This window comes from Pelagibacterium montanilacus (assembly GCF_003992665.1).
GTDB lineage: Bacteria > Pseudomonadota > Alphaproteobacteria > Rhizobiales > Devosiaceae > Pelagibacterium > Pelagibacterium montanilacus.
This window is the reverse complement of the sequence record NZ_RZMX01000055.1, coordinates 52,406-110,076: the sequence shown is the minus strand read 5'-3', so window position 1 is coordinate 110,076 and position 57,671 is coordinate 52,406. Positions and strand designations below refer to the sequence as shown.

Annotated in this window: 51 protein-coding genes (2 of these 51 running past the window's edge); 28 read left to right on the top strand and 23 right to left on the bottom strand. The window is 64.5% G+C overall.

The window, feature by feature from the left end; all coding sequences use genetic code 11:
* The 8 genes from EO136_RS15795 to EO136_RS15760 form a co-directional block, all read right to left on the bottom strand.
* On the bottom strand, positions 1-131 hold the 5' portion of the coding sequence (locus tag EO136_RS15795; RefSeq protein ID WP_127145355.1) for a transglutaminase family protein. It extends 748 nt beyond the left edge of the window; 131 of the gene's 879 nt are visible here — the first part of the coding sequence; it begins with the start codon at positions 129-131; its stop codon lies off the left edge, out of view.
* Positions 132-135: 4 nt separating this feature from the next.
* Entirely contained in the window at positions 136-2,505 is a 2,370-nt protein-coding gene (locus tag EO136_RS15790; RefSeq protein ID WP_246018410.1) for a circularly permuted type 2 ATP-grasp protein, read from the bottom strand.
* Positions 2,506-2,547: 42 nt separating this feature from the next.
* Positions 2,548-5,913 carry a transglutaminase family protein gene (locus EO136_RS15785; RefSeq protein ID WP_127145353.1) on the bottom strand — a complete coding sequence of 1,122 codons (3,366 nt, stop codon included), beginning with the start codon at positions 5,911-5,913 and terminating at the stop codon, positions 2,548-2,550.
* Between the two features lie 88 nt (positions 5,914-6,001).
* Positions 6,002-7,141, bottom strand: a complete 1,140-nt coding sequence (locus EO136_RS15780; protein WP_127145352.1) for a succinylglutamate desuccinylase/aspartoacylase family protein — start codon at positions 7,139-7,141, stop codon at positions 6,002-6,004.
* A gap of 7 nt (positions 7,142-7,148) precedes the next feature.
* Positions 7,149-7,904, bottom strand: a complete 756-nt coding sequence (locus tag EO136_RS15775; RefSeq protein ID WP_127145351.1) for an ABC transporter permease — start codon at positions 7,902-7,904, stop codon at positions 7,149-7,151.
* 1 nt (position 7,905) lies between these two features.
* Complete coding sequence (locus EO136_RS15770; RefSeq protein ID WP_246018409.1) at positions 7,906-8,727, bottom strand: ABC transporter permease subunit; 822 nt, start codon at positions 8,725-8,727, stop codon at positions 7,906-7,908.
* Positions 8,728-8,798: 71 nt separating this feature from the next.
* Complete coding sequence (locus EO136_RS15765) at positions 8,799-9,542, bottom strand: transporter substrate-binding domain-containing protein (protein ID WP_127145350.1); 744 nt, start codon at positions 9,540-9,542, stop codon at positions 8,799-8,801.
* Between the two features lie 69 nt (positions 9,543-9,611).
* Positions 9,612-10,379: an ABC transporter ATP-binding protein gene (locus tag EO136_RS15760; protein ID WP_281280386.1), complete on the bottom strand. Its 768-nt coding sequence runs from the start codon at positions 10,377-10,379 to the stop codon at positions 9,612-9,614.
* A gap of 331 nt (positions 10,380-10,710) precedes the next feature.
* Here EO136_RS15760 and EO136_RS15755 point away from each other — a divergent pair, with 331 nt between their 5' ends.
* Positions 10,711-11,865 (top strand): GGDEF domain-containing protein, encoded by a 1,155-nt coding sequence (locus EO136_RS15755; RefSeq protein ID WP_127145348.1) that lies wholly within the window; start codon positions 10,711-10,713, stop codon positions 11,863-11,865.
* Here the strand turns inward: EO136_RS15755 and sseA are convergent.
* Together sseA and EO136_RS15745 are read right to left on the bottom strand one after the other, a co-directional pair.
* A complete protein-coding gene (sseA, locus tag EO136_RS15750; protein WP_127145347.1) occupies positions 11,848-12,690 on the bottom strand; it encodes a 3-mercaptopyruvate sulfurtransferase in 843 nt (280 codons plus the stop codon). The genes EO136_RS15755 and sseA overlap by 18 nt on opposite strands.
* Positions 12,691-12,704: 14 nt before the next feature.
* The gene (locus tag EO136_RS15745; RefSeq protein ID WP_127145346.1) at positions 12,705-13,652 is read right to left on the bottom strand and encodes a nucleoside hydrolase; all 948 of its coding nucleotides are present in this window, start codon (positions 13,650-13,652) and stop codon (positions 12,705-12,707) included.
* Positions 13,653-13,838: 186 nt separating this feature from the next.
* Between EO136_RS15745 and rirA the strand changes: the two genes are divergently transcribed.
* From rirA to EO136_RS15725, 4 genes are all read left to right on the top strand, one after another.
* Positions 13,839-14,294, top strand: coding sequence for an iron-responsive transcriptional regulator RirA (gene rirA / locus EO136_RS15740; protein ID WP_127145345.1), 456 nt, complete (start codon positions 13,839-13,841; stop codon positions 14,292-14,294).
* 255 nt (positions 14,295-14,549) lie between these two features.
* The gene (locus EO136_RS15735) at positions 14,550-15,911 is read left to right on the top strand and encodes an NAD(P)-dependent oxidoreductase (RefSeq protein ID WP_127145344.1); all 1,362 of its coding nucleotides are present in this window, start codon (positions 14,550-14,552) and stop codon (positions 15,909-15,911) included.
* Entirely contained in the window at positions 15,904-17,223 is a 1,320-nt protein-coding gene (gene preA / locus EO136_RS15730; protein WP_127145343.1) for an NAD-dependent dihydropyrimidine dehydrogenase subunit PreA, read from the top strand. The genes EO136_RS15735 and preA overlap by 8 nt, the downstream gene beginning before the upstream one ends.
* 46 nt (positions 17,224-17,269) lie before the next feature.
* Positions 17,270-18,187, top strand: coding sequence for a DMT family transporter (locus EO136_RS15725; protein ID WP_246018408.1), 918 nt, complete (start codon positions 17,270-17,272; stop codon positions 18,185-18,187).
* Positions 18,188-18,194: 7 nt separating this feature from the next.
* On the opposite strand, the gene EO136_RS15720 is transcribed toward EO136_RS15725, so the two are convergent.
* Positions 18,195-18,833 (bottom strand): TetR family transcriptional regulator C-terminal domain-containing protein, encoded by a 639-nt coding sequence (locus EO136_RS15720; protein WP_127145342.1) that lies wholly within the window; start codon positions 18,831-18,833, stop codon positions 18,195-18,197.
* Positions 18,834-19,038: 205 nt separating this feature from the next.
* Between EO136_RS15720 and aptA the strand changes: the two genes are divergently transcribed.
* The 11 genes from aptA (at position 19,039) to EO136_RS15665 (ending at position 31,052) form a co-directional block, all read left to right on the top strand.
* Positions 19,039-20,367 carry an omega-aminotransferase AptA gene (gene aptA, locus EO136_RS15715; protein WP_127145341.1) on the top strand — a complete coding sequence of 443 codons (1,329 nt, stop codon included), beginning with the start codon at positions 19,039-19,041 and terminating at the stop codon, positions 20,365-20,367.
* A gap of 3 nt (positions 20,368-20,370) precedes the next feature.
* Positions 20,371-21,864, top strand: a complete 1,494-nt coding sequence (locus tag EO136_RS15710; RefSeq protein WP_127145340.1) for a CoA-acylating methylmalonate-semialdehyde dehydrogenase — start codon at positions 20,371-20,373, stop codon at positions 21,862-21,864.
* A 26-nt stretch (positions 21,865-21,890) separates the two neighbouring features.
* Entirely contained in the window at positions 21,891-23,141 is a 1,251-nt protein-coding gene (locus tag EO136_RS15705; protein ID WP_127145339.1) for a Zn-dependent hydrolase, read from the top strand.
* A gap of 51 nt (positions 23,142-23,192) precedes the next feature.
* Entirely contained in the window at positions 23,193-24,644 is a 1,452-nt protein-coding gene (gene hydA / locus EO136_RS15700; protein WP_127145338.1) for a dihydropyrimidinase, read from the top strand.
* Positions 24,645-24,691: 47 nt separating this feature from the next.
* Complete coding sequence (locus EO136_RS15695; RefSeq protein WP_127145337.1) at positions 24,692-25,480, top strand: ABC transporter ATP-binding protein; 789 nt, start codon at positions 24,692-24,694, stop codon at positions 25,478-25,480.
* Positions 25,470-26,030 (top strand): hypothetical protein, encoded by a 561-nt coding sequence (locus EO136_RS15690; RefSeq protein WP_127145336.1) that lies wholly within the window; start codon positions 25,470-25,472, stop codon positions 26,028-26,030. Before EO136_RS15695 ends, EO136_RS15690 begins: the two co-directional genes overlap by 11 nt.
* Positions 26,027-26,908, top strand: a complete 882-nt coding sequence (locus tag EO136_RS15685) for an ABC transporter permease (RefSeq protein ID WP_127145335.1) — start codon at positions 26,027-26,029, stop codon at positions 26,906-26,908. The genes EO136_RS15690 and EO136_RS15685 overlap by 4 nt, the downstream gene beginning before the upstream one ends.
* On the top strand, positions 26,905-27,780 hold the full coding sequence (locus EO136_RS15680) for an ABC transporter permease (protein WP_127145334.1): 876 nt from the start codon (positions 26,905-26,907) through the stop codon (positions 27,778-27,780). The genes EO136_RS15685 and EO136_RS15680 overlap by 4 nt, the downstream gene beginning before the upstream one ends.
* A gap of 63 nt (positions 27,781-27,843) precedes the next feature.
* The gene (locus EO136_RS15675; protein ID WP_127145333.1) at positions 27,844-28,839 is read left to right on the top strand and encodes an ABC transporter substrate-binding protein; all 996 of its coding nucleotides are present in this window, start codon (positions 27,844-27,846) and stop codon (positions 28,837-28,839) included.
* Between the two features lie 220 nt (positions 28,840-29,059).
* Positions 29,060-29,845 carry a ThuA domain-containing protein gene (locus EO136_RS15670; RefSeq protein ID WP_127145332.1) on the top strand — a complete coding sequence of 262 codons (786 nt, stop codon included), beginning with the start codon at positions 29,060-29,062 and terminating at the stop codon, positions 29,843-29,845.
* 160 nt (positions 29,846-30,005) lie between these two features.
* On the top strand, positions 30,006-31,052 hold the full coding sequence (locus EO136_RS15665) for a Gfo/Idh/MocA family protein (RefSeq protein WP_127145331.1): 1,047 nt from the start codon (positions 30,006-30,008) through the stop codon (positions 31,050-31,052).
* Positions 31,053-31,240: 188 nt separating this feature from the next.
* Here the strand turns inward: EO136_RS15665 and EO136_RS15660 are convergent, their stop codons facing one another.
* Positions 31,241-32,863: a bifunctional metallophosphatase/5'-nucleotidase gene (locus tag EO136_RS15660; protein ID WP_127145330.1), complete on the bottom strand. Its 1,623-nt coding sequence runs from the start codon at positions 32,861-32,863 to the stop codon at positions 31,241-31,243.
* Positions 32,864-33,223: 360 nt separating this feature from the next.
* On the opposite strand from EO136_RS15660, the gene EO136_RS15655 reads away from it, so the two are divergent.
* Positions 33,224-34,006, top strand: coding sequence for a cytochrome b/b6 domain-containing protein (locus EO136_RS15655; protein WP_246018422.1), 783 nt, complete (start codon positions 33,224-33,226; stop codon positions 34,004-34,006).
* Complete coding sequence (locus EO136_RS15650; protein WP_127145328.1) at positions 34,003-34,794, top strand: molybdopterin-binding protein; 792 nt, start codon at positions 34,003-34,005, stop codon at positions 34,792-34,794. Before EO136_RS15655 ends, EO136_RS15650 begins: the two co-directional genes overlap by 4 nt.
* A 13-nt stretch (positions 34,795-34,807) precedes the next feature.
* Here the strand turns inward: EO136_RS15650 and EO136_RS15645 are convergent, their stop codons facing one another.
* From EO136_RS15645 to EO136_RS15635, 3 genes are read right to left on the bottom strand one after another with little or no spacing between them, the layout of a single operon-like run.
* Entirely contained in the window at positions 34,808-35,305 is a 498-nt protein-coding gene (locus EO136_RS15645) for an ureidoglycolate lyase (RefSeq protein ID WP_127145327.1), read from the bottom strand.
* Positions 35,302-36,129, bottom strand: coding sequence for a bifunctional allantoicase/(S)-ureidoglycine aminohydrolase (locus tag EO136_RS15640; protein WP_127145326.1), 828 nt, complete (start codon positions 36,127-36,129; stop codon positions 35,302-35,304). The genes EO136_RS15645 and EO136_RS15640 overlap by 4 nt, the downstream gene beginning before the upstream one ends.
* 56 nt (positions 36,130-36,185) lie before the next feature.
* The gene (locus EO136_RS15635; protein WP_127145325.1) at positions 36,186-36,509 is read right to left on the bottom strand and encodes an ArsR/SmtB family transcription factor; all 324 of its coding nucleotides are present in this window, start codon (positions 36,507-36,509) and stop codon (positions 36,186-36,188) included.
* Positions 36,510-36,559: 50 nt separating this feature from the next.
* Here EO136_RS15635 and EO136_RS15630 point away from each other — a divergent pair, with 50 nt between their 5' ends.
* Positions 36,560-37,021, top strand: coding sequence for an SRPBCC family protein (locus EO136_RS15630; protein ID WP_127145324.1), 462 nt, complete (start codon positions 36,560-36,562; stop codon positions 37,019-37,021).
* 9 nt (positions 37,022-37,030) lie between these two features.
* Entirely contained in the window at positions 37,031-37,483 is a 453-nt protein-coding gene (locus EO136_RS15625) for an SRPBCC family protein (protein ID WP_127145323.1), read from the top strand.
* On the opposite strand, the gene puuE is transcribed toward EO136_RS15625, so the two are convergent.
* The gene (puuE, locus tag EO136_RS15620; RefSeq protein WP_127145322.1) at positions 37,480-38,904 is read right to left on the bottom strand and encodes an allantoinase PuuE; all 1,425 of its coding nucleotides are present in this window, start codon (positions 38,902-38,904) and stop codon (positions 37,480-37,482) included. The genes EO136_RS15625 and puuE overlap by 4 nt on opposite strands.
* A gap of 143 nt (positions 38,905-39,047) precedes the next feature.
* On the opposite strand from puuE, the gene uraH reads away from it, so the two are divergent.
* The 7 genes from uraH to EO136_RS15585 all read left to right on the top strand — a co-directional run bounded on the left by uraH (position 39,048) and on the right by EO136_RS15585 (position 49,122).
* Complete coding sequence (gene uraH / locus EO136_RS15615; RefSeq protein WP_127145321.1) at positions 39,048-39,404, top strand: hydroxyisourate hydrolase; 357 nt, start codon at positions 39,048-39,050, stop codon at positions 39,402-39,404.
* A 3-nt stretch (positions 39,405-39,407) separates the two neighbouring features.
* Positions 39,408-40,868, top strand: coding sequence for a xanthine dehydrogenase small subunit (gene xdhA / locus EO136_RS15610; protein WP_127145320.1), 1,461 nt, complete (start codon positions 39,408-39,410; stop codon positions 40,866-40,868).
* Positions 40,869-41,025: 157 nt separating this feature from the next.
* Positions 41,026-43,365: a xanthine dehydrogenase molybdopterin binding subunit gene (gene xdhB / locus EO136_RS15605; RefSeq protein WP_127145319.1), complete on the top strand. Its 2,340-nt coding sequence runs from the start codon at positions 41,026-41,028 to the stop codon at positions 43,363-43,365.
* A gap of 115 nt (positions 43,366-43,480) precedes the next feature.
* A complete protein-coding gene (gene xdhC / locus EO136_RS15600) occupies positions 43,481-44,293 on the top strand; it encodes a xanthine dehydrogenase accessory protein XdhC (RefSeq protein ID WP_127145318.1) in 813 nt (270 codons plus the stop codon).
* A gap of 3 nt (positions 44,294-44,296) precedes the next feature.
* Positions 44,297-45,526, top strand: coding sequence for a urate hydroxylase PuuD (locus EO136_RS15595; RefSeq protein ID WP_127145317.1), 1,230 nt, complete (start codon positions 44,297-44,299; stop codon positions 45,524-45,526).
* A complete protein-coding gene (gene guaD, locus EO136_RS15590) occupies positions 45,517-46,830 on the top strand; it encodes a guanine deaminase (RefSeq protein WP_127145316.1) in 1,314 nt (437 codons plus the stop codon). Before EO136_RS15595 ends, guaD begins: the two co-directional genes overlap by 10 nt.
* A 126-nt stretch (positions 46,831-46,956) precedes the next feature.
* Positions 46,957-49,122 carry a malate synthase G gene (locus tag EO136_RS15585; RefSeq protein ID WP_127145315.1) on the top strand — a complete coding sequence of 722 codons (2,166 nt, stop codon included), beginning with the start codon at positions 46,957-46,959 and terminating at the stop codon, positions 49,120-49,122.
* Positions 49,123-49,397: 275 nt separating this feature from the next.
* Here EO136_RS15585 and EO136_RS15580 read toward each other — a convergent pair whose 3' ends face one another.
* From EO136_RS15580 to EO136_RS15555, 6 genes are all read right to left on the bottom strand, one after another.
* Positions 49,398-49,706, bottom strand: a complete 309-nt coding sequence (locus tag EO136_RS15580; protein WP_127145314.1) for a hypothetical protein — start codon at positions 49,704-49,706, stop codon at positions 49,398-49,400.
* A gap of 40 nt (positions 49,707-49,746) precedes the next feature.
* On the bottom strand, positions 49,747-51,456 hold the full coding sequence (ade, locus tag EO136_RS15575) for an adenine deaminase (protein ID WP_127145313.1): 1,710 nt from the start codon (positions 51,454-51,456) through the stop codon (positions 49,747-49,749).
* A 119-nt stretch (positions 51,457-51,575) separates the two neighbouring features.
* Complete coding sequence (locus EO136_RS15570) at positions 51,576-52,652, bottom strand: BMP family ABC transporter substrate-binding protein (RefSeq protein WP_127145312.1); 1,077 nt, start codon at positions 52,650-52,652, stop codon at positions 51,576-51,578.
* A 50-nt stretch (positions 52,653-52,702) separates the two neighbouring features.
* Positions 52,703-53,623 carry an ABC transporter permease gene (locus tag EO136_RS15565; protein WP_127145311.1) on the bottom strand — a complete coding sequence of 307 codons (921 nt, stop codon included), beginning with the start codon at positions 53,621-53,623 and terminating at the stop codon, positions 52,703-52,705.
* A 3-nt stretch (positions 53,624-53,626) separates the two neighbouring features.
* Positions 53,627-54,742, bottom strand: coding sequence for an ABC transporter permease (locus EO136_RS15560; protein WP_127145394.1), 1,116 nt, complete (start codon positions 54,740-54,742; stop codon positions 53,627-53,629).
* Entirely contained in the window at positions 54,742-56,262 is a 1,521-nt protein-coding gene (locus tag EO136_RS15555; RefSeq protein WP_246018407.1) for an ABC transporter ATP-binding protein, read from the bottom strand. Before EO136_RS15555 ends, EO136_RS15560 begins: the two co-directional genes overlap by 1 nt.
* A gap of 255 nt (positions 56,263-56,517) precedes the next feature.
* Between EO136_RS15555 and EO136_RS15550 the strand changes: the two genes are divergently transcribed.
* Complete coding sequence (locus tag EO136_RS15550; RefSeq protein ID WP_127145309.1) at positions 56,518-56,778, top strand: hypothetical protein; 261 nt, start codon at positions 56,518-56,520, stop codon at positions 56,776-56,778.
* 67 nt (positions 56,779-56,845) lie between these two features.
* Here EO136_RS15550 and EO136_RS15545 read toward each other — a convergent pair whose 3' ends face one another.
* Positions 56,846-57,671, bottom strand: partial view of a LacI family DNA-binding transcriptional regulator gene (locus EO136_RS15545; RefSeq protein WP_127145308.1) — the 3' portion only. Its footprint extends 188 nt past the window's final position; the window shows 826 of its 1,014 coding nt (coding positions 189-1,014); its start codon lies beyond the right edge, outside the window; the stop codon is at positions 56,846-56,848.

Genomic DNA, 57,671 nt, shown 5'->3' with positions numbered 1-57,671 from the left:
AGCGTGAGGCCCGCGGCGACGACCTTCTGGATGCCGGGGCTGTGCAGGGGGAACACGCGGGCCAGATGCCGGCCGCCCGAGACGGGCACGTCATAGGTGTAGTCGAGCTTGAGCTTGAGATCGTACAGCATCGCCCTAGCCGAAATAGGTCATGGAAATCGATTCCGATACACCTGCGACACCGGCCGACAGATCGGCGAGCATGGCGACATCCACGTCGGGCGTTTCGACCACCGCGAGCTGGGTCTGGAGCTGGAGCGCCAGCCGGGCGGGGGCGGACAGTTGCCCGTCGACAAGGCCCCGGGGCAACGCCTTGAGCTGCTCGAGCAATTCGGTGAGCTGGAACATGACCGAGCGGGGGTTGAGCGGGTCGGTGACCAGGAGTTCGACCGCGCCGAGATTGCCAAGGCTGTAGCCGTAGCGGCGGCGATGGGTCATGACGCTGTCGCCGATCTCGAGCAGCATTTCGGTCGCGCCGTCGGGCATCTCCGGCGCCGAGAGCCATGCGGCGGCGTCGGCGATCTGGATGCCGCGCTCGACGCGGCGGCCGATCTCGAGGAACCTCCAGCCGGCGAAGCGGTACATGTTTTCGTTCACCAGCCCCGAAAACCCGGCCAGCTTGCGCAGAAGAATGGTCAGCGCGCGGGTGGCGTCGTCGCCGGGCTTGATGGTGCGCGCGAACCGGTTGGCGGTCTTTTGCAAATCGGTGAGGGCCAGCCAGCCATCGGGGGAGAACCTGTCCCTGATCTGGCTTGCCGAGCGCACCGCGCCATCCACGATCGCCAGAAGCCCCTGAGGGATTGGCTCGACGGTGTCGAGGCCCAGCGGTTCGAGATAGTCGGTGGTCGAGACCAGAAGCGGGTGGGTGTCGGTGCCGGTCTCGGCCATGCGCATGTGATAGGCGCGCAGGATGCGCACCATGGCCTCGCAGCGCTCGGCGTAGCGCCCCAGCCAGATCAGGTTGTCGCCGGCACGCGAGGGCAGATTGCCCGACGGGTTGCGCTCGATCGTGGCGTTGGCTTCGGCCAGCAGCGAGATCTGCTCGACGGGGGTATCGCTGACCACCCAGACGTCTGCCGCCTGGCCGCCGCGCTGCATGGCGATGGCGGCGTTGTCGAGCGTGTAGCCGACCCGGGCAAAGCCGCCGGGCATGATCGACCAGCCATTGGGCGTGCGCGCGGCATAGACCCGCAGGGTGATCGGGCGCGGCTCGAGCACCCCGTCGACATAGACGGGCGCGGTGGAGAGCTTGACCGCTTCCTGGGCCGCGTAGGCGCCGGGGTCGCCGGTGATCCGGGCCAGCAAATCCTCGCGGTCCTGAGGTGTGGCGGTCGTCCCGTCCCGGGTCTCGCCATTGTCGTCGATCGAGAGCAGGGTCGAGAAGGCCGGACCGATCAAAAGACTGCCGATATTGTCCCGGACATAATCGAGCGCATCCTCGCCTCCGCACCACCAGGTGGCGATGTTGGGGAGCAGCAGGTCGGTGTCCATGCGGGCACGGGCAATGGCCGGCAGGAATGCGGCGAGCGCGCGCGTCTCCAGGATGCCCGCACCGAGCGCGTTCACGAAGTTGACCGACCCCCGGCGGACCGCTTCGGCAAGCCCGGGGGTGCCGATCTCGCTGTCCTGGCGCAATTCGAGCGGATCGGTGAAGTCGCCGTCCAGCCGGCGCCAGAGCACCGATACGGGTTTGAGGCCGGAAATGGTGCGCACCATGACCTGGCCTTCAACGACCACCATATCCTCGCCCTCGACAAGCAGGAAGCCGAGGTAGCGGGCGATATAGGCGTGCTCGAAATAGGTCTCGTTGTGCGGGCCCGGGGTGAGGATGGCGACGCGGCCCGATCCGTTGCCGCCCATGCCCGTCAGCGCGTTGCGGAAATCGCGGAAGAAGCCGGCCAGGCGCCGGACATGGAGTCGGCCGAAAATATCGGGCAGGGCGCGGGTGGTCGCCACGCGGTTTTCCAGTGCAAAGCCGGCGCCCGAAGGGGCCTGCGTCCGGTCCCCCAGAACCCACCAGCGGCCATCGGGTCCCCGGCCGAGCTCGAAGGCGCAGAAATGCAAATGGTAACCGTTCTGGGGCTCGACGCCCACCACGGGCCGCAGGAATTCGGGATTGGCCGCGATCAGCTCGGGCGGCAGCAGCCCTTCCCTGACGAGCTCATTTTCCCCGTAGATGTCGGCGACCACGGTCTCGAGCAGGTCGGCGCGCTGGGCGAGCCCTGCCTCGATCTGCTGCCATTCGCTATCGGCGATGATCAGGGGAATGTGGGCGAGGGGCCACTCGCGTTCGCCCTGCTCGGAACCTTCGTACATGCGGTAAAAGACGCCGGCGTCGCGCAGGTACTGGTCGGCACGCTGGAAGCGGGCATTGAGTTCTTCTGCCCCCAACTGGTCGAGCGCGCCCATCACGTCACGCCAGCCCGGCTTGACCGTGCCGTCGGCCCCGACCATCTCGTCGGTCACCCCGGCAATGGGCCGATATGCGCTGATGAGCTCAGGCATGAAGGATGCCCGGCTCCTGACCCGTTTTGGAGTTCGCTTCATCTACAGCCACTGGTGAGGTCGCCTTAGATCCAGCGTCAGAGGAAACTCGGGCGCGGGCGCTTCGGTCGGCAATTCATAAGGTCCGGCACTATGTCCGGCGGCGATGAAGCGTGCAAGTCGTCTGGCTTCGGCCTCGTTGGCGTTCACAGGAAAAGTCTCGTAATTGCGGCCAGCGGGGTGAGCGACGTGATAGGTGCATCCGCCGACGGCCCGGCCCGTCCAGCGATCGTAGATGTCGAAGGTCAGCGGGGCATCCACCGGGATTTTCGGATGCAGCCCCGAGTTGGGCTGCCAGGCCTTGTAACGCACGCCGGCAACGGAGGTTCCTGCGGTCCGGGTCATGGTGAGGGGCACGGGGCGGCCGTTGCATGCGACGGTGTAGCGGTCGGGGGACGGGCCCGTGAGGCTGACCTGGAGCCGCTCGACCGACGAATCCACATAGCGCACCGTGCCGCCGATGGCGCCGGTCTCGCCCATCACGTGCCAGGGCTCGAGCGCCTGGCGCAATTCGAGCGTGTGGCCCTCGACCTCCACCTCCCCGCAGAAGGGGAAACGGAACTCGAGCTGGGCTTCGAACCATTCGGGCCGGAAATCAAAGCCATGTGCGCGCAGATCCTCGAGCACGTCGAGGAAATCGGCCCATACATATCGGGGCAGCATGAAGCGGTCGTGCAGGCGCGTGCCCCAGCGGATGAACCCGCCGGTGAGCGGGGCATTCCAGAACCGGGCGATCAGCGCGCGAATCAGAAGCTGCTGGGCGAGGCTCATCTTTGCGTTGGGCGGCATCTCGAAGCCGCGGAACTCCACGAGCCCAAGCCGCCCCGTTGGGCCATCGGGGGAATAGAGCTTGTCGATGCAGATCTCGGCGCGGTGGGTGTTGCCGGTGACGTCGACCAGAAGGTTGCGGAACAGCCTGTCGACCAGCCAGGGCGAGGGGGCCTCGCCCTCACCGGGCCGGGGGACCTGGGCCAGCGCGATCTCGAGCTCGTAAAGGCTGTCGTGCCGCGCCTCGTCGATCCGGGGCGACTGGCTGGTGGGGCCGATGAAAAGGCCCGAGAAGAGGTAAGAGAGCGCAGGGTGGCGCTGCCAGTGAAGGACCAGAGATTTCAGCAGGTCCGGGCGGCGCATGAACGGGCTGTCGGTAGGGGTCTGCCCGCCCACGACCACATGGTTCCCGCCCCCGGTTCCGGTATGGCGCCCATCGATCATGAACTTGTCGGCGCCCAGGCGCGTCTGGCGCGCCTCCTCATAGACCGCCTCGGTGATCGCCTTGCAGTCCTCCCAGCTCGAGGCGGGGTGGATGTTGACCTCGATGACCCCGGGGTCGGGGGCCACCCGGATGACGTTGAGACGATGATCGGCTGGCGGGCCGTAGCCCTCGAGATGAATGGCAACGCCGATGGCGGTCGCGGCCTTTTCGGCGGCGGCGACAATCTCGAGATAGTCCTCGATCGTCTCGGTGGGCGGCATGAACACGGTCATGCGGCCTTCGCGCGGTTCGACCGACACGGCGGTGCGGACCACGCCCTCGATGTCGGAGATTTTCTGCTCGATCCGGGTCTGGGAGACCGTGTCGTCGGCGGCAAAGCTCGCGGTGGGCAGGCCGGGGTTCTGTTCGAGAGTGTGGTCGGGCACTGCCGGGCGTCCGGCGGCCAGCGCGTTGCGCGGCGGCAGGGGGCCGCGCGGCGCGGTGGGGTCGAGGGGCACCACGTTGGGATAGGCCGAGGGCGGGACGTGGGGCAGGGCGCCAAGCGGCAGCCGATAGCCCACGGGAGAGTCACCGGGGGCGAGATAGAGCTTGCCGCGGCGGGTCTTCCAGACCTCGGTCATCCAGCGGGGGCGATCGGCCGGCGCGTTCCAGCGCTGGATGGGCAGGACATAGCCGGAGGGCTCGGTCAGCCCCCGCTCGAAGACGCGCACCATGCGCAGGCGCTCCTCGGGGTCCTTGAGCCGGGGGTTTTCCGGTGTGACGTTTTCGGGCAACTGGCCTTCCTTGAGCAACCAGTCGGCGGGATCCTCATAGGCGGGTGCGATGGTGGTCCCGTCCAGCCCCAGCGCGCGCGCCATCTCGGTGAGGAAGGCCGACGCGGTCTCGGGCGAGGGGGACTCCCCGGCCACTTCCGGAGCAATGAGGTTCGGATCGGTCCAGACCGGCTCGCCATCGGCGCGCCAGTACAGTGAGAAGGTCCAGCGCGGCAGGGTTTCGCCAGGGTACCATTTGCCCTGGCCGTAATGGAGCAGCCCGCCGGGGGCGAATCGGTCACGCAGGCGCCGGATGAGCGCGTCGGCCTTCTCGCGCTTGGTGGGGCCAACTGCATCGGTGTTCCACTCGGCGCTCTCGAAATCGTCGATGGAGACGAAGGTGGGCTCGCCGCCCATGGTGAGCCGCACGTCGCCCTCGGCCAGTGCGGTGTCGACCTGCGCGCCCAGCGCGTCGAGCGCCGACCAGCTCTCATCGGAGAATGGTTTGGTGATCCGGGGGTGTTCGGCGACGCGGGTGACGCTCATGTCGAAGCCGAAATCGACATTGGCAAAGCTCGCCATGCCCGAGATCGGCGCGGCGTTGGCGTAGTGGGGGGTGGCAGCGAGCGGGATGTGGCTTTCGCCCGTCAGAAGGCCCGAGGTGGGATCGAGCCCGATCCAGCCCGCGCCGGGCAGGAAGACCTCGCACCAGGCATGCAGATCGGTGAAATCGACCTCGGTGCCCGAGGGGCCGTCCAGCGCCTTGAGGTCGGGCTTGAGCTGGATGAGGTAGCCCGAAACAAAGCGCGCGGCAAAGCCGAGATGGCGCAGGAGTTCCACCAGCAGCCAGCCGGTGTCCCGGCACGAGCCCTTGGCGCGCTCGAGGGTTTCCTCGGGCGTCTGCACGCCCGGTTCCATGCGCACGATATAGCCGATCTCGCTCTGGAGGCGCGCGTTGAGCTCGACGATGAAGGTGACGGTGTGCTGGGGCGAGCGGTCGATTGACGCGATCAGCGCCTGGAAGCGCGGGCCAACGACCGGGTCGGGACGGCGATAGATCTCGAGGTCCGGGGCCACGGCTTCGGGATAGGTGAAGGGCCAGGTTTCCGCTTCGGGTTCGACGAAGAAGTCGAAAGGATTGTAGACCGTCATGTCGGCAACCAGATCGACTTCGATGCGGAACTCGTTCACCGGCTCCGGGAAGACGTAGCGGGCCTGGAAATTGCCGTAAGGGTCCTGCTGGAGATTGACGAAATGGTCCGGCGGGGAAACCTTGAGCGAATGGCTGAGCACCTTGGTGCGCGAATGGGGGGCCGGCTGCAGACGGATGATCTGAGGCCCGAGCGTGACGGGCCGATCATAGCGATAATGGGTGAGGTGGTGGATCGCGGCCTTGATCGCCATCGGTGGTATGCTCCGGTTGCCTCTCCCGACGCGACGATAGCGGTGTTGCCCTCGGTTGTCAGGCGTTTAGAAACGCCGCCCGGAGTTTTCAGTCCTCGAGCAGATACCCGGTGCGGCCGGCAACCGGCTCGGTGCCCACGATCTTTGCGATCGAGGCGCCGGCGGGCGCGAATTTGCGCATTCGGCGCGAGATGACCCGGCCCGAGGTGCCCGCGAGCACCGGGGTGCGGTCCCGGAAGGCGCCGGTCCCGTCGAGCGCGATGAGGTCAGCGATAGGTTGGCCCTTTGCAACGTTTTCACCGAGCCCGACGCGGTAGGCCACGAGCCCGGGGCCTTGGGTGCGCACGACTTCGGTTGCCGAGAGAGGGGTAGGGGCCGCAGCCGGGTCCGGGGTTCTGGCGGGGTCGGACGCGACGAGGCCCGTGGTCTGGAAAAAACCGAAGAGGTTCTCCGCGTCGGCGCGGCCCAGAGCGTCGTCCACGTCGTGGCGGCCTCGGTATTCGAGCGTTGCGGCGCGGGCGGAGAAGGGGATGGGCCGATCCGGATGGGCTTTCCGCAGGCGCGTCCAGAGGGAGGGCCAGACCTCGTCGAACGATCCGCCGCCCGAATCCTCGGCAATCAGTTGGGCAGCGGACCCCATCCAGTCGGCGAGATCACCGAGTTCAGCCATCGAATCGGGGGTCAGGAACAGGTGGGGCAGTGCCTCGTCGTCGCAATGGAGATCGAGCACGTAATCCGCATCATGGGCCTCGCCCATCACGACATGGCGCAGGCGTTGCAGCGCCGTCATGGGGTGCTGGGCGTCGATCCAGTCCCTGACGGCCGCGCGGATGATGGCGACGTTCCCGCCCGGATCATCGGTGAGGCGGTCCCCGATGGTGTCGCCGATGGCCTCGAAAAGGTCCGGCCAGCCGCGGTTGAAATTGGTGCCGCTGCGTGTGTGATAGCGGCCCGCATGGCCTTCGAGGACGAATTGGTTCATGCCGATGGGATTGACCATGGGCATGATGACGAAGCGCGCGGCGAGTTCTCCACGGGTGTCGGCGGCCTCGAGCATGGGCAGGAGATGGTGGATCGCCAGGATGCCGGGCTGCTCGTCGGCATGGAGCGCGGCCTGGATGAAGACCTTGATGGCCGCATCTGCCGGACCGATGCGGAAAAGGGTCAGCTCGTGGCTCGTGCCGGGGGCATCGGCGGGAATCGCGTGGGTTGTGCGCTCGAGGGGCATGGAAATCCTAGCGGATGTATTTGGGGGCAAAGCGCAGGCGCGGCCGGTCCTGGTTGACCGACAGGTGCCGCATCATCCGCTCGTAGATGCGCCCGAAAACGAAAAAGACAAGCATGGAAATGACCAGGAAATATAGGCCCGCAACTGAGAAGTGGAGGATGGCATTGTAGTCGCGCTCGAACAGGAAGCGCGCGGTGTTCATGATGTCGCGCTGGTTTCCCACCACGGGGAGCGTGAGATAGACCAGCGCGGTCGCGTGGAACATGAACACCACTTCATTGGTGTAGGCGGGCCAGGCGATGCGGATCATGTTCGGCCAGGTGACGGTGCGGAAGATCTGGAGCGGGCTCATGCCGTGTGCGCGTGCGGCCTCGAGCTCCCCGCGCGGGACCGTGCGCAGGGCGCCGTAGAGGATTTCGGCAGTGTAGGCCACGGTGTTCATCACGAGGGTGAGCGGGCCGATGAACAGCGGGTGCATGACCACGCCCGAGATGCCCAGCGGGCGCCACCAGACCGCGTTGAGCGCCAGCATGATCGAATAGAACATGAAGAACTGGATAAAGAGCGGCGAGCCGCGAAAGGCATAGATGTAGCCGGCGGCGAGGTGCGAGACGATCGGGTTTTTCCCGTTACGCGCGAAAGCGACGGCCACGGCAAGCACGAAGCCGATGGCGAGGGAGACTGCGGCGAAATAGATGTTGAACAGCGCGGGCCGAAAGAAGATCAAAATCTCTGCCCAGAGCGTTTCGGCAAATCCGGTCATCTCACGACTCCACCGGCATGCCGCGGCGCGCCCGTTTGGTGACGGCGCGGAAGAAGCGTTCCGAGAGCAGTGTCACGAGGATGTAAAAGACAAAGAGCGCGGTGTAATAGCCCCAGCGCCAGTCGCCATGGACCATGCCGACCTGGGGCAGGAAGTTGGGCGCGCCCAGTTGGCCGGCCCACCAGACGATGTCGTTGATCTGGAGGAGCGAGAGGAGCGCGGTGGCCTTGATCAGCAGCATCCAGACATTCGAAAGGCCGGGGAGCGCATAGACCCACATCTGCCGGATATGGATGCGCATGAGGACCTGGCCCTCGCTCATGCCATAAGCCCGGGCCGCTTCGAGTTGGCCGGAGGGCACGGCGCGCATGGCGCCATGGATGACGTTGGCAACGAAGGCGCCATAGACGATGCCAAGGGCGAAGCAGGCCAGAACAAGGTATTGTTCGGTCGAGAAGTAGAGGCTCGCCTCGCGGCAGGGGGGCCAATTGCTCTGATAGGCTTCAATGGATTCGGGCGTGCACACGAATTGTGCGGCGACCAGTTCCAGGCCCTGGATGAAGACGAGAGGGAAAAACAGGAAGAACAGGACGTCCGGCACGCCCCGGACAACCCCTGTATAGACGCCCCCGATCAGCCGGGCTGGCAGGAAGCGCGAGCGCTTGAGAAGCGCGCCCAGGACGCCGAAGACGAGCGCGAGCACGCCGCCCAGAAGAGCGGCGATGATGGTGAACCGGAAGCTGGTATACCAGGCCATATGGCGGCCATTGGTGAAATAGCCGAACCAGAAGGCGATGTCCTCGCCCACAAGGCGAGCCAGCAATGAGGGGTCTGTGTCCACGGTGCGCGCGAGCGTTCAGAACCGGCGGCCCTATGGGCCGCCGGCTGAACCGATCAATATGCGGGTGCGTCGTCGCCGTACCACTCGGCCAGCAACTGGTTTACCGTGCCGTCGGCCTTGAGGGCGTCGAGAGATTCATTGAGCGTGGCGAGAAGCTCGGTGTCTTCCTTGCGGACGCCGCCGCCCACACCGCCGCCGATCATCACTTCGGGCCCCACAAAGACGATCGCGCCGCCCGAATTGTCCACGACCGGCTGCAGGAAGCTGCCGTCGGCGAGGATCAGGTCCACATTGCCGGCAGCGAGGTCGGCAATGGTCTGGTCAGGGGTGGCAAACGAGAGGATCTCGTTGGCGTCCGCGAAGTTCTCTTCCGCATAGGCTGCCTGGATGGTGTTGCCCTGAACCGCGATGCGTGCGCCTTCGAGATTGTCGAAGTCGAACTCGGCACCGGCCGTGGCCACAAAGAGCGAGGGATCGGGGGGATAGTAGTCCTGGGTGAAGTTGATGGTCTCGAGCCGCTCGTCGGTGATCGACATGCCCGCCATGATCACATCGTAATTGCCCGAAAGCAGGTTCGGGATGATCGATTCCCAGTCGTTCTGGACGACTTCGCACTCGATCCCGGCGTGTTCGCAGATCGCGTTGGCCAGGTCGATTTCATAGCCGTCGAGTTCACCGGCCTCGTTGATGAAGTTCCAGGGGGCGTAGGCCCCTTCGGTGCCGACGCGGATCGACTGGGCGTTCGCCGCGCTCGAGAGCAGGGCGAGTGCCGTGGCGGCGAGGAGTAGCTTTTTCATTTTTTGCTCCATTTTTGGTGCGTTGTCGTTGGGACCGGGAGGCCTTGCATGATGATTGTCGTTTCCCGGTCAGGTATGATCGGCCGCGCGAAGGAACTGGCGCAGCCGATCCGATTGCGTCGAGGAGAACACGGCATCGACCGTGCCTTCCTCCTCGATCCGCCCCTGGTGCAGGAAGACCACCTTGTCGGCGACTTCCCGGGCGAATTTCATGTCATGGGTAACGAGGATCATGGTGCGCCCCTCGTTCGCCAGCATCTTGATGACCCTGAGGACCTCGATCTCGAGTTCCGGATCGAGCGCGGAGGTCGGCTCGTCAAAGAGCATGATCTTGGGCCGGATGCAGAGCGCGCGCGCGATGGCCGCGCGCTGCTGCTGGCCGCCCGAAAGCTGGGCGGGAAAGGCGTTAGCCTTGTCGGCTATGCCGACCTTGTCGAGCAGTTCCTCGGCATCGGCGCGCACGTCTCGTTCCGGGCGCTTCTGAACCCTCAGGGGCGCTTCCATGACGTTCTCGAGCACCGTCATGTGCGCCCACAGATTGAAGGACTGGAACACCATGCCGATTTCCGAGCGGATGCGCCGGATCTGGTTGGCGTCGGAGGGCCGACGGTCCGGGCCCCGCCCCGTGAGCGCGATTTCTTCGCCGTCGATGGCGACGGTTCCGCTGTTGGGCACTTCGAGCATGTTTATGCAGCGCAGGAGCGTGGATTTTCCCGATCCCGACGAGCCGATGAGGGTGACCACGTCACCGCGCATCGCCGACAGGGTCACGCCCTTGAGGACCTCAAGGTCACCGAAGGATTTATGCACCTCGTTGATCGTCAATATGGACTGCAACCGCAGAGGCTCGCTTCCTATCGGCCCAACGGTTTCAGAACACGTCGCAACCGAGCCAGTGTGTACGCGCCATCGGGTTTGCCCGGGGTGCCTGTTTGGTGATCGGAAACCCGATGTGCCTCGATCGGAGGCAAGCAAAGCAGAATTTTCCAGAAAGACAAAGAAAAATCGCAGCCCATGCTTCCCGCCGCCGCCCACGCGCATCGTTTTTCCGGGAGGCGGTAACATTTTGGATACCACACAGGCTGACTTTTTGGATACCACTTCTGCGCCATGATGGACCGGGCGCGGGTCGGCGGTGCTATCCTCGCGCACTCGTTCAGGGGATTTCATGGCTTTCGATTATGGCTCTGTTCTGCTCGCGGTGGGGGCCGCAGGGACAGCGCTTTGCTTCACCCTCACGATGAACTGGCTGCGCCAGCGTGCGGCGGGCTTCCTGCTCACATGGGCGCTCGCCATCGGCATCATCGTGGCTTCGGTGGTCATGTTCTCGGTCTTTGCGGCGACCTCTTCTTGGTTGCACGGGCTCGTGGCATGCCTGCTTCTCGTTCTCGGCTTCGCGGTCAACCATGCGGGCATGGTTCACTTCCGCGACGGACAGGTGACCATGCGGCCCCTGTTGCTCGTCGCCGCCCTGATGTGGGTGCCGCTGAGTGTGGCCAACCTCGTGGGCATGGATGGGATCGCGTTCTGGATGGTCAATTTCATGTGCGCGGGGCTGATCACGGCGACAGGGCTCGGCTATTGGCTGGCGCGCAGCGAATCCGAGACGGTGATCTCGATGATCGCCATGCTGCACTGGCTGATGGCGTTCTCGTTTTTTCTCTGCGGACTGGTCGCGATCGTCGAGCAACCGTTCCATCTTTCCCACGGGATGCCGGAAAACTGGGCTGAAGTGTTCAACCTAGTCTGTGCGGTGGTCACCATCACCGGCGTCGGGGGGCTGATGATCACGGTCTATCAGGAGCGCATTTCGCGGCGTCATCAGGATGATGCGCTGACCGATCCGCTGACCGGGCTGCGCAACCGCAGGGCGCTGTTCCGGCAGTTCGGGGAGCGGGCGCTGGCCCGGGGAACCGGGCTCGTGGTTTTCGATCTCGATGATTTCAAAGGGCTCAACGACCGATACGGTCACGGGTTCGGCGACGAGGTGCTGCAGCGCTTCGCCGCGCTGCTCGAGACGACGTCGGGGGCGAACTGCACCGCCGTGCGGCTGGGCGGCGAGGAGTTCGCGCTGACGCTCACCGGCGTCAGTCTTGCCCATGCGGCCGAGGTGGCAGAACGGGTCCGAGTGGCGCTCGAAGGGCTGGTGTGCCGCACCGCAGACGAACTGGTGTCGTGCACGGTCAGCGCCGGCGTGGCGGTGACCGATGATCACGACACGACGTTCGACCGATTGCTGTCGAGCGCGGACACCGCGCTCTATCTCTCCAAGCGCAACGGTCGCAACAGGGTCACGGCACCGGCGTCACTGCGCGCTGCCTGACCCCGCGTCTGGATCGACCCTCGCCCCCCATTCGGCCCAGGACCCGTCATAGAGCGCCACGGCGCGGGCGCCGGTGACGGCGAGGGCAAGCGTGAGCACCGCTGCGGTGACGCCCGAACCGCAGGTCGTGATGACCGGGCGGTCGCGATCGATCCCAAGAGCGCTGAACGCCTTGGACAACTCGCCGGCGGGCTTGAGTTTGCCGTCGGCGATGAGCTGGGTGAAGGGCAGGTTGCTGCTGGCCGGGATATGGCCCGACCGCAGGCCCGGGCGCGGCTCGGGGGCCTCTCCGGCAAAGCGGGGGGCGGGACGGGCGTCGAGGATCTGGGCCGAGCCATCGCCCGATGCTGCGCGGACCGCATCGAAGGCGGCAATCGCGGTGGCATCGAAGCTGGCGTCGAACCGGGCGGGTTCGGCGCGCGAGGGGCCCTGCTCGAGGGGGTGGCCCTCCAGGCGCCATTTCGGTCCGCCGCCCGAGAGAATCCGGACATCGCCGGCGCCCATGGTGCGCAGGCTCCACCACACGCGGGGAGCCGAGAACAGCCCATGCTCGTCATAGACCACGATGGTCCTGTCCGACGCGATGCCCAACGCGCCGGCCATGCGCGCGAAGATTTCGGGCTCGGGCAGCATGTGGGGGAGGCCGCCCGAGGTGTCGGCAATCGCGTCGATATCGAAGAACACCGCCCCGGGAATGTGGCCTGCCTCGAACTCGGCGCGTGCGTTGCGTCCGGCATCGGGCAGGTACCAGGTGCCATCCACGACGATGATTTCGGGGTCATCGATGTGCTCGGCCAGCCATTGGGTGGAAACGAACGGGTCCATATCTGCTTTTCCTTTCACGGCAGCGTCGCGATGCGTTCGGCCAGCAGGGCGTAGAACGCGTCGGCATCTCCCGACCTGATGAACATGGCATTGGCCGGTCGGTCGGTCACATGCCAGTAATCGGTAACGGTCATGCCGCGGGTGAGTTCGCTCGTGGTTTCGATCGCGACATTGCAGTGCCGGCCCGAAAAGATTTCCGGGGCCAGCAGCCAGGCGATGACGCAGGGATCGTGGAGCGGAGCGCCGGGCCAGCCATATTTGGCCAGGTCGAAGCGCTCGGAATAGCCCAGCATGTCGGCAATCGCCGCGCCACTGCGGTTTCCCATGTTCCGGAAGGCGGCGATACGCTCGGGCGTGGCCAGCATCTGGTGGGTGACGTCGAGCGGCAGGACGGTGAGCGGCACGCCGCTGCGAAAGACGATATCGGCGGCTTCGGGGTCGACATAGATGTTGAACTCGGCCGCCGGGGTGATGTTGCCCACCTCGAAATAGGCGCCGCCCATCAGCACGATCCGCCCGATACGCGGCGCGATGTCGGGGGCCTTGACCAGCGCCATGGCGAGATTGGTGAGCGGGCCGAGCGCGCAGAGGGTGACGCTGCCCTCGGGTTCGGCCCGGACCCTATCGATGATGAAATCAACGCCGTGACCGGGCGTCGCTTCACTCTGCGGAGCAGGGAGATCGGGCCCGTCGAGGCCCGTCTGGCCGTGGACGTGCTCGGCGGTGACCAAGGGGCGGAGGAGGGGGCGGGCACAGCCGGCATGGACCGGCACGCCGGTCCGGCCCGAGAGCTCGAGCACCTTGAGGGCGTTGAGCGTGTTCCGGGCGAGCCCTACATTGCCGGCAATGGTCACGATGCCGAGCAGGTCGATCTCGGCGGGCGAGGCGAGCGCCAGAAGGATGGCGACCGCGTCGTCCTGGCCAGGGTCCGTGTCGATAATGATCTTTTGAAGAGAGGACATGTGCCGCCTGTTTGGAGAATCGCCAGAAAGAAGCTTAATCGGTGGACGGGCGGGCGCCAACGCGCGTTGCAATCCGGAGACGCCGCATCAGCTTTTCTTGACACAGTTTAGAATAGTTATAATCTATCGCCGTCCGCGTCTGGCTTCAGGCGCGCACGCGTCGGCACCGGGAAAGGCCATCGATCCATGAGACTCACGCGCCAGTCGAGCTATGCGCTGCGGACCTTGATGTATTGTTCGATCAATTCTCCTGACCTGTCGCGGGTCAGCGATGTGGCCAAGGCCTATGGAATTTCCGAGCTGTTCCTGTTCAAGCTGATCAAGCCGCTGGTCGAGAACCGGCTGCTTGAAACGGTGCGCGGTCGGCATGGCGGCATTCGGCTGGCCAAGCCGGCGTCCGAGATCACGCTGCTCGACGTGGTCAAGCTCACCGAAGAGAATTTTGCGCTGGCCGAGTGCTTCGAAGGCGGGGATACGTCCTGTCCGCTGGTTGCGGGTTGCGATCTCAACTCCGCGCTGCACGAGGCGCTCGAGGCGTTCTTTGCGGTGCTGCGCTCCTATACCATCGCCGACCTCACCGACAAGCGCCGCGCCATGCGCTCGCGCCTCGGGCTCGAGATGCTGGGCGCCGAGCTCAACTAGCTTTTGCCGGCATTGACGACCGGGTCTGGTCGGGCGTCAATATGCGGCTATAAATATGATCTTTACTGTCATGTTTAATTCGGCTATCACATCCGGGCAGGAGTGAGGCCTGCCCCTTGGGCCCTGCGTGCGGATCGCCAAAGCCGCATGCAGGGCCCATTTCAGGCAACTATGTGCCCGAAATTTTACCGATTGATAAAAAATCGGTTCCGCGTTAGCGTTTCCCCTGGATGGATCATCTGAGGGGGTGTTCGCATGTCCACGGGACAATTCGCCAAGGGGCTGGCCGGCGGCCGGCTCAGCCCCGAACAGTACGCCGAGAACTTCTCGGACCTGCACCAGCCGTTCACCGAGCACGAGGCCAGGGTCGAGGCGGACCGGTGCTATTTCTGCTATGATGCGCCGTGCATGACGGCCTGTCCGACTTCCATCGACATTCCGCTTTTCATCCGCCAGATTTCGACCGACAACCCGCTTGGTTCGGCCAAAACGATCTTCGACCAGAACATTCTGGGCGGGATGTGCGCGCGGGTCTGTCCCACCGAAACGCTGTGCGAAGAGGTGTGCGTGCGCGAGGTCGCCGAGGGCAAGCCGGTCCAGATCGGCCGCCTGCAGCGCTATGCCACCGACACCGCGATGTCCCGGGGCGTGCAGTTTTACGAGCGCGCACCTTCGACCGGCAAGCGCGTGGCGGTGGTGGGCGGCGGTCCGGCAGGGCTCGCCTGCGCGCACAGGCTGGCCATGCACGGGCACGCCGTCACTGTGTTCGAGGCGCGGGAAAAACCCGGCGGGCTCAACGAATACGGGATCGCCGCCTACAAGAGCACCCATGATTTCGCTCAAGGGGAAGTCGACTACGTCACGGCCATCGGCGGGATCGCAATCGAGACCGGCAAGGTTCTCGGGCGCGATATCGCGCTCTCCGAACTGGCAGCCGATTACGACGCGGTGTTCCTGGGCATGGGGCTTGGCGGGGTCAACGCGCTCGGCGCGCTGGGCGAGGATGGGGCGGCCAATGCGGTGGATTTCATCGCCGAGCTGAGGCAGTCCTCGGACCTCTCGGCGCTCGAAGTCGGCCGGCGGGTGGTGGTGATCGGGGGAGGGATGACCGCGGTCGATGCCGCGGTGCAGGCCAAGCTCCTGGGCGCCGAAGAGGTTACGATCTGCTATCGGCGCGGCCAGGGGCACATGAACGCGTCGCGGTTCGAGCAGGATCTGGCCGCCGCCAAGGGCGTCACCATCAGGCACTGGCTGGCCCCGCGCGCGGTTCGCGTCGAGGGCGGCAGCGTCACCGGCATCGAGCTCGAATACACGCGTCTCGAGGGCACGACCCTCGTGGGCACCGGCGAGACGCTGGTGCTCGATGCCGACCAGGTGTTCAAGGCCATCGGCCAGAGTTTCGTGGCTGCCGGGCTCAATGGCAGCGGCGAGATGATCGCGACCGAGAGCGGTCGGATCCGTGTCGATGAGCGGGGGCGCACCTCGATGAGGGGCGTCTGGGCCGGCGGAGACTGCGTATCGGGCGGCGAGGATCTGACCGTGGAAGCCGTCGCGGCGGGGCGCGACGCGGCAGAAAGCATTCACCGGACCCTTTCGGGAGGAGGCATCGATGGCTGACCTGAGCAACCGGTTCGCCGGCATCAAATCGCCCAATCCGTTCTGGCTGGCCTCCGCGCCGCCCACCGACAAGGCCTACAATGTCGAGCGCGCCTTCAAGGCGGGCTGGGGCGGGGTGGTCTGGAAGACGCTGGGCGAGGAAGGTCCTCCGGTCGTCAACGTCAACGGTCCGCGCTATGGCGCGATCTGGGGCGCCGACCGGCGGCTGTTGGGGCTCAACAATATCGAGCTGATCACGGACCGGGCGCTCCAGACCAATCTGCGCGAGATCAAGCAGATCAAGCGCGACTGGCCCGATCGGGCGGTGGTCGTCTCGATCATGGTCCCGTGCGAGGAGGAAAGCTGGAAAGCGATCCTGCCGCTGGTGGAAGAAACCGGAGCGGACGGGATCGAGCTCAATTTCGGCTGCCCGCATGGCATGAGCGAGCGCGGCATGGGCTCGGCGGTGGGCCAGGTGCCAGAATATGTCGAGATGGTCGCGCGCTGGTGCAAGCAGTATTCGCGCATGCCGGTGATCACCAAGCTCACCCCCAACATCACCGATATTCGCAAGCCGGCGCGCGCCGCGTTTGCCGGGGGCAGCGATGCGGTGTCTCTGATCAACACCATCAACTCGATCACCGCGGTCAATATCGACACCTTTTCGCCCGAGCCCTCGATCGACGGCAAGGGTTCCCATGGCGGCTATTGCGGCCCGGCGGTCAAGCCGATCGCGATGTCCATGGTTTCCGAGATCGCCCGCGACGCCGAGATGCGCGGCAAGCCCATTTCGGGCATAGGCGGGGTGACCACCTGGCGCGACGCGGTGGAGTTCATGGCGCTCGGCGCGGGCAATGTGCAGGTCTGCACAGCGGCCATGACCTATGGGTTCAGGATCGTCGAGGAGATGATTTCGGGGCTCTCGGCCTATATGGACGAGAAGGGGTTCGCCTCGCTCGACGATATCATTGGGCGCGCGGTGCCCAATGTCACCGACTGGCAGTATCTCAACCTCAATTACGTCACCAAGGCCAGGATCAACCAGGACCTTTGCATTTCCTGCGGCCGCTGCCACATCGCGTGTGAGGACACGTCCCATCAGGCGATCACCAGTTCGGTCGATGGCAAGCGCATGTTCATGGTCAAGGACGACGAGTGCGTGGGCTGCAATCTGTGCGTCAATGTCTGTCCGGTCGAGGATTGCATCACCATGGAGCCGCTGGCGGCCGGAGCGCTCGACGAGCGGACCGGGCAGCGCGTGCCCGACCGGTATGCGAACTGGACGACGCACCCGAACAATCCTATGGCAAGGGTCAACGAGCCCGCCGAGTAGTGCTCCCGCGCCTCGGCGGGCGGTCACCCAGCCCCGGAGGCCCCGATTGTCGAGCGCCGCGAGCCCCGCCCATTTCGCCACCGGTCGGCAAAGGCTGCTCGGCCATCTGGCCATGGTCGCCTTTGCGACGTTCGTTGCCGGTTCCTTTACCGTGGGCGCGCGGATCGTGCCCGAGCTGGACCCCGGCCCGCTCAACGCCATACGCTTCCTGATCGCCGCGGTGCTCATGGGCATCTTCACGTTCGCGATCATGGGGCATCGCCTCGAGATACCCGAGCGCCCGTGGCGGTTCGGGCTCTATGGCGTGCTCAACGGGGCTTATTTCGTCACCATGTTCATCGCGCTCACCATGACCGCTCCGGTGGCCACGAGTGCGGTGTTCACGCTTACCCCGCTCCTGACTGCCGTCTTCGGGCTGGTTCTGCTGGGCCAGCGGACGCGGCCGGTGGTGATGGTCAGCATCGTGATTGCCGCGCTCGGCGCGCTTTGGGTGATCTTCGAGGCTGATCTCGAAGCGATATCGCGTTTTGCGCTCGGGCCGGGGGAGGCGATCTTTCTCGTCGGCTGCGCGGCCTACGCGCTGATCGCGCCGCTGATGCGCAAGTTCAACCGCAACGAGCCGGGCGTGGTGCTGACCTTCTGGATGTTGGTCGGCACCACGGCATGCATCGCCCTTTACGGGGCGCGCGGGATCGTCACGACCGACTGGACGGGGCTCCCGGCTGAAGTCTGGTGGGGCATCGCCTATCTCGCCACGCTGCCCAGTGCGGTGAGCGTCTTTTTGCTGCAATACGCATCGGTGCGCCTGCCGGCCTCAAAGGTCATGGCCTATGGCTATCTGCTGCCAGGGATCGTGATCGTGCTCGAGGGGCTCACGGGCAATGGCTGGGCAAGCCTGCCGGTGGTCGCAGGCGCCGGGGTGACGGTCGGCGCGCTGGTCCTGCTTGCGGTGCTGGCGGACTGAGCCGGCCTTATTTCTTGGGTTTGAGCCCGTGGAGGAAGAGTTGGTCGAGGAAGCGGGCGGCGTCCTCGAAACGGCCTTCCCCGCCCCTTGCCTTGCCCAGGACGGCACGCACCTGGATATCGAAATCGGCGTAGTGCTGGGTGGTCGCCCAGATCGAGAAGATCAGGTGATAGGGGTCGCAGCGTGCGATCTTGCCCTGATTCATCCAGCCCTTGATGACCGCGGCCTTCTCGTCGACAAGCTCCTTGAGCTCGGTGTTGAGCACCTCGTGGAAGCCCGGCGCACCGCGCAGCATCTCGTTGGCAAACAGCCGGCTTTCTCGCGGGAAATCGCGGCTCATCTCCAGCTTGCGCCGGATATAGGACTGGATCTCGGGCAGAGGGTCTCCATCGGCATTCATTTCGCGGAGCGGTTCGAGCCACGTCTCGAGGATGCGGGCCAGTATGGGGGCGTGAATGTCTTCCTTGGATTTGAAATAATAGAGCAGGTTCGGCTTGCTCATGCCCGCGGCCTCTGCGATCTGGTCGATCGTCGAGCCCCTGAACCCGTAGCGCGAGAACACGTCCAGCGCCGCCTCGAGAATCAGTTCGTGCTTTTCGCGCTGGATCCGCGTGACCGGCCGACCCGGCTCGGTGTCTGTGCTCATGTCGATTGCCCCCGTCGATAGGCCCGTTATCCGTCTCCAACAAACCGCGCGTGAGGCTTTTCGCGAGTGCGATGCGCAGCGGCAAGAAATATTGCCTTGAACCGTGGATCAACAGTGCTAGAATTTTTCCAATCGGTCAAAAAAATTCGACCGTATCAAGCGCGTTGTCCCGTCGCGGCGATGCGGTTGGCGACACGAGGGGCACATGACCGAGGGCGCACCGTCCATTCCCAACGATCTCAACGCGTTCTGGATGCCGTTCACCGCGAACCGGCAGTTCAAGTCCGCGCCGCGCATGTTCGTTTCGGCGAAGGACATGCACTACACCACCGCTGACGGGCGCCAGGTTCTCGACGGCACGGCGGGGCTCTGGTGCGTCAATGCCGGGCACTGCCGGCCGCTGATAACCGAGGCGATCCAGGCCCAGGCGGCCGAGCTCGATTACGCGCCCGCCTTCCAGATGGGTCACCCCAAGGCGTTCGAACTGGCCAACCGGCTGGTCGATATCGCACCCGAGGGGCTAGACCATGTGTTCTTCACCAATTCGGGCTCGGAATCGGTGGAAACCGCGCTCAAGATCGCGTTGGCCTACCACCGGATGCGCGGAGATGGCGCGCGCACCCGCCTGATCGGACGTGAGCGGGCCTATCACGGGGTCAATTTCGGCGGCATCTCGGTAGGCGGCATCGTGGCCAACCGCAAGATGTTCGGCACCATGCTCGCCGGTGTCGATCATATGCCTCACACCCACGATCCGGCGCGGAACGCTTTCTCGCGCGGTGTGCCCGAGCACGGGGTGGAGCTGGCCGAAGAGCTCGAGCGGATCATCACCCTCCATGATGCCTCCACGGTCGCGGCGGTGATCGTGGAGCCCGTCGCTGGGTCGACGGGCGTGCTTATTCCGCCGCCTGGATATCTGCAGCGCCTGCGCCAGATCTGCGACCGGCACGGCATTCTTCTGATTTTCGACGAAGTGATCACCGGTTATGGCCGGCTGGGGGCTCCGTTCGGGGCGGACTATTTCGGGGTGACGCCGGACATCATGATCACCGCCAAGGGGCTGACCAACGGGGTGATCCCGATGGGCGCCGTATTCACCTCGGGGGCCATCCACGATGCGTTCATGACCGGGCCAGAGCACCTGATCGAATTTTTCCACGGCTATACCTATTCGGGCAATCCGATTGCCGCAGCCGCCGGGCTCGCGACGCTCGAGACCTATCGAAGGGAAGGGCTTTTGACCCGGGGCGCGGAGCTTGGCGGATACTGGGAGGATGCGCTCCATTCGCTCAAGGATGTCCCGAACGTCATCGATATCCGCAATCTGGGGCTGGTGGGCGCCATCGAGCTCGCGCCGATCGCGGGCCAGCCCACGCGCCGGGCGTTCTCGGCGTTCGTCAAGGCCTTCGAGAAGGGCGTTCTGATCCGCACCACAGGCGACATCATCGCGCTCAGCCCGCCGCTGATCGTCGAGAAGACCCATATCGACCAGATCGTCGATACCATCCGTACGGTCCTCGGGGAGGTGGACTGACCCATGCAGACAATCGAAAACGCCATCGCAGGCAAGCGCCACGTCTCCTCTTCAACGCGGCACGCGCAGGTTTTCAACCCGGCCACGGGCGAGCAGAGCGCGGCCTTGCCGCTCTCGACCCCCGCCGAGATCGACGAGGCGGTGGCCGCGGCCAAGGCGGCCCAGCCCGACTGGGCGGCGACCCCGCCCCTCAAGCGCGCCCGGGTGATGTTCCGGTTCAAGGAATTGCTCGACAGGCACGCGGCCGATCTCGCCCGCGAGATTTCGCGCGAGCACGGCAAGACCCATGACGACGCCTTCGGCGAGGTCCAGCGCGGGATCGAATGCGTGGAGTATGCCTGCGGGATTCCCGAACTGCTCAAGGGCAGCTTCACCCGCAATGTCGGCCCGGCGATCGATGCCTATTCGGATCGCCAGCCGCTGGGAGTGGTGGCCGGGATAACCCCGTTCAATTTCCCCGCCATGGTGCCCATGTGGATGTATCCCATGGCGATCGCCTGCGGGAATACGTTCATCCTCAAGCCCTCCGAGCGCGATCCCTCCGCGCCCATGATGGCCTATGACCTCTTGATGGAAGCGGGGCTGCCCGAAGGGGTGCTCAACGTCGTCCATGGGGACAAGGAGGCGGTCGACCACGTTCTCGACCACCCCGATATCAAGGCGGTGAGCTTTGTGGGTTCGACCCCGATCGCCGAATATGTCTATCAACGCGGGACCAGGGCCGGCAAGCGCGTGCAGGCGCTGGGCGGGGCCAAGAACCACATGGTGATCCTCCCCGATGCCGACCTGGACCAGGCCGCTGATGCGCTTATGGGGGCCGGGTACGGGTCGGCTGGGGAGCGGTGCATGGCGATCTCGGTCGCCGTTCCGGTGGGCGAGAAGACCGCCGATGCGCTCATCGAGCGGCTCAAGCCGCGGATCGAGAAGCTCAAGATCGGCCCGGCGACCGACAAGGACGCCGAGATGGGCCCGCTCGTTACCGCCCAGCACCGCGACAAGGTGCTCGGGTACATCGACAAGGGGGTCGAGGAGGGGGCCGAGCTTGTGGTCGATGGCCGCGGCTTTTCGCTCCAGGGCTATGAGAACGGCTATTATGTGGGGGGCACGCTGTTCGACCGGGTGACCCCGGAGATGACCATCTATCGCGAGGAGATTTTCGGGCCCGTGCTCTCGGTCGTGCGGGCCGGCGAATATTTGGATGCGGTCAAGATGATCAACGACCACGAATACGGCAACGGCACCGCCATTTTCACCCGCGACGGGGACGCGGCCCGCGATTTTGCCGATCGGATCGAAGTGGGTATGGTCGGGGTCAACGTGCCGATTCCGGTGCCGGTGGCCTATCACAGCTTCGGGGGATGGAAGCGTTCGCTGTTCGGGGACCATTCGATCTACGGTCCGGAAGGCGTGCATTTCTACACCCGGCTCAAGACGGTGACCACGCGGTGGCCAGCAGGGATCAAGTCCGGCGCGCAGTTCACGTTTCCAACCCTCTAGAGGACGACACGAAGGGAGCTCCAGCCATGGCCAAACTCGGTGACAATCTCAGGACCAACGGGGATCGGCTCTGGGACTCCCTGATGGACATGGCAAAGATCGGCCCGGGCGTTGCCGGCGGCAACAACCGGCAGACCGTGACCGATGCGGATGGTGAGGGCCGGCGCCTGTTCCAGAAATGGTGCGAGGACGCCGGGATGACCATGGGCGTGGACCAGATGGGCACCATGTTCGCCCGGCGCGAGGGCACCGATCCTGACGCGCTGCCGGTCTATGTGGGCAGCCATCTCGATACCCAGCCCACCGGCGGCAAATATGATGGCGTGCTCGGCGTTCTGGGCGGGCTGGAACTGGTGCGCACGCTCAATGATCTGGGGATCAGGACCCGGCACCCCATCGTCGTGACCAACTGGACCAATGAAGAGGGAACCCGGTTTGCGCCGGCCATGCTCGCCTCGGGCGTCTTTATCGGCGAGCACGATCTGGACTGGGCCTATGAGCGGACGGACGCCAAGGGGCTCAAATTCGGGGATGAGCTCGAACGCATCGGCTGGAAGGGCGATGAGCAGGTCGGGCAGCGCAAGATGAAGGCGTTCTTTGAACTCCACATTGAGCAGGGTCCGATTCTGGAGGCCGAGGGCAAGGATATCGGGGTGGTGACCCATGGGCAGGGGCTGCGCTGGATCGAGTGCACGATCACCGGCAAGGAAAGCCACACCGGCTCCACCCCCATGCCCATGCGCAAGAATGCGGGCCGCGGGCTGGCGCAGGTGACCGAGCTGGTCCACGAGATCGCCATGAAGTATCAGCCCACCGCCGTCGGGGCGATCGGGCATATCGACGTCTATCCCAATTCGCGCAACGTCATCCCCGGCAAGGTGGTGTTCACCATCGATTTCCGCTCGCCCATCCTCGATTCGCTCCAGAAGATGGAGGCCGAGTTGCTCGAGCGGGCGCCGCAGGTCTGCGAGGCGCTTGGGCTGACCTTCGCGCACAAGAGTTCGGGCCAGTTCGATCCGCCCGAGTTCGACAAGGGGTGCGTCGCTGCGGTGCGCAACGCCGCCGAGCGGCTGGGCTATTCGCACCGGGACATCGTTTCGGGCGCGGGGCACGATGCGTGCTGGATCAACAAGGTCGCGCCCACGGCGATGGTGATGTGCCCGTGCGTGGACGGGCTCTCCCACCACGAGGCCGAGGACATCACGAAGGAATGGGCCGCCGCTGGCGCCGATGTGCTGCTCCATGCGGTGCTGGAGACGGCGGAGATCGTGGAGTGACAAAGCGCCCGGCAGGGCAGGCGGAAACAACTCAATCGAGGGGAATTCATCATGAGCACGGTCATCAAGGGCGGCACCATTGTTACCGCGGATCTGAGCTACGCCGCTGACGTCAGGATCGAGGGCGGCACCATTGTCGAGATCGGGCAGGGGCTTTCGGGCGATACCGTGCTCGACGCGACAGGGTGCTATGTGATGCCGGGCGGGATCGATCCCCATACCCATCTCGAAATGCCCTTCATGGGCACCTATTCCACCGATGATTTCGAATCCGGCACCCGTGCCGCGCTTTCGGGCGGCACCACGATGGTGGTGGATTTCTGCCTGCCCAGCCCGGGCCAGTCGCTGCTCGAGGCGATCTCGATGTGGGACAACAAGGTGGGCAAGGCGAGCTGCGATTTCTCCTACCACATGGCGATCACCTGGTGGAGCGAGCAGGTGTTCGACGAGATGGAAGAGGTGGTCAAACGCGGGATCACCAGCTTCAAGCACTTCATGGCCTATAAGGGCGCGCTGATGGTGCAGGACGACGAGATGTATGCCAGCTTCCAACGCTGTGCGGCGCTCGGGGCGCTGCCGCTCGTGCACGCCGAGAACGGCGATGTGGTGGCCGAGCTGACCCAGCGGCTTCTGGCCGAGGGCAATGACGGGCCCGAGGGCCACGCCTATTCGCGTCCGCCCGAGGTCGAGGGCGAAGCCACCAACCGGGCGATCATGATCGCGGACATGGCTGGCGTGCCGCTCTATGTGGTGCACACGAGCTGCGAGCAGGCCCACGAGGCGATCCGCAGGGCGCGCCAGAAGGGCATGCGGGTGTTCGGCGAGCCGCTGATCCAGCATCTGGTGCTCGATGAAAGCGAATACTTCAATGCCGACTGGGATCATGCCGCACGGCGCGTGATGAGCCCACCTTTCCGCAACAAGGCCCATCAGGATTCGCTGTGGGCCGGGCTGCAGGCGGGTTCACTCCAGGTGGTGGCGACCGACCATTGCGCGTTCACGACCGAACAGAAGCGGTTCGGGGCGGGCAATTTCGCCAAGATCCCCAACGGGACGGGCGGGCTGGAGGACCGGATGCCGGTGCTCTGGACCCGGGGCGTCAACACCGGGCGGCTGACCATGAACGAATTCGTGGCGGTCACCTCCACCAATATCGCCAAGATCCTCAATCTCTATCCGAAAAAGGGCGCGATCCTTGAAGGTGCGGACGCCGATATCGTGGTTTGGGACCCGAAACGCAAAAAGACCATCAGCGCCTCGGCCCAGCAGTCTGCCATCGACTACAATGTCTTTGAAGGGATCGAGGTCACCGGCCTGCCGCGCTTCGTTCTCAGCCGGGGCAAGGTGTCGGTGGAGGAATCCACGATGAAGCACGAGCCCGGACACGGCAAATTCGTTGCGCGCGAGCCCAACATGCCTGTGAATCGCGCATTGTCGCAATGGAAGGAACTGACCGCCCCGCGTAAGGTCCAGCGCACCGGCATTCCGGCGACGGGGGTTTAGTCGGCAGATAAGGGATCAGGGCGATACCGAACAGGGGGCGTGCGGGCTTGTCAGAAATACCAAGCGTAGTCGAGGCCAAGGGGCTGGGGCTGACATTCGAGACGGCGGACGGTCCCGTCCACGCGCTCGCCGATGTGGACCTTTCGATCCGAAAAGGCGAATTCGTCTCCTTTATCGGCCCCTCGGGGTGCGGCAAGACCACGTTCCTGCGGGCCATCGCCGATCTCGAGCAGCCTACCGCCGGCACGATCACGGTCAATGGCACGAGCCCCGCCATGGCGCGCAAGGACCGCGCCTATGGCTATGTCTTCCAGGCGCCGGCGCTCTATCCCTGGCGCACCATCGAGCGCAATGTGGCGCTGCCCCTCGAGATCATGGGCTATGCCAAATCCGACCAGAAGGCGCGGATCGCCCGCACGCTGGAGTTGGTCAACCTCAAGGGCTTTGAGAAAAAATATCCCTGGCAGCTCTCGGGCGGCATGCAGCAGCGCGCGTCCATTGCCCGGGCGCTGGCCTTCGATGCCGATCTGCTGCTCATGGACGAGCCGTTCGGGGCGCTCGACGAGATCGTGCGCGATCACCTCAACGAGCAGCTTCTGGAGTTGTGGGACAAGACCGGCAAGACGATCTGCTTTGTCACCCATTCGATCCCCGAGGCGGTGTATCTCTCGACCAAGATCGTGGTGATGAGCCCGCGCCCCGGGCGGGTGACCGATGTGATCGAATCCACCCTGCCGCGCGAGCGGCCCCTCGATATCCGCGAAACTCCGGAATTCCTCGAGATCGCCGCGCGCGTCCGCGAGGGGCTGCGGGCTGGGCATTCCTATGACGAGTAGTCTCGTTATGGAGGCTGGGCGCAGCCGGCGCGGCATCCGGATCGATGAGACGCCCGACGAGACGATCGTCCACCTGCCGGTCCAGCGCGGCATCCTGCGGGCGCTCGGTCAGGTGTTCATGCTGGGGTTCTGGAGCCTGGGCGGAATGCTCGCCTTCATCCTCGTTGCCACCGGCGCCGCAGCACCATTCTTTGCCGTTTTCCTCGTAGGGTGGGCGATCGGGTTCGTGGCGTTGGTCCTGAGACTGCTCTGGACTCTGCTCGGTCGCGATACGCTCATTGCGCGGCCCGATGGTCTTGTCCGGAAGCGGTCCATACTCTTTTGGGGGCCGCGCGAGACATTTACGGCGCGGCAGGCGCGCCTCCTCACCTATATCGAGAACGACCCGTCGCGCAGGGTTCACGTCAACAATCGCACCATTGCCCAGCCGGCCCTCGAGATCGCGGGCGACGGGCGGCTGGCACGCTTCGGCCATGGAATATCGAAATCCGATGCCGAGGCGGTGATCGCGGCGGTGCGGGCGCGGGTCGGGACGGAGGGGGCGCCATGAAGTCCATCCTCGAGAGCCGCACGTTCGCGATCGGCACGGTCGTCCTCGCCATCATCGTCATCTGGTACGGGTTCGCCATCGTGCTCAACCTGCCCTGGCAGCAGAGCGTTTATGCCCGCGCCGACCTGACCGACGTGCCGCTTTTCCAATGGCTGGCGGACCTTTATTCCCAGCAACGCCCGGTGTTGCCGGCGCCCCACCAGGTTGCGGTCGAGTTCTACACCTCGGTCTTCCAGGCCAATCCGACAACGCCGCGCAGCCTGATCTTCCATGCCTGGATCACCCTCTCGGCCACGGGACTGGGTTTTCTGTTCGGCACGCTTCTGGGCATCTTGCTGGCGGTTTCCATCGTGCACAACCGGGCCATGGATCGCTCGCTCATGCCCTGGGTGATCGCAAGCCAGACCATTCCCATCCTCGCCATCGCGCCCATGATCGTCGTGGTGCTCAATTCGGTGGGGCTCACCGGGCTGATTCCCAAGGCGCTGATTTCGACCTATCTGTCGTTCTTTCCCGTGGTCGTGGGCATGGTGAAGGGCTTTCGCAGCCCGGAGGCACTGCACCTGGATCTGCTGAGGACCTATCATGCCAGCACGTCCCAGGTGTTCTGGAAGCTGCGCTGGCCGGCGTCGCTGCCGTTCCTGTTCGCGTCCATGAAGGTGGGTGTCGCCGCCTCGCTCGTGGGGGCCATCGTCGGGGAGTTGCCGACGGGAGCGGCCGGCGGGCTGGGCTCGCGGCTGCTGGCTGGATCCTATTACGGCCAGACCACCCAGATCTGGGCGGCGCTGTTGATGGCGGCGACGCTCTCGGCTGGTCTCATCGTCGCGATCAATGCCATTCAGACGCTGACGTCGAAAGCCATGGGGGCACCGGCATGAATACGGGCTGGATCATCTTCGCTGTCATCTTCTGGCTCGGTGCCTGGGGGCTGAACGAGGCGCTGGTGCGCATCAGGCCGCGCGCCCGCGCCGGTGCCATGGCCATCAATCTGATCGTGCCGCTGCTGTTCGGGGTGACGCTCCTCGTGCTCTGGGAGGGTCTGGTGCGCGGGCTGAACGTGCCGGCCGTGCTCCTGCCGCCGCCCAGCGTGGTCTGGCAGCGGATCGTGCTCTCGATTCCCAATCCGCTCTGGCCCGATTTCCAGCAGACCTTCCTTAAGTCGGTGCTGATCGGCTACACCATCGGGTGTACCTCGGCCTTTCTGGTGGCCATCGCGGTGGACCGGTCGCCCTTTCTCAAGCGCGGATTGCTGCCCGTGGGCAATTTCGTCTCGGCGCTGCCGCTGGTGGGGATCGCGCCGATCATGGTGATGTGGTTCGGGTTCGACTGGCAGTCCAAGGCGGCGGTCGTGGTGGTCATGACCTTTTTCCCCATGCTGGTGAACACGGTGGCGGGGCTCAACGCCACCGGGCCGATGGAAAAGGACCTGATGCGGACCTATGCAGCCAGCTACTGGCAGACGCTCGCAAAATTGCGCTTGCCCATGGCATGGCCCTTCATCTTCAATGCGCTCAAGATCAATTCCACGCTCGCCCTGATCGGGGCCATCGTGGCAGAGTTCTTCGGCACTCCTGTTGTGGGTATGGGGTTCCGGATATCCGCGGCCATCGGACGGCTCAATGTCGATATGGTCTGGGCCTCCATCGCGGTTGCCGCGCTGGCCGGCTCACTCTTTTACGGACTGATCGCTCTCATCGAGCGGGCCGTCACATTCTGGCATCCGTCCGTCCGGTCAGGCCGGTCGGGCTAGACACCCGGGACGCCATCGCCCCGGGATCCGGCATACAAACCACAGCAACAAGGGGAAACGGCAATGAAGATACTTCTTACGGCGGCTCTGGCGGGAACCATGTTCGCCGCCGCGGCGCCGGCATTCGCACAGGATGCCTACCCGCTCACGTTCCAGCTCAAATGGGTCAACCAGGGCCAGTTCGCCGGCTATCTGGTGGCGCAGGACCTCGGCTATTACGAGGAAGCGGGCCTTGATGTCACAATCAATCCCGGCGGACCGGATCTTGCACCCGAACAGGTGATCGCCGGCGGCGGGGCCGACGTCATCACCACCTGGATGGCCGCTGCACTAGCCGCACGCGAGCGCGGGGTGCCGCTGGTCAACATCGCCCAGCCTTTCGCCGAAACCGCACTTGAGTTCGTGTGTTCCGAAGAGAGCGGGGTCACGACAACCGATGATTTTCCGGGCAAAACGCTGGGTGTCTGGTTCTTCGGCAATGAATACCCGTTCTACGCCTGGATGGCACAACTGGGCCTGTCCACCGATGGCGGGGACGAGGGCGTCGAGGTTCTCCGGCAGGCCTTCTCGGCCGATCCGCTGCTCCAGGGGCAGGCCGATTGCATCTCGGTGATGCGGTACAACGAGTACAAGCAGGTGCTCGATGCCGGCATTCCCGAAGACAGCCTGACGCTCTTCAATTTCGCCGATGAAGGCGTGGGCATGCTCGAAGACGGGCTCTATGTGATGGAAGATCGCCTCGAGGATCCCGAGTTCGTCGATGCGATGGCCCGGTTCGTGGATGCCTCCATGCGCGGCTGGGCCTATGCGGCCGAAAATCCCGAAGAAGCGGCGGAGATCGTTCTCAACAACGACATGTCGGGCGCGCTGACGCTTGAAAGCCAGGTCTACCAGGTCAACGAGGCCGCGGCTCTGGTGGGCGACAGCCCGGCTCTGGACATCGATGCCTATGAGCAGACGGTGGCCACCCTTCTCTCGGCGGTTTCGCCCGATAACCCGGCGATTACCGCTGCGCCCGAAGGGGCTTATTCCACGGTCGTGACCGACGCGCTCGAATAGGGATGCCGGCCCTTGCCGGTGTGAAATGACGAGAGGCGGGAGCTTTCCCGCCTCTTTTCGCATTGATAGCGAACGGAAATACGGTGCGGCAAAGATTTGCGCCCGGGGCTTGAAAGCACATCATGACCCGGATACGCAATTGCCACCAGTACAGAACACTTAGCCGAAACGTTTTGGAAGTGGGCCGGCGGGGCCGGCCAAACCCGAGAGGACCATGGTCATGACCATACGGGCGCTCGTCTGGGGCGAGAACATTCACGAGCAAAAGAACAAGGTTGTCGGGGAACTCTATCCCGAAGGCATGCACGGCCAGATCGCCAAGCTGCTCGGTGAGGACGGCGAGATTTCCACCGCGACAGCAGTGCTGCAGGATCCCGATCACGGGCTCACCGACGAGGTTCTGGCGCAGACCGATGTGCTGCTGTGGTGGGGCCATGCCGACCACGCCGCGGTGCGCGACGATATCGTGGAGAAGGTCGCCAGGCGCGTTTATGAAGGCATGGGCCTGATCGTCCTGCATTCGGGACATTTTTCCAAGATCTTCAAGAAGCTGATGGGCACTCCATGCGGGCTGAAATGGCGCGAGGCGGGCGAGCGCGAGCGCATCTGGGTGGTCAATCCGCGCCATCCCATCGCCAGGGGCCTGCCCGAGCATTTCGAGATCGAATACGAAGAGATGTATGGTGAGCCGTTCTCGGTGCCCGAGCCGCTCGAGACCGTGTTCATTTCCTGGTTCCAGGGCGGCGAGGTGTTCCGCTCGGGCCTGACCTATCGCCGGGGCGCGGGCAACATCTTCTATTTCCGCCCTGGCCATGAAACCTACCCGACCTATTTCGAACCGATGGTGGGCAAGGTGCTGCGCAACGCGGTTCACTGGGCGCACAATTCCGATGCGGCCTATACCGCCATCCACGACGCACCAAATGTGCCGGTGGGCGCCACGCTCGAGCCGATCGAGGAGCGCGGGCCCAAGCTCCATGCCGATGGCGAGGAGGGCTTCCGCTAGAGCGTTTCCAGAAAAAGTGGAAACACTTTTCCGGTTCGGAAACGCGACACATCAAAGACTTGGAGCTCCTGTTCTGAGCCAATCAGCACAGGACATGCTCTAGGCTTACCTGCGCCTGGTATCCCGGGCCCCCAACCTTGACCTACCAGAGGAGGAGCCGATGCGGCTCGTCATTCTCGGCACCGGGAAGATGGCTGCCAGCCATGCGGCCCATTTTTCCGCGGTCGACGGCGTGGAACTGGTCGCTGCCGTCGACCTCGACTATGCGCGCGTTCTCGCCTTTGCCGATGAGTATCGGATCGCCCGGACGTTCACCTCGCTCGACGAGGCGATCGCCTGGGATGAGTTCGATGCGATCGCCAATGTGACGCCCGATCGCTTCCACCATCCCACGACCATGCAGGCGATCGCGGCGGGCAAGCATGTCTTTTGCGAGAAGCCGCTGGCGACCCATTACGAGCACGCCGATGAAATGGCGCGGGCGGCGGAAGAGGCGGGGCTGATCGGCATGGTCAACCTGACCTACCGCAACGTCCCGGAGTTGCAGAAATTTCGCGACATGGTCGATGCTGGCCAGATCGGCGAGATCAAGCACGTGGAGGCAAGCTATCTCCAGAGCTGGCTGGTTTCCAAGGCCTGGGGCGACTGGAAGACCGACCCCACCTGGCTCTGGCGCCTCTCCACCCGACACGGCTCGAACGGCACCCTGGGCGATATCGGCATCCATATTCTCGACTTTGCCTGGTACGGGATCGGCTCGGCGGTCCAAAAGGCCTTCTGCCGGCTCAAGGCGTTCGACAAGCACCCGGACGGCCGGATCGGGGATTACGTGCTCGATGCCAATGACAGTTTCACCATGTCGCTCGAGTTCGAGAACGGAGCGCTGGGGGTGGTGCACGCGACCCGCTGGGCGTCGGGCTATCACAACACGCTGCGGCTGCGGGCCTATGGGTCGACGGGCGGGCTGGAAGTCCAGCACGGCTTTGACGGCTCATCGCTGAGGATGTGCGCGGGCGAGGATGTCGACCAGGCGATCTGGCGCGACGTGCCGGTGGAGCCCATCCCGACCAATTATCATCGGTTCGTCGAAGCGGTGAACACGGGCGTTGCCCAGAAGCCGACCTTCCGGCACGCGGCAAACCTGCAAAAGGTGCTCGATCTGGGCATGGAATCGGACAGCTCGCGGCGCGAGGTCAGCGTCGTCTGACGGCCCAGGGCCGAAGAGACGGAAACGGAAAGGGGCGCACCCGGCAGGATGCGCCCCTTTTCTGTTTTGCTCTGGACATATGTCCTAGAGCTCCTGTTCTGATTGGATCAGAACAGGAGCTCCAAGTCTTTGATTTGTCGCGTTTCCGAACCGGAAAAGTGTTTCCACTTGTCCTGGAAACGCTCTGGTTATTCGGCGCCGACTTCGGTGATGCGACCGTCGGTGTAGGGCGTGTAGACGCCGCCCAGATCCGCGATGTAATCGGCCAGAACCTGCTCGAGCGGCGGGCCGAAATCGTAGGGGTTGTCGCCTTCGGCGAAGGTGCCGTAGCCGTCACCGCCACGGCGCATGTAGTCGTTGGTCACGACGGTATAGGTGGCCTCTTCGTCGATAGGCACCCATTCCTCGCCCTCGCGGACCATGACCTCGACGATGCGCTCGCCGACCGGCTGCGAGCGATCCCATGTATACTGGAGGCCCGAGACCTGCGCGAAGCGGCCGCCTTCGTTCTCGACTTCACTGACCCCGTTTTCCAGGGCATCGATGACATCGGCGCCCGTGATGTCGACGGTTGCCAGCGTGTTCGAGAAGGGCAGCACGGTGAGGGCATCGCCCATGGTGATTTCGCCCGCCTCAATGGACGCGCGCAGGCCGCCACCGTTCTGGATGGCCATGTCGGCGCCCTGATCGGCCACGCGGTCGAGCATGGCGTCGGCAACCAGGTTGCCCATCGAGCATTCCCCGAAGCGGCAGACCTCGCGTGCGCCCTCGATGAGTTCGGGGGTTTCGCCGATGACCTCGGCCATCAGAGCCTGGATCGGCTCTTCGAGTTCGGCCAGATCCTCGACATAGTCCTCATTGGGCTCGACGGAGGCATCGAGCAGCATCGGCTCGCCTTCTGCGGAGACCACATTGCCCTCGGCATCCCAGGTGACGGCGATTTCGCCCAGGTACTTGCCGTAGGAATATGCGGTAACAACGGGCACTTCATTGCCGTCGGGCCCATCGACCATGGTCGGATAGCCGCCGGCGGCGTCTTCGTCGGTGTTGGACAGAAGCGTGTGGGAGTGACCGCCCACGATCAGGTCGATCCCTGCCACATTGGCCGCAATCTCGAGATCGCGGTTAAAGCCGACATGGGTCACCGCGATGATCTTGTCGATGCCCGCCGACTGCAGGGCCTCGACCTGGGTCTGCAGGCTGGTGATGGCGTCCTCGAACACCACGTTCTCGCCCGGGGAGGACGTCTCGTCGGTGTCCTCGGCGAGTGCGGAAACGAACCCGATCTCTTCGCCGCCGATCTCCATGACATGGGTGCCCGGGATGCGGCCGGCCAGCAGCGGCTCGTTCTCGACATTGATGTTGCCCGAGATCAGCGGGTAGTCGATGGCATCGAGCAGAGCGGCGAGCTCCTCGGGGCCATCGTCGAACTCGTGATTGCCCACGGCCATCACGTCAATGCCGAGGTCGGACGAGAATTCGGCAACGATTTCGCTGCGATACTGGGTGTAAAAAAGCGAGCCCTGGAACCAGTCGCCAGCGTCGACAAGGACGACGTTCTCACCCTCGAGGGCAGCGCGCCTGTCGTCGACCGCGGTCTTGACCCGGGCGATGCCGCCGAAGCACTCGCCAGCGGCGTCGGTTTCCGCGTCGCAATTGGAATTGCTGCCGGTGATCGGGCCAAAGCGGGAGTGGAAGTCGTTCAGGTGCAGGATGTTGAGGGTGAACTCACCCTCGGACTGCGCATTGGCAGGAGCTGCGAGCCCCGCTGCCAAGGCGAGCGCGGAGGCGCCCAGAAGCAGATGTTTCATGACCGTGATCCCTTGATTGGAAGGCGTGCGGAGCCTTCTATTTCACGCAATTGCGACGCTCCGATTACACAGGCGAAGCCGGCGCCAAGCGCCCGAGTTAACCGCAGTCTTGCGGCTCTGAAAAGAGAAAATTTGACCGGACGGTCAATTCCGAGGAACAGGAACACGCGACTTTGACCGAAGGGGCGGTGAAATCGCTGCCGGGGCGAAACCTAATTCTGCTAGGTTCCGTAGTCATGACGGAACGATCAAGACTGCCGGTCGGAGGGTACTTTGTCTCAATCAGAAGCCGATACGGACACCGGGGTTGCCGCCCCGTCCAGCCGCAGGGAAAAAGGGCCGCTCGTTTATCGTCAGGCCGTGCTGACCCGGCTCACCCATTGGGTGTGGGTGGTGTGCCTGTTCTTCCTGCTTCTCTCGGGCCTGCAGATCTTCAACGCCCATCCGCGTCTCTATATCGGCCAGCAATCGGGCTTTGAGTTCAACAACACGGCCTTTTCCATCCATGCCGAGCGTCGCGAGGACGGGTCGGCCGCCGGGATCACGACGGTGTTCGGCCAGAGGATCGACACCACGGGCGTGCTGGGCGTAAGCGGTCCGGAAGACCGCCCGCAGGTCAGGGGCTTCCCCGCATGGGCGACCATTCCCTCCTATCAGGACCTCGCGACCGGTCGTGTGGTGCATTTCTTTTTCGGCTGGGTGCTGGTCGGAACGCTCCTGGTCTGGTTCGTCTCCAGCCTTTTGAATGGCCATTTCTCGCGCGACATCGTTCCCACGGGACGAGAGTTGCGCAGCCTGCCGCGCGACGTTGCCGACCACGCCAGGCTGCGATTCCATCACGGGCGGCGCTATTCGATCCTCCAGAAGCTGACCTATGGCATCGTGCTGCTCGTGCTCTTCCCGCTCATCATTCTGACCGGGCTCTCGATGTCGCCGGGGATCAATTCCGCATGGCCCTGGCTGATCGAGATCTTCGGCGGGCGGCAGACCGCGCGCACGATCCATTTCGGGGCGATGGTGTTGCTGGTGGGGTTCTTTGTCATCCACATCCTGATGGTCGTTCTGGCCGGCCCGATAAACACCATGCGCTCGATGATTACCGGCTGGTACAGGATCGACGCCAAGCGAAAGGACCCACGATGAGCAAGGTGATTTTCAATCGGCGGCGGTTCCTGACCCTTGGGGGCGCAGGGCTGGTGGGCACGACCCTCGCCGGGTGCGATGCGTTCGACAGCTTTGCCCGTCCCGGCCATCCGGTGCGCGATTTCCTGATCGGCGCCAACGAGATGACCATGGCCGTCCAACGGACGCTGTTGGGCAGCGAAGCGCTGGCCAAGGAATTTTCCGAGAGCGAGATCCGGCAGGGCATGCGGCCCAATGGCTCGACCGATCCCAACAATCCAGACTACCTCGCGCTCCGCGAGACCGATTTCAGCCAGTACAGCCTCGAGGTCGGCGGGCTGGTGGACAATCCCGGGCGCTATTCGCTCGATGCCCTGCGCAACATGCCCTCGCGCACCCAGATCACCCGGCACGATTGCGTGGAGGGCTGGAGTTGCATCGCCAAGTGGACCGGGGTGCCTCTGGGGCTGATCCTTGATGAGGCGCAGCCGCGCTCGAATGCGAACTACGTGGTGTTCCACTGCTTTGACATCTATAGCGGCGGGCTTTCGGGCGGGGTTCCCTACTACGAGAGCATCGATATGGTCGATGCCTATCATCCCCAGACGATCCTCGCCTACGGAATGAACGATGCGGCGCTGCCGGTGGCCAATGGCGCGCCGCTCCGGGTGCGGGTGGAACGCCAGCTCGGCTACAAGATGGCCAAATATATCCAGCGCATCGAACTGGTCGAGAGCTTCGCCGATCTGCATGGCGGCAAGGGCGGATACTGGGAAGACCGCGGCTATGAATGGTATGCGGGCATCTGAGACGGCGCGCGTCCTAAGGCGCGGTGTCTATAATGCGGTAAGGCGTCTCGAAGACAAACTCTTCGAGGTTGGTGCCATTACCGCCACGGTCGACGACGAGGAAATCGCCTTCGGCTTCGAGCGGGGTGAGAACGCCGTGCCAGACATTGCGGGCGATGTTGATGCCCGTACCCGGGGGGATGCGGAAGGCGCGGGGACGGGCTGGGCGCCCGGCGTCATCGGGCGCTACGATCGCGAGAAACGGCCTTTGGTGTAGCGGCATGAAGGCCTGCGATCCGAGCGGGTGGCGCTCCATCAATCCAAGCTCGAGCGGCAACGCGTAAGGCCGACCGCGGAAGATCGAGATGAGGGGGCGCCCGTTTTCCCCCCCGATTTCGACACGGGCGAGATCGTGGAAGCGTTCCGTCATGCCGGCATTGATCGTGAAATGCTCGGCGCCTTTGGTGGAGAGCACCTGACCGAACGGCGCGAAGGCCTCGCGGTCCAGGGGCTCGATCTCGATGGTGGTCACGGGCGGCCCAGCTTCATGTGGCGATTCACATCCTTATAGAGCAAATAGCGGAATTTGCCCGGACCGCCTGCATAGCAGGCCTGTGGGCAAAAAGCGCGCAGCCACATGAAATCGCCGGCCTCCACCTCCACCCAGTCGGCATTGAGCCGGTAGACCGCCTTGCCTTCAAGGACATAAAGCCCGTGTTCCATGACATGGGTTTCGGGGAAGGGGATGACCGCGCCGGGCTCGAGCGTGACGATGTTGACGTGCATGTCGTGGCGCAGATCGGCGGGATTCACGAAGCGGGTTGTGGCCCAGCGCCCCTCCGTGCCGGGCATGCCGATGGGGGCGATGTCCTGGTCGCGGGCGACAAAGGGCTCGGGCCGATCGAGGCCGGCCACCGCGTCATAGGCTTTGCGGACCCAGTGGAAATGAGCATGCGCTGATGATCCGTTGCGCAGCGTCCAGGTGCAGCCGGCGGGCAGATAGGCATAGCCGCCGGGCCCGAGGGTGTGGGCCTCGTCCCCGATCGTCAGGTCGATTTCCCCGTCGACGACGAACAGCACGCCCTGCGCGTCGGGGTCGGTTTCGGGCGTGTCGCTTCCGCCGCCCGGGGCGACGTCCAAGATGTAATGGGAGAAGGTTTCGGCAAAGCCCGACAACGGCCTTGCGATGACCCAGAGCCGGGTCTCGTCCCAGAAGGGCAGGAGGCTCGTGGTGATGTCGCGCATGGTGCCTTTGGGGATCACCGCATAGGCATCGGTGAAGACCGCCCGGTCCGTCAGGAGCTGGGTCTGGGGCGGCAGGCCGGCGGGGGGCAGGGCGTAGGGATGGTCTGTCATGGGCGCGAGTTTGCGTGCAAGTGAAGAGCCTTGGCAAGAGGATGGTGCAGTGATCGCTATGGGGCCAGCGCCTTTTCCAGCTTCGACATCATCGAAACCGCGTTGCGGGCGTAATCCCCGATCCAGCGCTCGTGGATGGATTTGATCGGCAAGGCGTTGAGATGGTTCCAGCGCTCGCGCCCCTCGCGCCGGGCGATCAGGAGACCGGCGCCTTCGAGAACGCGGATATGGAGCATCACGGTGCATCGGTCGATATCGGGAAACAGCGCCACCAGCTGGCCCGTCGTCCGGGGCTCGTCCTTCAAGGCGTCGAGAATGGCGCGCCGCTTGCGGTCTCCCAATGCCTTGAAAATCCTGTCTGATTCGTCTTCGCTTGACATGTTATGAAATTATAACATAAATAGGTGCATAGCAAGAGGAGACGGACGCAATGGAGTTCAAATTCACGGTTTCAGGTCGGATATCAAAGCCCGTGCACGAGGTGTTCGAGGCGGTGGCCGATCCAGCAAAGCTCTCGGGCTATTTCACCACGGGGGGCGCGAAGGGGCGGCTGGAGACGGGGGCGGTGGTCTCCTGGGACTTCCACGATTTCCCCGGTGCGTTCCCGGTCAATGTGGTCGAGGTGGTGCCCGACGACAAGATCGTCCTCTCCTGGGGTGCTGCGCCTGAAGGCGATGACACCGGCAATTACGACACCACGGTCACGATGACTTTCGCGCCGATCGACGACAACACGCGAACGCTCGTCTCGATCACCGAAGAGGGATGGAAGCAGACAGCGACCGGGCTGAAATCATCCTACGGCAATTGCGAGGGCTGGACCGGCATGCTCGCGGCGATGAAGGTCTATCTCGAGCACGGCATCAATCTGCGCGAAGGCTTTTACAAATAGGAAGAAGACATGGCAAACGTCACGGCCCGAGCTGAGCATCGCTTCGCCACGCTAACTCCCGATGCCGTCTATGATTCATGGCTCGATCCTGAGAGGGTTCGTGCCTGGATGCAACGCACTATAGCGCGGGCCGGCCGCACGGCACAGGTCACCGATATCGACATCGATGCGCGCGAAGGTGGGTGGTATCGGTTCGTCGATCTCGACAAGGACGGAAACGCGAACCCGGCCTGGGGGTATTACATGGACATGGTGCCGGGACGGCGGCAGGTGTTTACGTGGTTTGTCGAGCCCGAAGAGGAAGCACAAGACAACTCTACTGTCACTCTCGAGCTCATCGCCGAGGGGCAAGGCTGTCTGGCCGTCATGACGCACGAAATGGACGCGCAGTGGGCCGAATATATCGAGCCGACAGCAAAGGCTTGGGCCTCCATGCTGATATCGATCGAGGAAACCGCCTAACCAGCGTACAGCGCCTCGATCCGCAATTGTGCAATGCGCTCGACCTGGGCGCAGGCGGTGGCGAATTCGGTGGGGCGGTCATTGTGGACCCGCTTTTTAAAGGCCTCCATGATCGAGGCCTTGGTGTTGTCGCGCACCGCGATGATGAAGGGGAAGCCGAATTTCTCGACATAGCGGGTGTTGAGGTCGGTGAAGCTGGCGCGTTCCTCGTCGGTGAGGGCGTCGAGCCCGGCAGAGGCCTGCTCGGCGCTCGATTCGGCGGTCAGCCGCTTGGCGGCGGCGAGCTTTCCGGCGAGATCGGGATGCGCCTTGAGAACGCCCAGGCGCTCGTCCTCGCTCGCCATGCGGAACTGGCTGCGCAGGGCGAAGTTGATGCCGAGAGCGCTGTCGTTGGCCGGCGCCAGTTCCCCGTCATAGGCGCGCTGGGCGATGAAGGGGGAATGCTCGTAGACCGAGCCGAAGGTCGAGAGGAACGTTTCCCGGTCCATCTGCGAGGGCATGAGAACCGGGGAACGGTAGGGGTGCTGGTCGGCCCAGTGCCGGGCGATATCGATGCGCCGGGCCACCCAGACCTTCTCGAAGCCTGCGATGTAGTCGATGAACTTTTTCAATCCCTCAAAGCGGCCGGGCTGTCCGATCAGCCGGCAGTGCAGGCCGATGCTCATCATCGTTGCCTGGCCCGCTTCTCCCTCGCGGTAAAGGCAGTCGAAGCTGTCCTTGAGGAACTGGAAGAATTCGTCGCCATTGGCAAAGCCCGAGGGCGTGACGAAGCGCATGTCGTTGGCTGAAAGCGTATAGGGAATGACCAGTTGGGGCCGGGCCTGATGAACGCGCCAATAGGGCAGGTCGTCGTCATAGGTGTCCGAGACATAGGCAAAGCCGCCCTCTTCGGAGACAAGATCGACCGTGTTGATCGAGCAGCGCCCGGTGTACCAGCCGAGCGGCCGCGAGCCGGTGGCGATGGTGTGCGTGCGGATGGCTTCGCCGATCTGGCGGGCTTCCTCGTGCCGGTCCATATCCTTGTGCTCGACCCATTTCAGTCCGTGGCTGGCGATTTCCCAATCGGCGGCCAGCATGGCCTCGACCTGCTCGGGGGCGCGCATGAGCGCGGTGGCGACGCCATAGACCGTCAAAGGCAGGCCGCGCTCGGTGAACAGGCGGTGGATGCGCCAGAACCCGGCGCGGGCACCGTATTCATACATGGATTCGATGTTCCAGTGCCGCTGGCCGGGCCAGGGCGCGGCGCCCACCACATCGGCCAGAAACGCTTCGGACGCGGCGTCCCCGTGCAGGATGTTGTTCTCCCCGCCCTCCTCGTAGTTGAGGACGAACTGGACGGCGACATTGGCTGCCCCCGGCCAGTTGGCGTCTGGTAGAATGCGGCCATGACCGCGGAAATCGCGGGGGTAGCGGGTCGGCATGGGGTATCCCTGAACGTTCGAAATGAGGGCCAGCATAGCGTCAAAAAACTGGACCATGTGGTAAAAATTTTGGCCGGACCCCTTTCGCCCCCTGATTTTTGGGTTGATAGTCAATGGGTTTGGACTTTGGCGAAGGGCACTTCATGAGCGGCGCAGGACGGCTGACAACCCATGTTCTCGATACGGCGCACGGACATCCGGCGGCGGGGATGAGAATTGCGCTTTATCGGTCTGACGGGGCGGATCCGGCCCTTGTCACCGAAGTGGTGACCAATGGGGATGGCAGGTGCGACGGGCCGCTGCTCGAGGGCGGGCAAATGGTTGAAGGGCAATACCTTTTGCACTTTTCGGTGGGGGATTATTTCGCCGGAATCGAGGGGGCGAAGGGCGGGTTTCTCGATGTCGTGCCCGTTCAGTTCACGATCTCTGACCCGGGGGCGCATTACCATGTGCCGCTGCTGGTTTCGCCCTTTGGTTATTCCACCTATCGCGGGAGCTGAGCTGTGAGCGTCCGCACCAACATCCGCTTCTATCTCAATGATGTACTGGTCGAGCTCGGCGATGTTGCGCCTGACCGGACGCTGCTTGATTTCCTACGGCTCGACCGGGTGCTGCGGGGCACCAAGGAGGGGTGTGCGGAGGGCGATTGCGGCGCCTGTACGGTCCTGATCGGCGCGCATGAGGGCGCTGATCTGCACTATCTGACGGCGAATGCGTGCATCGTCTTCGTCGGCGCGCTGGACGGGCGGCACGTGGTGACCATCGAGCATCTCAAGGGTCCGGACGGGGCGCTGCATCCGATCCAGCAGGCCATGGTCGAGCACCATGGGAGCCAGTGCGGCTTTTGTACGCCGGGCTTTGTGATGTCGCTCTATGGGATGTGGATGACCAATCCCGAGCCTTCGGTGCGCGAGGTCGAGATGGCGCTGCAGGGCAATCTGTGCCGTTGCACGGGCTATGCGCCCATCGTGCGCGCGGCACGCTCGATCTCCAATTATGGCAAAATCGCCGAAGATGCCTTAATTGCCGAACGGGCCGAGATGATCGCCCGGCTCGAGGCGTTGCGTGATGGCAATCGGGTGGTGGTCTCCTCGGTCCGGGGCGATCTGATCGTGCCCTCGGACGTCGATGACCTTGCCGCGGTTCTGACCGAGCGGCCAGAGGCTACGATCGTCGCCGGGGCTACCGATGTGGGGCTCTGGGTGACCAAGTTCATGCGCGAGATCGCGCCGGTGGTCTTTATCGGCCATCTCATGGGCGGGATCGAGCAGGGCGAAGATGCGCTGGTTCTCGGCGCCGGGGTGAGTTATGGGCGCGCGCTCGAGGTGATCGCCGACCGGCTGCCCCAGCTTCGCGAGCTCTTCGAGCGGATCGGCGGGGCGCAGGTACGGGCCATGGGCACCATCGGGGGCAATATTGCCAATGGCTCGCCGATCGGGGACACCCCGCCGCCGCTGATCGCGCTCGGGGCCTCGGTGGTGCTGCGCAAGGGCGACGACCAGCGCACGGTCAAGCTCGAGGATTTTTTCATCGATTACGGCAAGCAGGACCGGGCCGCCGGCGAGTTCGTGGAATCGGTCTCGGTCCCCATGCCGGGCCCCGACGATCTGGTGGCGGCCTACAAGGTGACCAAGCGGCGCGACGAGGATATCACCGCGACGCTGGGGGCGTTCCGGCTCACCGTTTCGGGCGGTATCGTGGCGGCGGCGACCATCGCCTATGGCGGGATGGCAGCGACGCCCAAGCGGGCGCGGGCGGTGGAGACGGCGCTGATCGGCCGGCCCTGGACGATGGGGACGGTGGAAGCGGCGCTGCCGGCGTTCGAGACAGATTTCAAGCCGCTTGATGACTGGCGGGCCTCGTCCGACTACCGCATGCTGGCGGCCAAGAACCTGTTGCGCAGGTTTTTTCTCGAAACGAGCGGCGAGGCCGAGACGCGGATCGTCCGGCACGAGGTGGCGTGATGGTGGCGTTGGGCACATTACCTTTCGCTTCGCGAGAGCCCATTTTCTCCCACGATGGCAGAAGGAAAGCCGAGGGGCAGCGATGTGATTGGCTCTTGGTCCTTTATGCGAGAGGGCCCGGTGGGCTTGGATGCCAGATTTCAGGTGAGGTGTCCGTATGACCGCACTCGATGAACGTAAGGCGATCCGGGGCGGGGCGCATGTGGCGCTGGCTCATGATTCGGGCGCAAAGCACGTTGCGGGCAAGGCCGAATATATCGACGACATGATCGAGCCGGCGGGCACGCTGCACGCCTATCTCGGGCTTTCGACCTGCGCGAACGGGACGATCGAGGCGTTGGATCTCGATGCGGTGCGCAGTGCGCCGGGCGTGGTGGGTGTGCTGACGGCAAAGGACGTGCCGGGCCACAATGACGTGAGCCCCACGGGCAAGCATGACGAGCCGATCTTTGCGCATGGGGAGGTCAAATTCTGGGGCCAGCCGGTGTTCGCGGTGGTGGCCGAAACCCGGGAGGCGGCGCGGCGGGCGGCGCACAAGGCGGCGATCACCTATGCCGAGCGGCCCCATCTCAATGATGTGGCGGCGGCGCGTGGGGCGGGTGGCGCAGTGGTGACCGAAGGCATGAAGCTCGAGCGCGGCGATGTCGCTGCCGGGCTCGAGAGTGCGCCCCATCGGCTCAAGGGCTCGATGACGATCGGGGGGCAGGACCATTTCTATCTCGAAGGGCAGATCGCCATGGCGATCCCCGGGGAGGACGACGAGGTCACGGTGCACGCTTCGACCCAGCACCCGAGCGAGGTCCAGCATATGGTGGGGCACGCGCTGGGCGTGCCCTCGAACGCGGTCAACGTCATCATCCGGCGCATGGGCGGCGGGTTCGGGGGCAAGGAGACCCAGGGCAATCTCTTTGCCGCCGTCGCAGCGATCGCGGCAAAGAAGTGGGGACGGGCGGTCAAGATCCGCCCCGACCGGGACGACGATATGGTCGCGACCGGCAAGCGGCACGATTTCGTGGTCGACTACGAGGTTGGGTTCGACGCGGCGGGGCGGATCGAAGCGGTCGATGCGGTTTATGGCGCGCGGTGCGGGTTCTCGTCGGACCTTTCCGGGCCGGTGACCGACCGGGCGCTGTTTCATGCGGACAACGCCTATTTCTATCCCAATGTGCGGCTGAAATCGGAGCCGCTGCGCACCAACACCGTCTCGAACACCGCGTTTCGCGGGTTCGGCGGGCCGCAGGGCATGGTCGGCTGCGAGCGCATGATCGAGGACATCGCCTATGCGCTGGGCAAGGATCCGCTCGAGATCCGCAAAGCCAATTTCTACGGCCAGACCGACCGCAACGTCACGCCCTACCATCAGACGGTGACCGACAACATCGTGGCGCAGGTGGTCGATGAGCTCGAGCAGTCCGCCGACTACCAGGCGCGGCGCCGGGCGGTGCTCGACTACAACGCCACCTCGAAGGTGCTCAAGAAGGGCATTGCGCTGACGCCGGTGAAATTCGGGATCAGCTTCACCTTCACGGCCTACAATCAGGCGGGCGCGCTGGTTCACGTCTATCGCGACGGCTCGGTGCATCTCAACCATGGTGGCACTGAGATGGGGCAGGGACTTTACGTCAAGGTCGCCCAGGTGCTGGCCGAGGAATTCCAGATTGATCTCGACAAGGTCAAGATCACCGCCACGACGACCGGCAAGGTGCCCAACACCTCGGCGACCGCGGCCTCCTCGGGGTCAGACCTCAATGGCATGGCCGCGGCCAATGCCGCCGGCCAGATCAAGGAGCGGCTGGTGGCCTTTGCCGCCGAAAAGTTCGGCGTGCCGGCCGAAGCGGTGATTTTCGAGCCCAATTGCGTGCTCGTGGGCAACCAGCGCTTCGCATGGGCCGATTTCATCGACCAGGCGTATCTGGGGCGGGTGCAGCTTTCGGCGGCCGGGTTCTACAAAACCCCCGACATCCACTGGGACCGGGCGGCGGGCAAGGGCAATCCGTTCTATTATTTCGCCTATGGGGCGGCGTGTTCGGAAGTGATCGTGGATACTCTGACGGGCGAATACATGGTCGAGCGGACCGACGTGCTGCACGATGTGGGCAAGTCGCTGAACCCTGCGATCGATATCGGGCAGATCGAGGGCGGATTCATCCAGGGTATGGGCTGGCTGACCACCGAAGAGCTGTGGTGGGACAAGAAGGGGCAGCTTCGCACGCACGCGCCCTCCACCTACAAGATCCCGCTCGCCTCGGACGTGCCCAGGATTTTCAACGTCAGGCTGGCGGACTGGTCGATCAATTCGGCCCCAACGATCCGACGCTCCAAGGCGGTGGGCGAGCCGCCCTTCATGCTGGCGATCTCGGTGCTCGAGGCGCTCTCGATGGCGGCGGCCAGCGTGGCGGACTATAAGATCGCCCCGCGTATGGATGCGCCGGCCACGCCCGAGCGGGTGCTGATGACCATCGAACGGCTGCGGGCCGAGGCCGGGGCCGGCGCGTGATCCCGAGGCTGGAGACCCCTCACCCCCGCTTGCCATTCGTGCGTAACGCTCATGGCCTTCTGCGTTTCCCATCGCTCCACGGGCTGTCCATTGCATCGAGCCGGACCATGGCGTCATGACGGTTACGCCCGATCAGATCCGTGCGTTTCTCGATCGCTATCGCGAGGCGGTGGCGGTGGAGTTGACCGATGTGCGGGGGTCGACACCGCGCGAGGCGGGGACCTGGATGGTGGTGACCGCCGGCGAGACGCTGGGCACCATCGGGGGCGGGCAGCTCGAGTTTCGCGCGATCGACAGGGCGCGGGCGATGCTCAAGAACGGCGAGCAGGTGGCGGCGCTCGACATTCCGCTGGGCCCGGAAATCGGGCAGTGCTGCGGGGGGCGTGTGGCGATTGCGCTGACGCGCATCGACGAGGACAAGGCGCGTGCGCTGAGCGTGGCCGCCGAGCGGGACTATATGGGGCGGCCCCATGTCTACGTCTTTGGCGCCGGGCATGTGGGCAATGCGCTTGCCGAGGCGCTCTCGCGCCTGCCGTTCCGCACGCTTCTGGCCGACAACCGCGCCGAGGAGATCGCCCGGGCGCCGCGGGGCGTGGAGGCGCGGCATGTGCCGATGCAGGAGGCGCTGGTGCGCGAGGCGCCCAAGGGTTCGGCCTTCCTGATCCTTACCCATGATCACGGGCTCGATTTCCTGATCGGGCTCGAGGCGCTCTCACGCGGGGATGCGGCCTATGTGGGGATGATCGGGTCGCGGACCAAGCGGGCGACGTTCCGGAGCTGGCTGGCCGACATGGGCGCCGATCCGGAACTGATCGAGGCGATGACGCTGCCCATCGGGGGCGCGGACGTCAAGGACAAGCGCCCCGAGGTGATTGCCGCGCTGACCGCGGCGGAAGTGGTGCGGGCACTGAATGCATATGGGGGCTGAGACGTGACCGATTTCGCGATTTTCTGGGAATGGCTGAGCTTTGCCATGCGGTGGACCCATGTGATCGTGGGTATCGCCTGGATCGGTTCGTCGTTCTATTTCATTGCGCTCGATCTGGGCCTGAGAAAGCATGGCAATTTGCCCGAGGGGGTGCTGGGCGAGGAATGGCAGGTGCATGGGGGCGGGTTCTACCACATCAACAAATATGTGGTGGCGCCGCCGGGCCTGCCCGAGCACCTGATCTGGTTCAAATGGGAAAGCTATGCGACCTGGCTGACCGGGTTCGCCATGCTGGCGATCGTCTATTATGCGGGCGCCGATCTGTTCCTGATCGACCGCACGGTGATGGACCTGCCGGTCTGGGCGGCGATCGCGCTGTCGGCAGGATCGCTGGCGGTGGGGTGGGTTGCCTATGACCAGCTCTGCAAATCGCCTCTGGGCAAGAGCCAGAACGGGCTGATGGTGGTGCTGTTCTTCATCCTCGTCGTGATGGGCTGGGGCTATCTGCAGGTCTTCTCTGGCCGGGCGGCGTTCCTGCACATGGGGGCGTTTACCGCTACGATCATGTCGGGGAACGTGTTCTTCATCATCATCCCGAACCAAAAGAAGATCGTCACCGCGCTCAAGGCCGGGCTGCCCGCCGATCCGGCGCTGGGCGCACAGTCCAAGCAACGCTCGGTGCACAACAATTACCTCACCCTGCCGGTGCTGTTCTTCATGCTCTCGGGCCATTATCCGCTGGCCTATGCCACCGAGCATGCCTGGGCGATCGCGGGGCTGATCTTTCTTATCGGGGTTTTGATCCGGCACTATTTCAACACCATGCATTCCACCGGCCGGCATGTGCACTGGACCTGGGGCGCCTCGGCGGTGCTGTTTATCCTGATCATCTGGCTCTCGAGCGGGCCCAGGATCGGGGGCGGCATGGAGATGCCGTCAGAGGCGGCGCTGCGGTTCATGGACGAGGCGCATTTCGAGGAGGTGTCCAACGTGATCCAGGGACGGTGCGCGATGTGTCATGCGGCAGAGCCGTTCTGGGACGGGGTGCAGAGCCCGCCCAAGAACGTGATGCTGGAAACGCCCGAGCAGATCGCGCAATACGCGCATCCGATCTATATCCAGTCCGGGCGCAGCCATGCGATGCCGCCGGGCAATGTCTCGCTGATGACCGAGGAGGAGCGGATGCTGGTCGTGACGTGGTATCAGAACGTGCGGGGCAGAGGGTGGCTTTAGGCAAGACAATCCTGCGCGGGCGGGTGCTGACCTTTCTCGATGAGCCCAACGGGCCCGACGATCACAGTTCGTACCGCTATATCGAGGACGGGGCGGTGCTGGTCGAGGGCGGCACCATCGTTTCGGTGGGGGAGTGGTCCCCGGCGCTGATGCTCGCCGCGCCGGGTGCCGAGGTCATCGATCACCGGCCGCATCTGATCATGCCGGGGTTCATCGACACCCACATCCACTATCCCCAGATGCAGGTGGTGGGGTCCTATGCCAAGGACCTCCTGGAATGGCTCAACACCTATACCTTCATCGAGGAACAGCGCTTTGCCGATGCCGGGCATGCGGCGCGTATCGCCTCGGCGTTCTTCGACGAGCTGGTGCGCTATGGGACGACCACGGCGGCGGCCTATTGCACGGTGCATCCGGCTTCTGCGGAAGCGTTCTTTGCGGAGGCCGAGCGGCGCGACATGCGCATGATCGCCGGCAAGGTGATGATGGACCGCAACGCGCCCGAGGGGCTGCTCGATACGCCGCAGACGGGCTATGACGAGACCCTGGCGCTGCTCAGGAAGTGGGACGGCAAGGGGCGGCTGCACTATGCCATCACCCCCCGGTTCGCGCTGACCTCGAGCCCCGAGCAGCTCGAGATGAGCCAGGATCTGGCGCGGCAGTTTCCCGACGCCTATATCCAGACGCACGTCAACGAGAGCGTCGGCGAGATCGCGTTTGCGAGGGAGCTCTATCCCAACCTTCCCGATTATGTGGGCATCTACGAGCATTACGGGCTGCTCGGGCCCAAGACGCTTCTGGGGCACTGCATCCACATGCAGGACCGGGAAATCGAGATGCTCTACGAGACCGGATCGGTGGCGGTGTTCTGTCCCACATCGAACCTTTTCATCGGCTCGGGGCTTTTCGACCGGGCGCGGATGCAGAAGGGGAATGTGCGCATCGGGGTGGCGACCGATATCGGCGGGGGCACGAGCTATTCGATGCTTCGCACGCTCGACGAGGGCTACAAGGTGCTCCAGCTCAAGGGCCAGCGGCTTTCGCCGATCGAGAGCTTCTTCATGATGACGCTGGGCAATGCCAGGGCGCTTTCGCTCGAGCACACGATCGGGGTTCTCGCGCCGCAAGCCGATGCGGATATCGTGGTGCTGGACGCGCGGGCGACGCCCTCGATGGCGCTCAAGATGGAGCAGGTGGAAACGCTCTCTGAGGAATTGTTCCTCCTCCAGACCTGCGGGGACGACCGGGCGGTGGTCGAGACCTATGTGGCGGGCCGGCCGGCCAAGGCGCGGCCGGGGACCTGAGCATCGGCCGTTCGCGCCAGGGGAGCCATGCGCGTTTCCGCATGGCGGAAGCCCGTTGCGCAATGGCTTGGCACCGGTGACGGGTGGTGCCAGTTAGGTTTGAAAACCATCTCAAGGAGCAGGCCGATGAGCACTTATGTGGAACGCGCGGGGCTGAAGATCGACAGCCAGCTCGCCGATTTCGTGGAGAACGAAGCGCTCACGGGGCTGGACGTGGCGTCCGATACCCTGTGGTCGGGAGTGGCCGAGCTGGTTGCGGCCTATATGCCGGGCAATCGCGAGTTGCTCGACATTCGCGACAAGATGCAGCAGCAGATCGACGACTGGCACCGCGCCAACGGGCCGGTGGCCAAGGACCCGGACGCCTATCAGGCCTTCCTGCGCGAGATCCGGTATCTGGAGGACGAGCCGTCCGATTTCGAGATTGAGACCGAGAACCTCGACCCCGAGATCGCCTCGATCTGCGGGCCTCAGCTCGTGGTGCCGGTGTCCAATGCGCGCTATGCGCTCAATGCCGCCAATGCGCGCTGGGGCAGCCTTTATGATGCGCTCTATGGCACCGACGTGATCCCGACCGAGGGCGAGCTTGCGCCGGGCAAGGCGTACAATCCCGCGCGCGGGGACGCGGTTTTTGCGCGCGCGGCGGAATTTCTCGACGAGGCGTTCCCGCTGCTGGGTGTGAAACACGGCGCGGTCACCCGCTATGGGGTGGACACCGGCGGGGCAGAGGCGCGGCTGATGATCGAGAGCCAGGACGGGCGGGCCAAGCTGGCCTACCCCGATGCCTTCGTCGGCTATGCCATTGCGGGGGACAAGACGACGATCGTCCTGCGCCACAACGGGCTGCACGCGGAACTGGTGGTGGATGCTGCCAGCGATATCGGCAAGAGCCATCCCGCGCACCTCGCCGACGTGGTGCTCGAAAGCGCGCTGACCACGATCCAGGACTGCGAGGATTCGGTGGCGGCGGTCGATGCCGAGGAAAAGGTCGGGGTCTATCGCAACTGGCTGGGCCTGATGAAGGGCGACCTTGCCGAGAGCTTCGAGAAGGGCGGCAAGACGATCACCCGCCGGCTCAACCCGGACCGGACCTATACCGCGCCGGACGGATCGGAGCTGACGCTCAAGGGCCGGGCGCTGCTGCTGGTGCGCAATGTCGGGCATCTGATGACCACCGATGCCATTCTCGACGCCGAGGGCCAGCCGATCGGCGAGGGGCTGATGGATGCGGTGGTGACCAGCCTTTGCGCCATGCACGATCTCAAGCTCCAGGGCAATTCGCGGACCGGCTCGATCTATATCGTCAAGCCCAAGATGCACGGGCCGACCGAGGTGCTGTTTGCCTGCAACGTCTTTGGTGAAGTCGAAAAGATCCTGGGCCTGGCGCACAACACCATCAAGATCGGGATCATGGACGAGGAGCGCCGCACCTCGGCCAACCTCAAGGCGTGCATTCATGCGGCACGCGAGCGTGTGTTCTTCATCAACACCGGCTTTCTCGACCGTACGGGCGACGAAATCCACACCTCGATGGAAGCCGGACCGGTGCTGCTCAAGGATCAGATCAAGGCCGAACGCTGGATCGGGTCCTATGAGGACCGGAACGTCGTGATCGGGCTTGGGTGCGGGTTCTCGGGCAAGGCGCAGATCGGGAAAGGCATGTGGGCCAAGCCCGACGCCATGGCCGATATGATGGCCCAGAAAACCGGCCATCCCAATTCGGGTGCGAACTGCGCCTGGGTGCCCTCGCCGACGGCCGCGACGCTGCACGCGATCCACTATCACCAGATCGACGTGTTCGCGGCCCAGAAGCGGCGGCACAACGAGGCCGTGGCGCCGCTCGAGGAGCTGTTCTCGATGCCGGTGCTCGACACCTCGACGCTTTCGCGCGAGCAGATCGGGCGCGAGCTGGAAAACAACGCCCAGGGCATCCTGGGCTATGTGGTGCGCTGGGTCGATCAGGGGGTTGGCTGTTCGAAAGTGCCCGACATCAACAATGTGGGGCTGATGGAAGATCGCGCGACCTGCCGGATTTCCTCCCAGGCGATTGCCAACTGGCTCTGGCACGGCGTGGTGACCCAGGACGAGGTGGTCGCGACGTTCACCCGCATGGCTGCTGTGGTGGACAAGCAGAACGCGGGCGATCCGCTCTACCGCCCGATGGCGGTGGATCCCGAATCCTCGATCGCGTTCAAGGCCGCGCTGGCGCTGGCGCTCGAAGGCACCAGCCAGCCTTCGGGCTATACCGAGCCACTGCTGCATGCGAGCCGGCTGCAGCTCAAGGCCAGCTAGAGCGTTTCCAGGACAAGTGGAAACACTTTTCCGGTTCGGAAACGCGACAAATCAAAGACTTAGAGCTCCTGTTCTGATTCAATCAGAACAGGATATGCTCTAGGGCCGGGGTCCGGACTGGCGCTGCTCACCCCTCCCCATCCCTCCCGTCAATGGGGGGTATGGGCTGGGGAATGGCATCTGGGCTGAAGCTATGATGCGGCTGGCCCACGGTTTGCACCGGGGAGGCGAAGGGGTGGTGTCGGCGTTTGCGCTGAAGCGCCAGACGCTGTCGCTCAGGCGCGGCGGCGGCGGCGCCAGAGGGTCCAGCGGCGCTGGCCGTTTATGACCGTGCTGTTGACCGGGTGCTGGAGGAACGGCAGGTCGATGGCCAGAAGCAGCAGGCCGAGCGGGAGCATCCAGACGCCAAGGATCGGCAGGAAGGCCAAGAGGCCACCGGCGACCAGCAGCAGGCCCAGTGGAATCCGGATCAGCATGGCCCAAGGCTGGCGCAGGACATAGATCGCCCGTCCGACGCGTGGAAAGCGCTTTTCCAGGCGGATGAACAGGCGTTCGAGTCGGGTGCGGTCCTTGCTTGCGTCCATGGCCTACACATGGGGATTGGCCCATGGCTTTTTGAGGGCATCATTCCAGAAAATCGAACGCGTCAACGTCAAAGAGTCCCCGGTCCGTCATCTTGAGGTGCGGGATGACCGGAAGGGCCAGAAACGCGACCTGAAGGAAGGGCTCGGGCAGGGTGCATCCCAGCGCCTTGGCCGCATCGCGCAGGTTCTCGAGCGCATGGGTGACGGCCTCGAACGGTTCGGTGCTCATCAGCCCGGCGATGGGCAGGGCCAACTCGGCGGTGATGGCCCCGTTGTCGGCGACGGCAAAGCCTCCCCCCATCTCGATCAGCCGGTTGACCGCCGAGGCCATGTCCGTTTCACTGGCGCCCACGACGGTGATGTTGTGGCTGTCATGGCCGACCGAGGAGGCGATGGCGCCGCGCTTGAGCCCGAAGCCGGTGACGAAGCTGGTCGCGATGTTGCCGTTGATGCCGTGCCTCTCGACGACCGCCAGCTTGATGACGTCCGCATCGGTGTCCGCGAGGAGCCCGTCCGGACCCGACGAAAGCGTCGCCGATTCCCTATAGGTGAGGATGAGGCCGGGTTTGACGCCGATGACCGGCACTTCGTTGCGGTCGGGTCGGGCCGCGACGGTGAAGGCCGCCGGGGATACCGGCCGGGCCTTGACCGATCCGAGCCCCACGGGGTCGACGGTCGGGCGCGCGGCCCATATCTCCGGGGTCACCCGGCGGCCGGCGGTGACGACGTCATGGACCGCGCAGGTCTCGAGATCATCGAGCAGCACGATATCGGCGCGCCAGCCGGGGGCGAGCAGTCCGCGATCGGTGAGCCCGAAGATGCGGGCCGCCGAATGGGAGGCGGCGCGGTAGACGTGGTGAAGCGGGCAGCCGCGCGCGATCAGCCGCCGGATGGAGGAATCGAGGTGTCCTTCCTCGGCGATGTCGAGGGGATTTCGGTCGTCGGTGCAAAGGGCGACGAAGCTGGAGGTGTTCTCGTCGAGGATTTCGGCCAGCGCCTCGAGGTCCTTTGAGACCGACCCCTCGCGAATGAGGATGGCCATGCCCTTGGCGAGCTTTTCGCGGGCCTCCTCGGCGGTGGTGGCCTCGTGATCGGTGCGAATGCCGGCGGCGAGATAGGCGTTGAGGTCCATGCCGCGCAGGAGCGGCGCATGGCCGTCCATGTGCCGGCCCTGGAAGGCCGCGAGCTTGGCGAGGATGCCGGGATCGGCGTTGATGACGCCGGGGAAGTTCATCATTTCGGCGAGGCCGATGACCTTGGGATGATCGGCAAAGGGCAGCAGGTCTTCGATCTCGAGCCGGGCGCCGGCGGTCTCGAACGCGGTGGCGGGCACGCAGGACGAGAGGTTGATCCGGATGTCCATGACCGTGCGCTCGGCGCAATCGAGGAAATAGCGGATGCCGTCGGCCCCGAGCACGTTGGCGATTTCATGGGGATCGCAGATCACGGTGGTCACCCCGCAGGGCAGGACGCAGCGGTCGAACTCGAAGGGGGTGACCAGCGAGGATTCGATGTGCAGGTGCGTATCGATGAAGCCGGGGACCGCGTGGCGGCCCTGTGCATCGATTTCGGTCCTGCCCGAATAGCTGCCGTGGGTGCCCACGATCCGGTCCCCGACGATGGCGATGTCGGTGGAGGTGACCGCGCCGGTGATGACGTCGAGCAGCCGGACGTTTTTGAGAACCAGATCGGCCGGCTCGGTCCCGCGACCGGCGGCGATCATCCTTGCGAGGGTGGCTGTGTCGGTCATGGAGGATACCGCTGGCTTGGTGGACAGGAAAGGGTCGGGGCAAATCCGGGACGGGTCAAGCCGTAAAGCAAAGGGCGGCGGCATCGCTGCCGCCGCCCCATGCCGGGATCGGTCTGAGGTTATTCGGGGAGCTGGTCGTCCACGCCCTCGACGTAGAAGTTCATACCGAGCAGGGTCTCGTCGTCGGCGACATCGCCCTCGGCCAGCCATTCGGTGCCGTCCTGACGGTTGATCGGGCCCGAGAACACGACGAGATCGCCGGCCTTGATGGCTTCCTCGGTCTCGGCGGCCAGCGCGGCCACGTCATCGGGCATGTTGGTGTAGGGCGCCATGGTCAGGATGCCCGATTCAAGGCCGTCCCAGATGTTCTCGCTCTCCCAGGTGCCGTCGAGCACGGCCTCGAGCCGCCGGATGTAGTAGGGCCCCCAGCTGTCGATGATGGCAGTGAGCTGGGTTTCCGGGCCCGCCTCGATCTGGTCGAGGGCCTGGCCGAAGGCCTTGATGCCGCGCGAGGCCGCTTCCTGCATGGGGGCGGTGGAATCGGTGTGCTGGGTGATGACGTCCACGCCCTGATCCATCAGAACGCGCGCGGCGTCGGCTTCCGCGCCCGGATCGTACCAGGAGTTCACCCACACGACCCGGACCGAGAACTCGGGGTCGATGGACTGGGCGCCCAGAAGGAAGGCGTTGATGCCCTGGACCACTTCGGGGATCGGGAACGAGGCGATGTAGCCCGCAGTGCCGGTTTCCGAGATGCTCGCGGCAATCTGGCCCTGGATGAAGCGACCTTCATAAAAGCGCGAATTGTAGGCGCTCATGTTGTCGGCGGTCTTGTAGCCCGTCGCGTGCTCGAACTTGACGTCGGGAAAGCGCTCGGCGACCGCGAGGGTGGGGTCCATGAAGCCGAAAGAGGTGGTGAAGACGATGTCGCAGCCCGAGCGGGCAAGGCGCTCGATGGTGCCTTCCGATGTCGCCTCGGCGACATTCTCGACAAAGGTGGTGGTCACCGCGTCACCGAAATGCTCTTCGACTTCCATGCGGGCCATGTCATGGGCCTGGCTCCAGCCGCCATCGGTGCGCGAGCCGACATAGACAAAGCAGGCTTCGGCCGTGTCCTGCTGGGCGAGAACCGGCGTTGCGGTTGGCAGGCTGAGGGCGGTGCCGGCGGCCAGCAGCGCGAGGAGTGTCTTTTTCATGGTGTGATCCTTCCTTGGGTTCGTCTCTTGGTTTTGTTTTCTTCGGCCGATCAGCGGTCGGGCACGAAACTTTTCCCCAGCGAGGCCGGGGTGTTGATCATGGTCAGGCGCCGGTTCTGGGAGATGATGACCAGCACCACGATGGTCGCGGCGTAGGGCAGGGCCGTCAGCGCCTGTGAGGGGATGGGGATGCCGAGCGCCTGAGCATGGAGCTGTCCGATCGAAACTGCGCCGAAGAGATAGGCGCCCACGAGCACGCGCATCGGGCGCCAGGAGGCAAAGACCACCAGCGCCAGCGCGATCCAGCCGCGCCCGGCGGTCATGTTCTCGGACCATTGGGGGGTGTATACCAGCGAGAGCTGGGCGCCGGCCAGCCCCGCGCAGGCGCCGCCGAACAGCACCGCGAGATAGCGATAGCGCAGGACCTTGATGCCCAGCGCATGGGCAGACTGGTGGTTGTCGCCCACCGCGCGCAGGGTGAGGCCGGGCTTGGTGTAAAAGAGGAACCAGACGACGCCGGCGACGAGCGCGAGCGAGATGTAAAAGAACGGATCGCGGCCAAAGAGCAGCGGGCCGACAAAGGGGATGTCGGAGAGGCCGGGGATATCGAGATGGGGCGGACGGATGCCGGCTCGGCCCACGAAGGGCTCCCCGATCAGAGAGGCGAGGCCCAGCCCGATGATGGTCAGGGCAAGCCCTGTGGCGTACTGGTTGGTGGCGAGGGTGAGCGAGAGAAAGCCGAAGAGCAGCGCCATGCCCATGCCGAACAGCACGCCCGCGAGCATGCCGAGAAAGGGATTGCCCGAGAGATAGGCGGCGAGGAACCCGCCGACGGCGCCCATGACCATCATGCCCTCGACCCCGAGATTGAGGACGCCCGAGCGCTCGACGACGAGTTCTCCGGTCGCCGCAAGCAGGAGCGGGGTGGCGGCGGTGACGATGGTGACGAGGACGGCGAGGGCCAGTTCCATTGCTCAGGCTCCCTTTTCCGACGTCTGGCGCGGGACATCGGGCTTGTCGGCCCGGGGCCGCGCGGCAATGCGGATGCGGTAGTGGACGAGCGTATCTGCGGCGAGGATGTAGAGCAGCAGGGCGCCCTGGAAAACGCGGGAGACCTTGTCTGAAACCTGCAACGAAATCTGCGCGGCTTCCCCGCCGAGATAGGTGAGTGCGAGGATGAAGCCGGCAAGGATCGCGCCGAGCGGATTGAGGCGCCCGAGAAAGGCCACGATGATGGCGGTGAACCCGTAGCCGGGCGAGATGATGGGGCGGAGCTGCGCGGAGGCGCCGGCGACTTCGATGATCCCGGCGAGCCCGGCGCAGGCGCCAGCGATGAGGAATGAGAAGAACACCATGCCGCGCGACGAGAAGCCGGCGAAGCGCCCGGCCCGGGGGCTGGTGCCCAGCACGCGGATCTCGAAGCCCTTGAGCGTGCGGCTGAGCATGAACCACAGGGCGACGGCCACCACGATCGCGATGATGATGCCGATATTGGCCCTTCCGTCGGCGGGCAGGATTTCGGGCATGCGGGCGAAGTCGTGGAAACGCACGGATTCGGGGAAGTTCATGCCGCCCGGATTACGCCAGGGGCCGCGCACGAGATAGTCGAGCACCCGCTCCGCGATATAGACGAGCATCAGGCTGACGAGAATTTCGTTGGTGTTGAACCGGGCCTTGAGCAGGGCGGGAATGCCGGCCCAGAGCGCGCCGCCGACCATGGCAAAGCCGATCATGAGCGGCAGCACGAGAGGGTTCTGGAAGTCGGTAAAGAGCACCGGGAAGATCGAGCCGGCGAGCGCGCCCATGATGAACTGGCCTTCGGCCCCGATATTCCAGTTGTTGGAGAGATAACAGATCGAAAGCCCGGCCCCCATCAGGATCAGCGGCGCGGCCTTGATGAGCAATTCGTGGACCGACCAGGCTTCGGTCAAGGGTTCGATGAAGTAGATATAGAGGGCCGTGGCGGGGTTCTTGCCCATGAGCGAGAACATGATCGCACCGGTGATGACCGCGAGCGCCAGGCCGATCACCGGCGAGAGCAGGCGCAGCGTTGCGGACGGGCTGGACCGCCTGTGCAGCTCGATGCGGATCATGAGGCGCGATGCTCCTCGCCGGCGACCCCGGACATCTTCAGCCCGATGGCGTTGCGGTCGGTCTGGGAGGCGGGGACGAAGGGCGAGAGATGGCCTTCGGCGATGGCCGCGAGCGTGTCGGCGATCTCGAAGAGCTCGTCGAGGTCCTGGCTGATCACGAGCACGGCAGCGCCGCCGGCGGCGAGATCGATCAGGGTCTGGCGGATGCTGGCGGCCGAGCCCGCGTCCACGCCCCATGTCGGCTGGTTGACCACGATCACTTTCGGGGCGTCGAGCACTTCGCGCCCGACGATGAACTTTTGCAGATTGCCACCCGATAGGGACTGGGCTGCCGGATCGGGCGCGCTCTTGCGCACGTCCATCGTTTCGGTGATCCGGTCCAGCTCGCGCCGTGCGGCGGCGCGGTCAAGCAACTGGCCCCGCCTCAGGCCGGGGTTCACCGAATGGCGGGTGAGAAAGACATTCTCGGAGAGGGCAAGGGTGGGCACCGTGGCATGGCCCAGCCGCTCTTCGGAAATAAAGACCGCGCCCATGGCCCGGCGCGCGGCGATGTCGCGGGTGCCCACGGGCTCGCCGAGCAGGCTGACCGTGTCGGCCCGTGCGACGGTCTCTTCGCCCGAGAGGACGTCGAACAACTCGCTCTGCCCGTTGCCCGCGATCCCGGCAATGCCGGCGATCTCGCCGGGGTAGAGATCGAAACTGATGCGTTTAAGGGCGGTTGCGAAGGTGTCGCGCGGGGGCAGCGACAAGCCATTGACCGAGAGCAGGGGGGCGGACCGGTCGATCTCGGCGCGGGCGTGCCGCACCTCGTGGATGTCGGCCCCCACCATCATCCGGGCAATCGAGCCGGCGGTTTCGTCCCTGGGGATGCACGATCCCACGACCTTGCCGTGGCGCAGGATGGTGGCGCGCTCGCACAGGGCGCGCACTTCCTCGAGCTTGTGGGAGATATAGAGGATGGCCTTGCCTTCGGAGGCGAGCTTGCGCAGGACGCCGAACAGATCCTCGCATTCCTGCGGGGTGAGCACCGAAGTGGGCTCGTCCATGATGACGAGGTCCGGCTCCTGAAGCAGGCAGCGCACGATCTCGATGCGCTGGCGCTGGCCGACCGACAGATCGTAGACCCGGGCATTGGCCCTGAGCGGCAGCCCATAAGCGCGCGAAACCTGTTCGAGATCGCTGGCGATCTTGCGCAAGGGAATGTCGCCGGGCAAGGCGACCGCGACGTTTTCGGCCACAGTCAGCGCTTCAAACAGCGAGAAGTGCTGGAACACCATGCCGATCCCCAGCTGGCGCGCATGGGCCGGGCTGGGGATGGCGACGGGGGTGCCGCGCCAGGCGATTTCGCCCGCATCGGGCTGGAGCGCTCCGTAGAGCATCTTGACGAAGGTGGATTTGCCCGCACCGTTCTCGCCCAGTAGGGCGTGAATCTCGCCAGGGCGAATGTCGAGATCGACAGCGTCGTTGGCCTTGAATGTCCCGAAGGACTTGCTCAGTCCCCTTAACGATAGAAGCATGTCGGGACCGGTCGGGGTCATGGCGCGCCAAAATTGGACCAAATGGACAAAAACACTATGTCGTCACAATTGGGCGGACGCAAGCGGGATTGGCCGCAAACTAAACGCTTTTCCGAGCCTGCCTGTTTTTGAGGCAATGGATGTCCGCATCATTGGGGCGAGGCGCTGGAACAGATCGGGGACCGGATGCGTTTTATGAGGCTGACCGCGAGCCGATCGCGGGTTTTTTTGATGTTTTAGAAACAAGGATTTGAGATGACCGACGACAAGCCCGATCTGACCAAAACTGAGGTGCGGCAAGGCAACAGCCGCAAGATGAACCTGCGCGTGCTCATCATCGGCATCGTGCTGGTGGCGATCGGCTTTGCAGTGGCGCTCTGGTACAACAGCGCCGTGACGCCCGAGACCGAAACCACCATCGAATCGGGCGAGACCCTGGATGAGACGGCGCCCGCCGGTTCGCCTGCCTCCAATCCCGACGACGCGGCGGTGCCGGTGCCCGTGGAAGGCGAATAGCCGCGCCCGGTCCTGATCTGGCGCGTTTCCGAACAGGAAAAGTGTTTTCACTTTCCCAGTAAGCGCTCTAGCGCCGATGCATGGCCACAGAATTGCGCAGGATCAGATCGGCGCGGAGCAGGACCTGCCGTGATCTGGGCTCGATGCCTTCGAGCATGGTGAGCAGAAGATCCATACTGGCCGCGCCAATATCATGGCGCGGCTGTTTCATCGTGGTGAGCGGGGGCGTGACGAAGCTGGCATAGCTGATGTCGTCGAACCCCATGACCGAGAAATCCCGGGGAAGCTGGTAGCCGCGTGCGCTCAGCGAGATGATGACCCCGAGCGCCGCGGCGTCGTTGACGCACAGGAACGCCGAGGGGAGCCGGTCACGCACGAACATGCGCTCGACCGCACCCCGCCCGCCCTCGGTCGTGCCCTCGCATTCGAGCACGAAGCTCGGATCGATCCTAAGCCCCGCCCCCTCCATAGCCTTGCGGTATCCCGCTTCGCGCATGCGCGCGATGGCGCTTGCCCCCCTGCCCAGGAAGGCGATGCGGGTATGGCCCTGGCTGATGAGATGCTCGGCAGCGGTGCGCACCCCTTCGACATTGTCCACCCCCACGAAGGGGATATCGGCATCGGGCAGGGGCTCGTTGACGGCCACGATCGGCGGCAGGCGGACGGCGGGCTTCTGGGCGGCGAGGCCGAAGGGCAGATGGCCGGTCAGCAGGATGAGCCCGTCGGCCTGGTTGGAGCTGATAAAACGCAGATAGTCGGTTTCGCGCGACGGGTCGTTCTGGGTGTTGCCAATGAGAATGCCGTAGCCGCGCTTGCTGGCCGCGGTCTCGAGCCCCACGAGAATGTTGGAGAAGTTGGGGTCGCCCACGTCGGGAGCGAGAATCAGGATCATG

Excerpts from the sequence above, each read along its gene's own strand:
- EO136_RS15790 (WP_246018410.1), bottom strand. The coding sequence starts at position 2,505 with ATGCCTGAGCTCATCAGCGCATATCGGCCCATTGCCGGGGTGACCGAC.
- EO136_RS15785 (WP_127145353.1), bottom strand. The coding sequence starts at position 5,913 with ATGGCGATCAAGGCCGCGATCCACCACCTCACCCATTATCGCTATGAT.
- EO136_RS15780 (WP_127145352.1), bottom strand. The coding sequence starts at position 7,141 with ATGCCCCTCGAGCGCACAACCCACGCGATTCCCGCCGATGCCCCCGGC.
- EO136_RS15775 (WP_127145351.1), bottom strand. The coding sequence starts at position 7,904 with ATGACCGGATTTGCCGAAACGCTCTGGGCAGAGATTTTGATCTTCTTT.
- EO136_RS15765 (WP_127145350.1), bottom strand. The coding sequence starts at position 9,542 with ATGAAAAAGCTACTCCTCGCCGCCACGGCACTCGCCCTGCTCTCGAGC.
- EO136_RS15755 (WP_127145348.1), top strand. The coding sequence starts at position 10,711 with ATGGCTTTCGATTATGGCTCTGTTCTGCTCGCGGTGGGGGCCGCAGGG.
- sseA (WP_127145347.1), bottom strand. The coding sequence starts at position 12,690 with ATGGACCCGTTCGTTTCCACCCAATGGCTGGCCGAGCACATCGATGAC.
- EO136_RS15745 (WP_127145346.1), bottom strand. The coding sequence starts at position 13,652 with ATGTCCTCTCTTCAAAAGATCATTATCGACACGGACCCTGGCCAGGAC.
- rirA (WP_127145345.1), top strand. The coding sequence starts at position 13,839 with ATGAGACTCACGCGCCAGTCGAGCTATGCGCTGCGGACCTTGATGTAT.
- EO136_RS15735 (WP_127145344.1), top strand. The coding sequence starts at position 14,550 with ATGTCCACGGGACAATTCGCCAAGGGGCTGGCCGGCGGCCGGCTCAGC.
- preA (WP_127145343.1), top strand. The coding sequence starts at position 15,904 with ATGGCTGACCTGAGCAACCGGTTCGCCGGCATCAAATCGCCCAATCCG.
- EO136_RS15720 (WP_127145342.1), bottom strand. The coding sequence starts at position 18,833 with ATGAGCACAGACACCGAGCCGGGTCGGCCGGTCACGCGGATCCAGCGC.
- aptA (WP_127145341.1), top strand. The coding sequence starts at position 19,039 with ATGACCGAGGGCGCACCGTCCATTCCCAACGATCTCAACGCGTTCTGG.
- EO136_RS15710 (WP_127145340.1), top strand. The coding sequence starts at position 20,371 with ATGCAGACAATCGAAAACGCCATCGCAGGCAAGCGCCACGTCTCCTCT.
- EO136_RS15705 (WP_127145339.1), top strand. The coding sequence starts at position 21,891 with ATGGCCAAACTCGGTGACAATCTCAGGACCAACGGGGATCGGCTCTGG.
- hydA (WP_127145338.1), top strand. The coding sequence starts at position 23,193 with ATGAGCACGGTCATCAAGGGCGGCACCATTGTTACCGCGGATCTGAGC.
- EO136_RS15690 (WP_127145336.1), top strand. The coding sequence starts at position 25,470 with ATGACGAGTAGTCTCGTTATGGAGGCTGGGCGCAGCCGGCGCGGCATC.
- EO136_RS15685 (WP_127145335.1), top strand. The coding sequence starts at position 26,027 with ATGAAGTCCATCCTCGAGAGCCGCACGTTCGCGATCGGCACGGTCGTC.
- EO136_RS15680 (WP_127145334.1), top strand. The coding sequence starts at position 26,905 with ATGAATACGGGCTGGATCATCTTCGCTGTCATCTTCTGGCTCGGTGCC.
- EO136_RS15675 (WP_127145333.1), top strand. The coding sequence starts at position 27,844 with ATGAAGATACTTCTTACGGCGGCTCTGGCGGGAACCATGTTCGCCGCC.
- EO136_RS15670 (WP_127145332.1), top strand. The coding sequence starts at position 29,060 with ATGACCATACGGGCGCTCGTCTGGGGCGAGAACATTCACGAGCAAAAG.
- EO136_RS15665 (WP_127145331.1), top strand. The coding sequence starts at position 30,006 with ATGCGGCTCGTCATTCTCGGCACCGGGAAGATGGCTGCCAGCCATGCG.
- EO136_RS15660 (WP_127145330.1), bottom strand. The coding sequence starts at position 32,863 with ATGAAACATCTGCTTCTGGGCGCCTCCGCGCTCGCCTTGGCAGCGGGG.
- EO136_RS15650 (WP_127145328.1), top strand. The coding sequence starts at position 34,003 with ATGAGCAAGGTGATTTTCAATCGGCGGCGGTTCCTGACCCTTGGGGGC.
- EO136_RS15640 (WP_127145326.1), bottom strand. The coding sequence starts at position 36,129 with ATGACAGACCATCCCTACGCCCTGCCCCCCGCCGGCCTGCCGCCCCAG.
- EO136_RS15635 (WP_127145325.1), bottom strand. The coding sequence starts at position 36,509 with ATGTCAAGCGAAGACGAATCAGACAGGATTTTCAAGGCATTGGGAGAC.
- EO136_RS15630 (WP_127145324.1), top strand. The coding sequence starts at position 36,560 with ATGGAGTTCAAATTCACGGTTTCAGGTCGGATATCAAAGCCCGTGCAC.
- EO136_RS15625 (WP_127145323.1), top strand. The coding sequence starts at position 37,031 with ATGGCAAACGTCACGGCCCGAGCTGAGCATCGCTTCGCCACGCTAACT.
- puuE (WP_127145322.1), bottom strand. The coding sequence starts at position 38,904 with ATGCCGACCCGCTACCCCCGCGATTTCCGCGGTCATGGCCGCATTCTA.
- uraH (WP_127145321.1), top strand. The coding sequence starts at position 39,048 with ATGAGCGGCGCAGGACGGCTGACAACCCATGTTCTCGATACGGCGCAC.
- xdhB (WP_127145319.1), top strand. The coding sequence starts at position 41,026 with ATGACCGCACTCGATGAACGTAAGGCGATCCGGGGCGGGGCGCATGTG.
- xdhC (WP_127145318.1), top strand. The coding sequence starts at position 43,481 with ATGACGGTTACGCCCGATCAGATCCGTGCGTTTCTCGATCGCTATCGC.
- EO136_RS15585 (WP_127145315.1), top strand. The coding sequence starts at position 46,957 with ATGAGCACTTATGTGGAACGCGCGGGGCTGAAGATCGACAGCCAGCTC.
- EO136_RS15580 (WP_127145314.1), bottom strand. The coding sequence starts at position 49,706 with ATGGACGCAAGCAAGGACCGCACCCGACTCGAACGCCTGTTCATCCGC.
- ade (WP_127145313.1), bottom strand. The coding sequence starts at position 51,456 with ATGACCGACACAGCCACCCTCGCAAGGATGATCGCCGCCGGTCGCGGG.
- EO136_RS15570 (WP_127145312.1), bottom strand. The coding sequence starts at position 52,652 with ATGAAAAAGACACTCCTCGCGCTGCTGGCCGCCGGCACCGCCCTCAGC.
- EO136_RS15565 (WP_127145311.1), bottom strand. The coding sequence starts at position 53,623 with ATGGAACTGGCCCTCGCCGTCCTCGTCACCATCGTCACCGCCGCCACC.
- EO136_RS15555 (WP_246018407.1), bottom strand. The coding sequence starts at position 56,262 with ATGCTTCTATCGTTAAGGGGACTGAGCAAGTCCTTCGGGACATTCAAG.
- EO136_RS15550 (WP_127145309.1), top strand. The coding sequence starts at position 56,518 with ATGACCGACGACAAGCCCGATCTGACCAAAACTGAGGTGCGGCAAGGC.